39 protein-coding genes and 1 riboswitch (1 of these 40 running past the window's edge) are annotated in these 55,195 nt (G+C 54.4%); of the genes, 6 read left to right on the top strand and 33 right to left on the bottom strand.

Translation table 11 applies throughout. The features are described from left to right. The 13 genes from E0E37_RS09770 to E0E37_RS09715 form a co-directional block, all read right to left on the bottom strand. A partial coding sequence (locus tag E0E37_RS09770) for a 4-hydroxyphenylacetate 3-hydroxylase N-terminal domain-containing protein (RefSeq protein WP_281275523.1) occupies window positions 1-844 on the bottom strand: 844 nt, incomplete at its 3' end. 22 nt (window positions 845-866) lie between these two features. Next, window positions 867-2,102: a phosphoglycerate kinase gene (locus E0E37_RS09765; RefSeq protein WP_130862841.1), complete on the bottom strand. Its 1,236-nt coding sequence runs from the start codon at window positions 2,100-2,102 to the stop codon at window positions 867-869. A 41-nt stretch (window positions 2,103-2,143) separates the two neighbouring features. Further along, window positions 2,144-3,418, bottom strand: a complete 1,275-nt coding sequence (locus tag E0E37_RS09760) for a nickel-dependent lactate racemase family protein (RefSeq protein ID WP_130862840.1) — start codon at window positions 3,416-3,418, stop codon at window positions 2,144-2,146. 32 nt (window positions 3,419-3,450) lie between these two features. After that, window positions 3,451-4,623: an NAD(P)-dependent malic enzyme gene (locus tag E0E37_RS09755; protein ID WP_130862839.1), complete on the bottom strand. Its 1,173-nt coding sequence runs from the start codon at window positions 4,621-4,623 to the stop codon at window positions 3,451-3,453. 78 nt (window positions 4,624-4,701) lie between these two features. Then, window positions 4,702-5,724: a type II glyceraldehyde-3-phosphate dehydrogenase gene (locus E0E37_RS09750; protein ID WP_130862838.1), complete on the bottom strand. Its 1,023-nt coding sequence runs from the start codon at window positions 5,722-5,724 to the stop codon at window positions 4,702-4,704. Beyond that, on the bottom strand, window positions 5,676-5,990 hold the full coding sequence (locus tag E0E37_RS09745; protein ID WP_130862837.1) for a hypothetical protein: 315 nt from the start codon (window positions 5,988-5,990) through the stop codon (window positions 5,676-5,678). Before E0E37_RS09745 ends, E0E37_RS09750 begins: the two co-directional genes overlap by 49 nt. A 114-nt stretch (window positions 5,991-6,104) precedes the next feature. Then, the gene (locus tag E0E37_RS09740; protein ID WP_130862836.1) at window positions 6,105-7,703 is read right to left on the bottom strand and encodes a sodium:solute symporter family protein; all 1,599 of its coding nucleotides are present in this window, start codon (window positions 7,701-7,703) and stop codon (window positions 6,105-6,107) included. Next, entirely contained in the window at window positions 7,704-7,826 is a 123-nt protein-coding gene (locus E0E37_RS19005) for a hypothetical protein (protein ID WP_281275522.1), read from the bottom strand. A 126-nt stretch (window positions 7,827-7,952) separates the two neighbouring features. Then, window positions 7,953-9,707, bottom strand: coding sequence for a cobalamin B12-binding domain-containing protein (locus E0E37_RS09735; protein ID WP_130862835.1), 1,755 nt, complete (start codon window positions 9,705-9,707; stop codon window positions 7,953-7,955). A 48-nt stretch (window positions 9,708-9,755) separates the two neighbouring features. Further along, entirely contained in the window at window positions 9,756-11,066 is a 1,311-nt protein-coding gene (locus E0E37_RS09730) for an aspartate aminotransferase family protein (protein WP_130862834.1), read from the bottom strand. Between the two features lie 53 nt (window positions 11,067-11,119). After that, entirely contained in the window at window positions 11,120-13,099 is a 1,980-nt protein-coding gene (locus tag E0E37_RS09725) for a hydantoinase/oxoprolinase family protein (RefSeq protein ID WP_130862833.1), read from the bottom strand. A 52-nt stretch (window positions 13,100-13,151) separates the two neighbouring features. Continuing rightward, entirely contained in the window at window positions 13,152-14,549 is a 1,398-nt protein-coding gene (locus tag E0E37_RS09720) for an aldehyde dehydrogenase family protein (RefSeq protein WP_154939889.1), read from the bottom strand. A 98-nt stretch (window positions 14,550-14,647) separates the two neighbouring features. Beyond that, window positions 14,648-16,363: an acetolactate synthase catalytic subunit gene (locus tag E0E37_RS09715; protein WP_207302940.1), complete on the bottom strand. Its 1,716-nt coding sequence runs from the start codon at window positions 16,361-16,363 to the stop codon at window positions 14,648-14,650. An 836-nt stretch (window positions 16,364-17,199) separates the two neighbouring features. On the opposite strand from E0E37_RS09715, the gene E0E37_RS09710 reads away from it, so the two are divergent. Next, a complete protein-coding gene (locus E0E37_RS09710) occupies window positions 17,200-19,719 on the top strand; it encodes a sigma-54 interaction domain-containing protein (RefSeq protein ID WP_165445307.1) in 2,520 nt (839 codons plus the stop codon). Window positions 19,720-20,395: 676 nt separating this feature from the next. Here E0E37_RS09710 and E0E37_RS09705 read toward each other — a convergent pair. Next, entirely contained in the window at window positions 20,396-20,947 is a 552-nt protein-coding gene (locus E0E37_RS09705) for a flavodoxin family protein (RefSeq protein ID WP_130862829.1), read from the bottom strand. Window positions 20,948-21,032: 85 nt separating this feature from the next. Next, complete coding sequence (locus tag E0E37_RS09700) at window positions 21,033-22,391, bottom strand: MATE family efflux transporter (RefSeq protein ID WP_246019679.1); 1,359 nt, start codon at window positions 22,389-22,391, stop codon at window positions 21,033-21,035. Window positions 22,392-22,701: 310 nt separating this feature from the next. Between E0E37_RS09700 and E0E37_RS09695 the strand changes: the two genes are divergently transcribed. Both E0E37_RS09695 and E0E37_RS09690 read left to right on the top strand, forming a co-directional pair. After that, window positions 22,702-23,049: a PadR family transcriptional regulator gene (locus tag E0E37_RS09695; protein ID WP_130862827.1), complete on the top strand. Its 348-nt coding sequence runs from the start codon at window positions 22,702-22,704 to the stop codon at window positions 23,047-23,049. After that, the gene (locus E0E37_RS09690; protein WP_130862826.1) at window positions 23,046-23,849 is read left to right on the top strand and encodes a hypothetical protein; all 804 of its coding nucleotides are present in this window, start codon (window positions 23,046-23,048) and stop codon (window positions 23,847-23,849) included. The genes E0E37_RS09695 and E0E37_RS09690 overlap by 4 nt, the downstream gene beginning before the upstream one ends. Before the next feature lie 53 nt (window positions 23,850-23,902). Here E0E37_RS09690 and E0E37_RS09685 read toward each other — a convergent pair whose 3' ends face one another. The 12 genes from E0E37_RS09685 to deoC form a co-directional block, all read right to left on the bottom strand. Further along, window positions 23,903-25,300 (bottom strand): alanine/glycine:cation symporter family protein, encoded by a 1,398-nt coding sequence (locus E0E37_RS09685; RefSeq protein ID WP_130862825.1) that lies wholly within the window; start codon window positions 25,298-25,300, stop codon window positions 23,903-23,905. Between the two features lie 268 nt (window positions 25,301-25,568). Then, window positions 25,569-27,245 carry a hypothetical protein gene (locus tag E0E37_RS09680; RefSeq protein ID WP_130862824.1) on the bottom strand — a complete coding sequence of 559 codons (1,677 nt, stop codon included), beginning with the start codon at window positions 27,243-27,245 and terminating at the stop codon, window positions 25,569-25,571. Further along, window positions 27,242-28,828 carry an ATP-binding protein gene (locus E0E37_RS09675; RefSeq protein WP_130862823.1) on the bottom strand — a complete coding sequence of 529 codons (1,587 nt, stop codon included), beginning with the start codon at window positions 28,826-28,828 and terminating at the stop codon, window positions 27,242-27,244. The genes E0E37_RS09680 and E0E37_RS09675 overlap by 4 nt, the downstream gene beginning before the upstream one ends. Then, window positions 28,828-30,501 (bottom strand): ATP-binding protein, encoded by a 1,674-nt coding sequence (locus E0E37_RS09670; RefSeq protein ID WP_130862822.1) that lies wholly within the window; start codon window positions 30,499-30,501, stop codon window positions 28,828-28,830. The genes E0E37_RS09675 and E0E37_RS09670 overlap by 1 nt, the downstream gene beginning before the upstream one ends. 15 nt (window positions 30,502-30,516) lie before the next feature. Then, window positions 30,517-31,638 (bottom strand): hypothetical protein, encoded by a 1,122-nt coding sequence (locus E0E37_RS09665; RefSeq protein ID WP_130862821.1) that lies wholly within the window; start codon window positions 31,636-31,638, stop codon window positions 30,517-30,519. Between the two features lie 72 nt (window positions 31,639-31,710). Next, complete coding sequence (locus E0E37_RS09660) at window positions 31,711-33,045, bottom strand: RNA-binding domain-containing protein (protein ID WP_130862820.1); 1,335 nt, start codon at window positions 33,043-33,045, stop codon at window positions 31,711-31,713. 386 nt (window positions 33,046-33,431) lie between these two features. Further along, on the bottom strand, window positions 33,432-33,644 hold the full coding sequence (locus tag E0E37_RS09655; protein WP_130862819.1) for a cold-shock protein: 213 nt from the start codon (window positions 33,642-33,644) through the stop codon (window positions 33,432-33,434). A gap of 841 nt (window positions 33,645-34,485) precedes the next feature. Next, the gene (locus E0E37_RS09650; protein ID WP_130862818.1) at window positions 34,486-35,247 is read right to left on the bottom strand and encodes an SDR family NAD(P)-dependent oxidoreductase; all 762 of its coding nucleotides are present in this window, start codon (window positions 35,245-35,247) and stop codon (window positions 34,486-34,488) included. Between the two features lie 18 nt (window positions 35,248-35,265). Further along, the gene (locus E0E37_RS09645) at window positions 35,266-36,159 is read right to left on the bottom strand and encodes a 3-hydroxyacyl-CoA dehydrogenase NAD-binding domain-containing protein (protein WP_130862817.1); all 894 of its coding nucleotides are present in this window, start codon (window positions 36,157-36,159) and stop codon (window positions 35,266-35,268) included. Window positions 36,160-36,180: 21 nt separating this feature from the next. Beyond that, on the bottom strand, window positions 36,181-37,590 hold the full coding sequence (locus E0E37_RS09640; protein ID WP_130862816.1) for a TIGR00366 family protein: 1,410 nt from the start codon (window positions 37,588-37,590) through the stop codon (window positions 36,181-36,183). Window positions 37,591-37,683: 93 nt separating this feature from the next. Continuing rightward, entirely contained in the window at window positions 37,684-38,475 is a 792-nt protein-coding gene (locus E0E37_RS09635) for an SDR family NAD(P)-dependent oxidoreductase (RefSeq protein ID WP_130862815.1), read from the bottom strand. Between the two features lie 54 nt (window positions 38,476-38,529). Further along, entirely contained in the window at window positions 38,530-39,219 is a 690-nt protein-coding gene (deoC, locus tag E0E37_RS09630) for a deoxyribose-phosphate aldolase (RefSeq protein ID WP_165445306.1), read from the bottom strand. Between the two features lie 270 nt (window positions 39,220-39,489). Here deoC and E0E37_RS09625 point away from each other — a divergent pair, with 270 nt between their 5' ends. Together E0E37_RS09625 and E0E37_RS09620 are read left to right on the top strand one after the other, a co-directional pair. After that, entirely contained in the window at window positions 39,490-41,646 is a 2,157-nt protein-coding gene (locus E0E37_RS09625; protein WP_130862813.1) for a sigma-54-dependent Fis family transcriptional regulator, read from the top strand. Window positions 41,647-41,834: 188 nt separating this feature from the next. Next, a complete protein-coding gene (locus E0E37_RS09620; RefSeq protein WP_130862812.1) occupies window positions 41,835-42,779 on the top strand; it encodes an AEC family transporter in 945 nt (314 codons plus the stop codon). Between the two features lie 28 nt (window positions 42,780-42,807). On the opposite strand, the gene E0E37_RS09615 is transcribed toward E0E37_RS09620, so the two are convergent. From E0E37_RS09615 to E0E37_RS09600, 4 genes are all read right to left on the bottom strand, one after another. Next, on the bottom strand, window positions 42,808-44,607 hold the full coding sequence (locus tag E0E37_RS09615; protein WP_246019678.1) for an AMP-dependent synthetase/ligase: 1,800 nt from the start codon (window positions 44,605-44,607) through the stop codon (window positions 42,808-42,810). A 203-nt stretch (window positions 44,608-44,810) separates the two neighbouring features. After that, window positions 44,811-46,526: an AMP-dependent synthetase/ligase gene (locus E0E37_RS09610; RefSeq protein WP_130862811.1), complete on the bottom strand. Its 1,716-nt coding sequence runs from the start codon at window positions 46,524-46,526 to the stop codon at window positions 44,811-44,813. A gap of 365 nt (window positions 46,527-46,891) precedes the next feature. Further along, window positions 46,892-47,830, bottom strand: coding sequence for a uroporphyrinogen decarboxylase family protein (locus E0E37_RS09605; RefSeq protein ID WP_165445305.1), 939 nt, complete (start codon window positions 47,828-47,830; stop codon window positions 46,892-46,894). A gap of 211 nt (window positions 47,831-48,041) precedes the next feature. Further along, entirely contained in the window at window positions 48,042-51,227 is a 3,186-nt protein-coding gene (locus E0E37_RS09600) for an S-layer homology domain-containing protein (protein WP_165445304.1), read from the bottom strand. 257 nt (window positions 51,228-51,484) lie between these two features. Next, window positions 51,485-51,583, bottom strand: a riboswitch (cyclic di-GMP riboswitch). Window positions 51,584-51,865: 282 nt separating this feature from the next. Between E0E37_RS09600 and nhaC the strand changes: the two genes are divergently transcribed. Next, window positions 51,866-53,350 (top strand): Na+/H+ antiporter NhaC, encoded by a 1,485-nt coding sequence (gene nhaC / locus E0E37_RS09595; protein ID WP_130862808.1) that lies wholly within the window; start codon window positions 51,866-51,868, stop codon window positions 53,348-53,350. Window positions 53,351-53,441: 91 nt separating this feature from the next. Here the strand turns inward: nhaC and E0E37_RS09590 are convergent, their stop codons facing one another. Together E0E37_RS09590 and E0E37_RS09585 are read right to left on the bottom strand one after the other, a co-directional pair. Further along, complete coding sequence (locus E0E37_RS09590; protein WP_130862807.1) at window positions 53,442-54,749, bottom strand: sodium-dependent transporter; 1,308 nt, start codon at window positions 54,747-54,749, stop codon at window positions 53,442-53,444. Between the two features lie 159 nt (window positions 54,750-54,908). Next, window positions 54,909-55,195, bottom strand: the 3' end of a protein-coding gene (locus E0E37_RS09585) for a corrinoid protein (RefSeq protein WP_130862806.1). Its footprint extends 355 nt past the window's final position; only the last 287 of its 642 coding nucleotides appear in the window; its start codon lies beyond the right edge, outside the window; it ends in the stop codon at window positions 54,909-54,911.

Genomic DNA, 55,195 nt, shown 5'->3' with positions numbered 1-55,195 from the left:
CAAACTCATACTCGCCCGCCAGGAACACGTACTCGTTGGGGATGAACACGTTGTCCAGCACCACCAGCGCTTCCTGGCCTCCGAACTGTTTGTTGCCCAGGTCCACGTCCGCTCCCTCTTCCAGCTTTCTGGTGTCGCAGGACTGACGGCCGTAGATCATGTAGATCCCGTCCGCATCCGACGGACAGGCGAAAGATACCGCATAGTCTTTGTCCGCCTCTCCCATGGCGATGGTGGGCATGAACAGATGCCAGTGGGAGTTGATGGAGCCTGTCTGATGGCACTTGGCCCCGCTGACCACGATGCCGTCCTCCCGTCTCTCCACGATGTGCACGAACAGATCCGCGTCCGCCTGCTGGCTGGGGGACTTGCTCCGGTCTCCCTTGGGGTCGGTCATGGCTCCGTCTACCGTCAGATCCTCATCCTGGACCATGGTGAGGAATTTCTTGAAGTTCTCATGGTAGTTAGTGCCGCATTTCTCATCGGTCTCAAAGGTGGTGGAGAAGACGGCGTTGAAGGCGTCCATGCCCACGCATCTCTGGAAGCAGGAAGCGGTCTTCTGTCCCAGCAGTCTCTGCATCTTGACTTTATTCTTCAGGTCTTCGGTGCTCTGATGGAGATGGCCGAAGCGGTTGATCTTCTTTCCCGTCAGGTTGGAGGTGACGGTCATCAGGTCCTCGTAGCGGGGATCGTGAGCCAGCTCGTAGGTCATGGCAATACAGTTGATGGAAGGACGGATCATGGGATGATCCACCCAGTCGTCCACCTTCTCACCGAACATGTACACTCTCGTATTCAGCTTTCTCAAACTTTCGATGTACTCTGCGCCTGTCATCAATGTCATTTTTTCATACCTCCCGTGTTTCTCATTTCATCGCCGTTTTCATGGCCTTTATCAGCGGCAGTTCTTTTCCCGACAGATAGCGCACCATGGCGCCCCCTGCGGTACACACATAGCTGATATCTGCAGTATCGATAAAGCGCTGAGCCGCGCTTACCGTGTCTCCCCCTCCTACCAGTGAATAGGCGGAGGAAGAGGCGATGGCTTCCCAGATCTGCTTTGTGCCGTTCTCAAAAAGATCGTTCTCATATACCCCCATTGGTCCGTTTACGAAAATGGTCTTTGCTCTGCTCAACTCTTTGGTGTAATATCCGATGGTCCGCTCCCCGATATCCATAAACATCTCTTCGGCAGGAAGATCCGCCACGTCCATCTCACAGCGTCTGCCTCCAGATTCAAAAGCCAGATCAAGCGGACACAGGATCTTTTCCGGCCATTTTTTCAGATACCGTTGTGCCTCTCCGATGAAAACGTTCAGCCCGCGATCGGAGATAAAGCGCTCCGTTTTGTCTCCCAAACGGAGTCCCCGGGCAAGCAGCATGATCTCTCCGGTGATGCCCCCGGTCAGGATACGGTCTGCCCGGCCGGAATCCAGCACCTGTTCCATCATACCGAAGGCGTCGGAGATCTTCGCACCACCTAACACAAAGACGCACGGCGGCTCCGGATGCTCCATGACCCGGTCCAGCGCTTCCAGTTCAGCCTTCATCAGATCTCCGGCCGCCGTGGGCAGCAGCTGCTGAAAAGCCACCATGGAGGGCGCGTTTCTGTGTGCCGCGGCAAACGCGTCGTTCACATAATAATCGCAGAGGGGCGCTAAAGACCGGACCAGATAGGTGGATCCCATTTCCTCCGGTTCCAGCTTCACCGCATTTTCAAATGTAGAGACTTCCTCTGACAGATACCGCAGATTCCCCAGCAGCACAGCTTCGCCCTCCCCCAGCCTGCGCACGGCTTCACGGGCCGCAGGGCCGCAGGGATCGTCCACGTACGTCACCGGATCTCCCAGGAGGTTGGAAAGCTTTTCCGCGTGCTCCGCCAGAGGGATCAGATTTTCATAGTCAAGCGTATCGCCCTGATGGGCGATGATGACCAGCTTCGCCTTTTTCTCCAAAATTTTTCGTATTGTAGGAATGCTTTTTCTGATACGGTTTTCATTCACGATCTTTTTCGTCTGCCTGTCTATGGGAGAATTGATGTCTACCCGCAGCAGTACGGTCTTCCCTGCATAGTCAAAATCGTCGATCCCTTTAAAATTCAACTCTTTGCTCCTTTCCGCCCTTTCGGCTCACCGCCGGCGGCTTATTCCCTCCCGTCGCCGCGGCCGCATTCAGGCACCGGCAGGGTAGACCCGGCTGCGGGCATCAGAAGCACCCTGGCCTCCGGCCCTTTTTCCGCCAGGGCCGCGTCCACCGCTTCCTGCAGACTGCCGAAAGGTCTCATGTGGATGCTCTCCACCACTTCGTCCGGAAGGTCCGTCACCATATAGATCCGGACCCGCGTCAGCACCATGGCGATGGCGGCGGCCTTGTGGCCTCCCAGCCGAAAATCTCTTTGAATCTGCCTGATCATTTCCTGAGGCTCCATGGTCGTCATCCATTCCTGAAAACGATCCTCACCGAAGCCTTCGGAAGCGGACGCGCACCAGACGATGATGCCGCCGTCCTTTACCGCATGTTTCGCATTGTCCAGTCCTTTCTGCGACTGATAAAGGTTCAGGTCCTTGGGAAAACCTCCCGGACTGACCACAACGATATCCGCGGGTCCGCCGATGGGGATCTTATACATGGCGTCCAGCGCGCGGCAGCCTTCCCGGTGCGCCTGTACATGATGGCCGGCCACCGCACGCACAATGGTCTTATCGCTGGAAAGCACCACGTTTACGATGAAATCAAGGGGCAGAAATTCTGTGATCTGTTCGATATCCTGCCTGACGGGATTGCTTTCCAGATTACCGGCGCAGGCTCCGTCTTTCACCATGTTGGAATGATTGGCCTGGATCGCCTCTCTGCTGGACACTCCGGGCATCAGCGCTTTGTTCCCCCCGGAATAGCCTGCAAAATAATGAAACTCAATATTGCCCAGAGCCACCCGCCGGTCCGCCCTGACTACCGGTTCGAAAATATCCGCCGGCGTTCCGTTTCTGCAGACGCCCAGGCGGAGACAGCGGTCCGCATCGCTGTCGATCACCTGGACCGGAGAATCGTAGACCTCCCCGCCCACGATCTTTCTCTTTTCTTCCTCCGTATGGCCCCGATGGCTCCCAAGAGCCAGAACTACCGTGATATCCTCCTGCCGCACGCCGCCGGCGGCCAGTTCGCGGATCACGGCGGGCAGCACGCGGAAACTGGGCATGGGCCGGGAAATATCGCTGGTAATGATGGCAACGGTCTCGCCCTTTTTCACCAGCTCCCGCAGCCGCGGGCTGCCGATCGGATTCTCCAGAGCCCGCACGACTTCCGCCTCATTTACCAGCTCCGTCTCTATGTTATTGGGCAGCACGGTCCCGCCGTAGTTTTTTTCCGGCAAAGACAGTCTCTGTATGCCGCCGCGGCCGTATTTCAATTCAAAATCCATATTTCGTCCTCTTCCGCCCTGTTGTTTCGTCCCTATACTCTGGCAACCCCTGAAGCCTTCGCCGCGGCGAACACCGCCTCCGCTACCGCCTTCCCCACTCTGGGATCGAAGGCCGGAACGATGATGTAATCCTCACAGCGCTCTTCATCGGAGACCAGTCCGGCGATGGCCGCCGCGGCCGCCATCTTCATTTCTTCATTGATATCCGACGCCCGGGCGTCCAGCGCTCCGCGGAATATCCCCGGAAAAGCCAGCACATTGTTGATCTGATTGGGGAAATCGGAGCGTCCCGTCCCCACGATCCTGGCCCCGGCCTTTTTCGCCAGCTCCGGCAGGATCTCCGGATCCGGGTTGGCCATAGGCAGCACGATGGCGTCCTCCGCCATGGACCGCACCATATCCTCCGACACGATGTTCTTGACCGACACGCCGATGAAAACGTCTGCGCCCTTCATGGCGTCAGCCAGCGTTCCCTTTCTGCGCTCTTTGTTGGTCATCTCGGCGATCTCCTGATGCACCCAGTTATCATAGGTCTCCTCTCTGCTGAGGATCCCCCTGCTTCCGCACACGATCACATCCCCCGCTCCCGCTGAGAGCAGCATTCTGGCGATAGCCGAACCGGCAGCCCCCGCTCCGGAGATCGCCACTGTGATGTCCTCCCACTTTTTCTGCGCCACCTTCAGCGCGTTCATGAGCGCCGCCACGACTACCACCGCCGTTCCGTGCTGATCATCGTGAAACACCGGAATGTCCAGACACGCCTTCAGTTTCCGTTCGATCTCCGCACAGCGGGGAGACGAGATATCCTCCAGGTTGATCCCGCCGAAGACCGGCTCGATGAGACGCACCGCCTGAACGATCTCGTCTGCTTCTTTGCTGCTCACGCAGATGGGAACGGCGTTCACTCCGGCAAATTCTTTAAAAAGAACTGCTTTTCCCTCCATAACGGGAAGTCCGGCTTCCGGTCCGATATCCCCCAGGCCAAGCACGGCGCTGCCGTCTGTGACGATGGCCACCATATTGCCCTTCCCTGTATACCGGTAGACGTCGTCTCTGTTTTTGGCGATCTCCCTGCAGGGTTCCGCCACTCCCGGTGTGTAGGCCGTGGAGAGATCGTAGGCGGTCTTCACCGGGACCTTGCTGACGACATCCAGCTTGCCCCGCCACTTTTCATGAAGGGCAAGCGCCTCTTTCTGTATTTCCATCTCTGTCTGTTCCTTTCTCTGCAATTCCTTTTCGTTTTCTATCCCGCGCTTTCACTGTGAAGGCGTTTATTCCCGCCGTTACTTCCAGGTTCCCAGTCCCAGATATTCATTGGTCTTTTTCACTGCCTCTCCGCCGTCTGTATCCATGGAAAGCGCTGCGCGGATGCCGTCGATGGTCTCAGGGATGGTGACGGATTCCTGTGGTATATGAATTCCGAACATGATATCCTTTCCCGACTTCACCACGGTGTTCTCCCAGACAGCGATCTCATACATATCGCCTCTGGGGCGGCCCAGATCCCGCGCGTATTTGAACAGCGAGGCGTTGCCCAGGAAGCCGTCCTCCAGCCGTACCACACGGATGCGGTCATGCTCTTTGAAGGCCGCGATAACGTCTTCTGCAGAAATGTCCGTTTTCGGCGTGGCCACTACGGTGATAAAATGTCCGTGAGTTACCGGCGTGTGCACCAGTATGCCGGTGGCGTCGATATGGGGCATGATAGTCATCAGATCCACCGCCTGATGCGTAGGCGCCTGATCGACCTGCAGCGCGTTGACCAGACCTCTGTGGTAATCCCCCGGGTCGGCCACCCGTCTCACGATGGTGATCGCAACCTTCTCCACGCCTGCCTTTTTGTCCAGACAGTCCACGGCCCGGATCAGTCCCGTGGTGTTGCAGGAGGTAAGTTTGAGATAGTCCGCCCCCACGCCCTTTTCATAGTTGGCGTAACCGTGGAAAAACACATCCGCCACGTCGTTCTTCTCGCCGCCCTGGAAGATCGCCTTGACGCCGTACTTCTCATACAATTTCTTATTCTGCGCGCCGACTCCCGCCGAGGTGGCGTCCAGAACGATATCCACCGTGGGCAGGACCTCTTCCAGCAGGCCGGAGACCTCCATACCGCCCGCACGAAGCGACTCCGCCGCCTGCCCGTTTGCCGCGTACAGTCTGTACGGCATTCCCTTTTCACGCAGCGCGCGAAGTCCCAGACTCACGGCGGCGTCCGCCACGCCCACCAGTTCCATATCCTTCTGCAGCGCCACTCCGTCGGCTAAACGCTGACCGATCGTTCCATAACCCACCACAAGTACCTTGACCATTTTCTGTCCTCCTTGTTCCTGTCCGCCCCATGCTCTCCGCTTCCGCTTATATAAAAGCAAGCATCGTGCCAAGCTGCGGAAATCCACTTTTTCTCCTCTTTACACGCGTATATCCTGATTTTTCCCGGTTTTTCACGGGGCCAGGTGATCTGCAGCCCTCCATTTCCCCTTCGCTTCCCACATATCGTCTTTATTTGGACGAAATAAATCGAATATGACCCGACCAGATCACCCCTATTTACGGCAAATGCCTCCTTCGTCTTCACTCCGGAGGCATCTGCTGTTAAGAAATATTTTGCATTCTCATATGTTTTGTTTTACAATGTTTTCAGATCGGGTCATCTGTACAGCGTTCCTGAGATCAATGACAGAATGCCGTACTAGCCCTGTACTGCCTGAGTATAAGGGTAAGCGTAGAAGATAACCATGAACAGGAACAGGCCGATACCTGTTGCAACCATTGCATAACCTGTGTTTCTTGTCTTCTTCATTTCGACCCGATCTTTTTCTTCTTCCGGAACCACAAACAGCTTATCGCGCTGCAGCTTTTCTTCCGGCGTTACCTGAGAGCGGAGAGAACCCACCACCACGCCGATCACAGAGAGATAGATCCCCACCCAGAAAGGATCCAGGGCTACGGGCAGCGTGGTCCCAGTGGACAACGTGTAGGTGCGCACACAGAACGCGCCGAGAAATCCCAGCAGCATTCCCCAGAACGCTCCCTGCTTTGTAATGCGCTTCCACCACACGCTTCCGAAGGCCACGGCGCCCCAGGATGCAGCCACGATGGAGGAGCTGATCTGCGTCATCCACCACACCATAGGCGGCTTCACCAGCGATACCAGCAGGATCAGAAAACTGACAGTCAGCATGGCGATCCTGGAGATCTTCAGGGACCGCTTCGCGTCCTTTACTTCCATAATGTCGTTGACCACAGAGAAACCTACCAGAGACAGGAAGGTGGATGCGGAGGAAATACCCGCCGCCACAATGCCGGTCAGAAGCAGAATTCCCGCGGCGATGGGCATCAGATTCATAGCAGCCCACACCATGACAGCGGAGTAGGGCTCCACGCCGGGGTTGGCAACGCGGACCATGGCCGCAGCGAACAGCACCAGCGTGTTGACCACCAGCACGCCCACGCAGGCGAACATGCCGGAACGAATGACCACGTGCTCGTTTTTCGCCATCAGGTAGCGGCTGGACTGCCAGGGACTGATGGATACCACCAGCATCCACACGATGCCGTAGGTGACGGACCAGGCAAAATTCTTCATGGGAGTGTCGTACATCCAATCCAGATTTCCGCCGAAGGTCAGCATATTCGATACGCCCACGTCGCCCACCGCCAGCGCGTTGATCCCGTTGAACCAGCCGCCCGCAGCCTGGGAGATGCATGGCACGCAGACGATGATAGCCGCGGTGAATACTCCAAACATGATGGTGTCGGTGAGCAGTACGCCGCCGGAGCCTGCCAGTACAGTAAAGAATGTGAAGGACGCCCAGGCGATGACCAGACAGACCTTTCTGTCAAAGGGAATGATCTGCGCCATCAGCGTGGACAGACCGTCCATGACGGACAGCATATAGATAAAGCAGATGACCACCACGATGACGCCGGCCAGCTTCTGTATCTTTTTGTCGCAGAAACGTTTACTGAAATATTCCGGAATGGTAAGGGCTTCGCTTCTTCTTACGAAGCGTCCAAACAGCGCGGATCCCAGCGGATACCCGGCCGTGGCCATGATGGACACCGTGAGCAGCGGGATCACAAATCCCATGTAGGACTCGCCGCAGTCTCCCAGGAACATGCCCGTTCCCAGAAAGGACGCCACCAGCGAGCCGGTGATCAGGATCGTGGGCGCGTTCCGCCCGGCGACATAGTAATCGTTGGCGTCTTTGACTTTCCGGCCCACGACATTTCCGATCACGAAGTACAGGATCAACGAGATGATAATACAGGTTGCATAGATATTCATTTACTTCTTCCCCTCCTCTCTGTCGTCAAAATAATGCGAGTACTCTCTGTTCATCGCAAACATGAAAATAACGCCGAAGATCAACATCCATCCTCCTAGAAACGCCGATAAAAAGTATTCCATACCGTTCTCCTTTCCGCCGCGACGGCCGCGGCTGTTTGATTTATCAGTCAGGCGCCGGAGAGCGCCAGCCCGTGGGCCGTCCGCTTCCGGCGCCCGGCGACCGGTGACCGGGGCTGGGGCAGTCTGTCACTGTTCCCGCAGCATTGCGATGGTCTTGAGAAGATCGTTCTCCGCGAACAATCCCCTTTCATTGATCAGATTTTTCACATCGGATGGTTCCGAATGTCCCGGAAGGATGGTATTGAGCACGCCGCCCATGAACACGGTGCAGTTTCTGTCCCGCCTGGCGATCTCCTCAAGCAGCTGCTCCGCGATGCCCAGCGCCTGGCCGTTGTGGGTACTGACGCCGATGAGACTGACGCCCTCTTCGTCCGCCATGTCCAGTATGTAAGGGATCGAGGCGTCAACACCGGCGTCGACCACCTCCGCCCCTGCGCACTGCAGCATGTTCTTGACGTACCGCAGTCCGTATACGTGAGCGTCGGCTGATGCCACAAGCACTTTTTTGCCTTTCAGCACGCCTTCCAGCCCTGCGTTTCTAACGCGGTCCATGCCTTTGTCGATCATATTTTTTGTCAGACTGCCCATATCCGTGGGGAAATAAGTGTGCAGTTTTCCCGTCTCTCTGACAGAGGGATGGAAGGTCTCCTCAAAGAGGCCCGGATTGAAATTCTTGATAAACATCAGCATCTGCATGGGATCTTCGATGTCCAGCCCCGCTGCGGAAAGCACCTCAAGCATATTATTGAAAAACTTGGCGCCCTCCCGCTTCATGACCTCGGCCATCTCGTCGATCTTCGAGAAATCGATCACATCCTCCCACTGCTCAATGTTTTCCTCCAGTCTGGCACAGGCGCCCAGCATGCCCTTGATGGCCTCGATGGTGGGTACGTGTACCTTCTCCGTGATGGGCACCGGCAGAATGACCGCGCCTGTTTTATACCTGCGCTCCGCCAGTACCGCCATGAGCATTTCCTGGGCCGCCATGCCGTAATTGGCTTCCAGATCGTGATCCCAGTAGCGCGTGGTAGACGCCTGCACAAAGAGCACAGGCGGCTGTTCCTCCGTCCACAGAAGATCGTGGAAGGCTTTCAGCAGAGCCGAACGAATGCGCACGTCGCTGACCAGCCCGCCGTATGCGATGGTGTAGCGGGCGCCGCACAGCGTAGTGGTGACATAGTGTTCAAACAGCGCGTATCCCACGTAAGCGATGGCATCCGCGCAGTAGCTGGGATAGGTGTCGTCGGAATACCCGCTGACGCCAAACCCCTCGTCCCACTTGCTTGCGATGACTCCCATGACTTTCAGCATGTCTGTCACATAGGAGACGTGATCGTCGCAGCCCGGCTGATTCCACATGAGCTGGGAAATGCAGCCGGCCTGAAAGGACCCGGCGACGATGTCGCTGATCCCGGTAAACCACGCGTTGGGGACGCCCAGAGCCTGGTCGTTCTGCATGACCTCCATCCCCTCGATATCTTCCAGCGCGATATAGTCCTCCACCGTTTCCGGCACATAGCTGGTATTCTTGGAATCGTAATTTCTCAGTTCCTTCGGAATAGCGGTCAGGGTGCTGGGGATGGCCAGAGTGGAATGGTATTTGATGCCCAGCTTCTGCGCCCATCTCCAGATCTCCGCGATGCCGCAGGCCTCCTCCTCCACAGTGGCCAGGCCTACGTTGGTGGCCCAGTAAAGCTCTCCCTTTTCAATGCAGTCCTTCCACAGTTCCACGTAATTGTCGAAGGGGCTTTCCCTCACCAGCCGGCTGCGCCCTCCCTTGATGGACGGGCCTGCCTTTTTTCCTTCCTCCAGTATTTTCCTGCCGTCGGGCAGATCATCGGGAATCAGGCTTCTGATGTACTCTTTGCTTGCTCCTGCCATAATTCTCTCCTCTTTGCGTCTCCGCTGACGGATCCTTTCCGCAGCGGCCTACAGATCTCCCGCGGTGATCTCTCCCAACAGCCGATCGAACAGATCCAGTGTATATTTGATGTCCTCCTGAGTGGTCTGAGCGCAGACGTAATTTCTCCCTCTCCATGGATTCAGGCGGATGCCGTTTTCCATGCAGCCCTGTACCAGCTTGCGGTACATGACTTTATCCACCTTGTCGAAGTGATCCCGGTACTCTTCAAGGGGCTGGTCGGTGCCGAAGATCACGGTCCAAAGACCGCCAACAGCTCCTGTCAGGACCTTGATCCCATATTTTTGACAGATCCCCTCCACGCCGGTGGTGAGCTGCTTCGACATGCTCTCCAGATTCTCGTAAAATCCCGGCTTTTCCAGCTCGGCGATCGTTCCCAGCGCAGCCGCAACGCACAGAGCGTTGGCCGCGAAGGTGCCGGAGGCCGTGGTCGCCGCGGATACGATCTCCTCTTTTCCCACCACGCAGGAAATGGGATAACCGCCGCCGATGGCCTTTCCGAATACGGCCAGATCCGGCTTTACGCCGAAGTACTCCTGCGCGCCTCCCAGCCTCAGACGGAATCCTGTGATGACTTCGTCGAAAATGAGGACCACGTGATATTTTGTGGCCAGCTCACGCAGCCCCTCCAGGAATCCCGGCTTGGGGTACACCGGTTCAGCGTTGGCCATGATCGTCTCCAGCATAATACAGGCGATCTCATTTCCCTTCTCCCTGAGGATCCGTTCGATCCCATCCAGATCGTTGAAGTGCGCGATGATCAGATCCGTGGGATCTTTCTGTCCCTTGATGTGCTTGATCTTATTGGGATTGTCCCAGGGGCCCAGGGCCTGAACGCTGGGGCCTTCTACGCTGACCTTTTCTTCGTCCAGCTGCCCGTGATAACATCCCTCTATCTTTACTACCTTCACCTTGCCCGTGTAAGCTCTCGATACCCGGATGGCGTGCATATTGGCCTCGGAACCGGAGCACAGGAAGGCGCTGACCTTTTCCGCGCAGGGTACGATGTCGATGAGCTTATCGCACAGCTTTACCAGATCCTCCGACGGCGCCGCCAGCAGAGTTCCTTTCCAGAGCTGCTCCTGTACGGCCTTTGTCAGACCTTCGTGAGCAAATCCCAGTATGTTTGGACCGAAAGCGCCGAGATAATCAATATAAGAATTGCCGTCCACGTCGTACAGCTTCGATCCCTTTCCATATGCCATATAGATCGGATAATCCATCCAGGGAGCCTTGTGAAACGAACTGGACAGACCGCCCACCAGGCCGCGCTGCGCCCGTTCAAACAGCGCCTTCGATTTCTCCGTTGAATAAGCCATGATCCTTTTTCCTCCTTCATTGTCCGGCCGGGGCTCCGCCCCTTCGCCGGATCTTACCGAACCGCTCTCCGGGGCGCTCCTGTCAATACCGCCGTCAGACGCGATTCCACAAAACCGCCGGTCCTGTTCTCTTTGTTTCTGGAATGGCAGTCGTTTTCTGTAATAGAAATTCTTTCGTCCTCGATCTCCAGTTCACGCGCCAGCGTTCTGGCGCAGACGGTCATCTCTTTCCGGCAGTAGCCTTTTGCTTCTTCCAGCGTTTTGAAAAGCATCCGGCTCCTGGGGGTGTGCGCGGCGAACCGGTCGCTCTGCGGGTCGAAGCGGATCAGAGCCGTAAATACCTCCCGCACCTGACCCATCGCCGCTCCCGCAGCGCCTCCCACGGCGTTGTGCTCCGGAATAATGAGCTGGGCTCCCAGCAGCCTGGCCGCTTTGGAAAACCAGGCCGCAGCCGGCGCTCCGATGCCCACGATGGGAATCCGAAGCTTCAGGTCCAGCTCAAGACGGCTTTTTTTCGACCTGCCCAAAACATTGTCGATGAGAGCCATCGCTCCCGGATCCTTTTCCAGATCCGCTTTGACGCCGTCCGCCCTGCACACGCTCTGGATCAGCGCCGTGCAGAGCTTATACACAAACTGTTCTGTGGCCGCGGCGAGAAACGCTTCCACGCTCATGTTCAGCCTGCCTGACAGCAGCCGCGCGCCCAGACGCGACGCCTCCGCGTTCCAGCGGTCATACTCTCCCTTCGCATGAAGCAGATCGGTGGGCGTCATGGAAATGCAGGAGACGATCTCCAGATCCATAAGTCTCTGCATTCCCATCGAATCCAGATCCCGCCCCAGTTCTCTGCTCATCCACAGCAGCGAGCGGGGACCCCCGTCGAGCAGATCGATGATCCGCCGATCCAGGTCGGACAGTTCAAATTTATCTAAATTTTCAGTCTTAAGAAGGCGAAAACAATCCGTTTCCTGCCGTTTGACCACCCGGTACGGCCCGTCGTTTCTGCATTCTGCGATCTCATCGCAGAGCCTGGGATTTTCCGCGGCGGCCGCGCACAGCGGTTCCACCCGGTCCGGTCCAAAGGACAGCGTACCGAACGGACTGATTCTGATATAGCTGTCGCCTCCCAGTCCGAACGTGTTTACCTGGACAGCGCTGACTCTGGTCAGCCAGCCGCCCACGACGGCGCCTTCCTTCTCCAGCGCCGCTTTTCCGCCGGCCACCGCCACCACGTCCGTGGTAGTACCTCCCATATCGGCGATCAAAGCGTCGGTGCAGCCCGACAAAAACCGTCCTCCTACCATGCTGGCCGCCGGTCCGGAGAGGATCGTCTCCACCGGCCTGCTTTCCGCGAAGGAGTCTACCATCACGTGACCGTTTCCCTTGACCACCAGAAGCCGCGCGTCGATCCCCCTTCCGGCCAGCGCCGTTCTCGTGGCGGTCAGCAGCTCACGGATCACCGGGATCAGCCTGGCGTTCAGCACCGCCGTGACCGTCCGTTCATAGTATCCCAGCGTGCTGGTCAGCTCGTGGCCGCACACTACGGGCACGCCCAGGAGGTTCTCCGCCAGCGCCTTTACCTCAAGCTCGTGGATAGGATTTCTCACGCTGGCGTAACCGGACACAGCCAGCGCTTCCACCCTGCCCCGCATCTGTCTCAAAGCTGTTTCCGCAGCGGCCCTGTCCAGCAGTTCCACCTCGCAGCCCGCCACGCTGATTTTCCCTCTGATCCCGGCGCAGCATACCGCCGGATAGTCCCGGCGCCCCGCCGGCGCTCCAATGGTGATCAGCCCCACCGCGGAGCTCTTTCCCTCCACCACGGCGTTGGTGGCCAGCGTCGTGGAGAGACAGACCAGCGTCACGTGCTCCGTCCCGCTGATGTGCAGCGCGTCGATGGCCTTTTCGACGCCCACGGCCAGATTCTGTCTGGTGGTGGGCGTCTTGGCCTCCCTGATGATCTTCTGCGTATCGCAGGAGATCATCACAGCGTCTGTGTAGGATCCTCCGGTGTCGATCCCCAGTTTGATATCCATATCCTGCCTCGCTTTCCGTTCTCACGATGATGGCAGGCACGCCGTCTCCGTTCTATTTTACAAACGCGCCCTTCAGGATATAGGTCTTGATCCTGCTGTATTCCTCCAGAGAGGACGCCACTCCCTCATAGCCGATGCCGCTGGCCTTGCAGCCGCCGAAGGGCTGCTCGTTGGAGCGGTAGGTGCTCTGTCCGTTCACCACCACCGCGGAAGCCTGCAGCTGATCAGCGATATTGAAGGCTTTGATGGTATCGGAGGACAATACGCCGGAGCTCAGCCCATACTTGGTCTGGTTGGCAATGGCGATGGCTTCCTCTTCCGTCTCAAAGGGAATGATAGGATAGACCGGTCCGAATATCTCCATGTCCTTCGCCACGTCCGCATCCGCCGGCACATCGTCGATGATGGTGGGGCAGATATACGCTCCCTCTCTCGTTCCGCCGTAGACGATCTTTCCGCCCTGCTCCACGGTCTTTTTGATCTGCGCTTCCACCTTGACGGCCGCTTCCTCCGTCACCAGACAGGTGATCTGCGACTGAGGATCCAGCGCGCTGCCGTGACGCAGCGCCGCCAGCTTTTTCTTCAGCCCGTCCACTACCGCGTCCTTAATGTTCTTGTGGACCAGGAAACGCTTGGTGGCGCAGCAGACCTGTCCGTTGTTGTAAAGTCTGCCTTCCAGCGCGCTCTGTACGGCGGTCTCGATATCCGCATCTTCGCAGATAATGAAAGGATCGTTTCCGCCCAGCTCCAGAAATACGCGCTTTACGGTGTCCGCTCCGTTCTTTATCATGTCGATCCCCGCCTCCGTGCTGCCGGTGAGACCGATGGCCGCCACCTTGGGATTCTTCAGCAGATGTTCAGTGCACAGGGTCCGCTCGCAGGCGGTGAACTGCATTACCCCTTCCGGCACGCCTGATTCGTGAGCCAGTTCTACCAGCCTTCTCACGGTCAGCGGGTTTGAGGAGGGCGCCTTTACAATGATGGTATTGCCCATGATCATGGCCGGGATCGACTTCTGAATGGTCATCTCCACGGGATAGTTAAAGGGAATGATCCCCACCACTACGCCCAGGGCTTCTCTTCTTGTGAATACCAGATCCAGCTCTCTGTCCGCCGTGGTTCCCGTCAGCACTTCCCCGTAAAGGTGTTTGGCCCTCTCCACGTAACCTCTTCCGATCTCCGGTGCATCCACGCACTCGCCCGTCCCGGAATTGACGGGCTTCGCCATCTCCTTCGCCAGCAGCTCGCCGATCTCGTGTTTATGTGCCTCGATATTGTTGAGGAAATCAAACAGGATACCTGCTCTCTCGTTGATATGCTTCTTTTCCCACTCAGGCTGCGCAGCCCAGGCAGTCTCCACCTTCTGCTCCAGTTCCTCTGCCGTATCCAGGGCGATGGACTCGATCACTTCTCCGGTAGCCGGATTTTTCACGTCTAACATTTTTTTCATGTTTGTTCCTCCTGTTTCTCTCCATTTTTTCAAGTTATGTACCTTCAGCTGACGCGGAAGGTATTCTGTCTTCATCCGAAGATGAAGGCTTTGACTTTTTATATCATCTCCGCCAGTTTGAGGGCGTCGATGAAGGGCAGCGGCGGCGTGCAGCACCGTTCCGTCTTCACATCGATGATCACCGTTCCTTTTGCGGCCAGCGCCTGAGCCAGTACCGGCTCGATATCCTCCGGTCTTTCGATGGTCAGTCCCACCAGATCGCAGGCCTGCGCCACTTTGGCGTAATCCACATCCTCGATATCGCAGGCGTTTGTGTAAGCTCCAAATTTGGAGAGCTCGGCGTAATACTGATAACCCAGCCGCGTGTTGTTGATGACGGCGCACACCACGTCGATCCCTTCGCGCTTACAGGTCTCCAGCTCGCTCCACACGTGAGCGAAGCCGCCGTCTCCGGTCAGACAGAAAACCTTTTTCCCCGGTTTCGCCAATTTGCAGCCCATAGCCATGGGCAGTCCCCAGCCCAGTCCCGCCAGTCCTCTGGGGAAGTAAAACTCGCGTTCCCCTTTCGCCGTTATGTAATTGGCGTTCCAGATGGAGGCGAAGCTGGCGTCGGACACTACCATATCGTCGTCTCCCAGCTGTTTCTCCACCGCGGCCATGAAACGTTCGATGCGGATAGGAGCCAGCTCGGAACTGATCACGTCCTGGATCTCTTCCTGATGCTTTTTCCTGGCCTCCCTGATCTCCGCGATCACCGCGTCCTTTCCGGCGCTTCTCCTGGAAAGGTCTCCCTCCGCCATGGCCTCGATCAGCGCGGCGATGGTCAGCTTCGCGTCTCCCGGAAGGCGGAGCGCCTCATAATTTCTGCCGATCTCCAGCGGATCGATGTCTATGTGAATATAGGTCGCATCTTCCGGCAGCAGAGTCCAGCTGTCCGTTCCGTTCTGATTCGTGCGGTTTCCGATGAGCAGTATGACGTCGGACCGCTGCACCAGCGGCTTTAGATACCTGGTGGAACTTCTGTGTCCCATATAGTAGCCGATAACGCCCACAGTCAGAGGATCCGTTTCGTCCACGCTTCCCTTCCCCATGGTCGTGGTGGCTACCGGAAGGAAGAATTGTTTCTGCAGCTGTCTCAGTTCTTCCGTGGCCTGGGAAGAGAACACGCCGCCCCCCGCGTACACCAGCGGATTCTCCGCCTTCAGCAGCAGTTCCGCCGCCTGCTTGACCACTGACGGGTCCGGAAGCTGGCGGTCAAGGGGATAATGCCCCAGAGACATCTTTCTTGCCGACGTCACTTCGCTGACAGATTTATCGTTGAAAATATCCTGGGGGCACAAAAGCACCGCCGGTCCCGGCTTTCCGGAGGCCGCCACCGTGAACGCCATGTCCACATAATCCTCGATGCGCTCCGCGGAATAGATTTTCTTCACCCACTTAGAACAGCCCAGAAACAGCTTTTCGTGGTCGATCTCCTGAAAGGCGTTTTTCTCCGCCTGATTCAGCGCCACCTCCTGAACCACCGCCACCACGGGATGGCCGGCCTTCAGATCTTCTGCCAGCCCCGGTACCAGAAGGGTGGCCGCCGGTCCGTTCTGCGCCGCTACCACAGGGATCTTCCCGGACGCCATGGCGTAAGCCTGCGCCATATAGGTCCCCGAATTTTCCTGGCGGAAAGCGATCTGGCGGATCCCAAGCTCCATGGAGGCCAGCATTATTTTAGTCGGATTGCTCTGTCCGAAGATATACTCCACGCCGTTGCGCTTCAGCGCCAGAGCGAACTTCTCTGCATTGGTCAATTTCTTACTACTCATCGTACTCACTCCTATCTTTTTTAAAGTAACGAGGAACCACATTCCTGACCGTATTAAGAGCAAGGACCGTGCCATCCATATATTCCTTTCCTGTTTTTTTATCTTTTCAGAGATCCCCGGCGCTGCGGCGCCCCGGTTTTCCGGTGATCTCAATGAATGTTTCCCGTTCTGTTCCCTCCAAAAATATTTTTGCAGTCTCCGTATCTCTTCCCGTTTTTCTCTTTTTTCCGCTCCGCCGCTTTCTCACCAAGTCTTTATCGGGGTGTTTTAGGCTATTTTAGTGCGTTCAATTTGTCCAAATCTACTTGACAATCAGATAGACCCATCTATACTAAAAATAGAGTACCACGTTTTTATGCATTTTTTATTCGCCGCCCCGCATTCGCTCCCCGTATCTGTTTTCCCTTCCGCCCCGTCGCCCCTGTTCCTCCGGCCGAGGACGGTCCCACCGGCGGCGGTACACAGCGAGAGGTGTATAAGGGCGCCGGGCCGGGGGCGGGCTGACTGACGACAGGCCGCCCGGGAACGGAACCGAAAGCGGGTGGGTCAGGGTCGGATGGACTGGAGACAGGGCGGCTGGCGACGGTCTGCTGGGAAATGAACGGCCGAAGATGACGTTTTGTCGAAAGATGAATCGACCGGAGATGACGGTCGGTCGGGAGACGGCCGCCGTCCGGGCGCAGTCTGACCGGAGGTCCTCCGGCCGAGAACGGTCCAACCGGCGGCGGTCCGCCGGGAGATGGATTGCCCGGCCGCGGTCCGTCCAGATGCAATGATTCCAGCCTCTCCCGGGCCGCGGCCGGCGGGAGACTCTCTGTGAAAGAATGAGGTCACATATGCGTTCAACGATCCAACCGGTCAAATCGCCTGCCGCTTCTCCGAGCCGGTCCGGCAGCCAGACCGAAAACCACAACAATATTCTGGCGATCTGCGTGCTTAATCCTTTTGATCTGCGTTTTATGGAAAATTCCTTCCGTCTCTATTTCGGCAATTCCCTGGATATCCGTCCCGTGTCCCCCGATGAACTGGACACTCTGGATGTGACGCCCCGGGCGGTCATCACCACCCATCTCACCACAGAACTGGCCAGGAAGAAGTTTCCTCACGCCAGCATCGTCCTTTCAAAACGGGGTCTTACCGGAGAAGCCCTTGAGGAAGTAGTTCAGCTCCCCCGGGGCACCAAAGCGCTGGTGGTCAATTCCCCCAGGCAGGTGGCCATAGAGACAAAGGACGCCCTGACAGAGCTCGGCATCGACCATATCGACACCAGAGCCTACTGGCCCGGGGCTCCCATTGATATCGAGGGCTATAATGTGGTGATCTACGCCGGCATCATGAGCTATTGCCCCCAGGGGAAAAATTATCAGTATATCAATATAGGCCATCGATGCATCGCCCTGTCCACCATCATCGACATCATCCGGATCTTCGGGCTGTCCTCCGGCGACGCCACCAAATATTACAACGACAATATCCAGCGGATCACCGAATCCTGCTACAAGCTGTCGGAGGCTTTGAACCAGACGAAGATGATCAAGGAAAGTTTTGAGAAGATCTGCGATATCAATAAATCCATCATTTTCGCCATCGACAGCGCCGGACGCATCGTCGTGTTCAACGACGCCGCAGTCTCCTTTTTCGGACTGCGGCGCAGACAGGCTCTGGGTCGGGATTACAGGGATGCTCTGCGAAACTATCCGGCCCTGACGGAGGCCATCTCCGCCAACAGGGAGCTGAACGAGACGCTGATCACCGCCAAAGGGCAGAAGCTGCTGGTCACCGCGGAAAACTATTACATCGACAACTACGACAACCGGCTCATCAGCATCGTTCCATTTGCCGCTCTGCAGCAGTCTGAATCAAAAGCCAGAATGAAGCTGCACGAGACAGGTTTTCTTGCCCGGCACACTTTCGCGGACATTCTGGGGAGCAGCGACAGCGTGGAGCGGTGCAAACGCACCGCCCGCATTTATGCAAACACCAATACTACGATCCTGATAACCGGCGAGAGCGGTACGGGAAAGGAAGTTTTCGCCCAGGCCATCCACAACGCCTCCGCCCGATCCCAGTACCCCTTTGTGGGCATCAACTTTGCGGCGCTCCCGGAGACTCTGGCGGAGAGCGAGCTGTTCGGTTATGCAGAGGGATCTTTTACCGGCGCCATGAAGGGCGGAAAAGAAGGGCTTTTTGAGATCGCCCACAACGGCACGATCTTTCTGGACGAGATCGGGGACGCTTCTCTGGCCGTACAGGCCAAGCTTCTGCGGGTCCTGGAAGAAAAAGAGATCGTGCGGGTGGGCGGCACCCGCGTGATCCCCATCGACGTGCGCATTATCTGCGCCACCAACCGCGATCTGCCCCAGATGATGCGGGAGGGCACCTTCCGCGCCGATCTCTATTACAGGATCAAAGTCCTGAGCCTGCATCTGGCCCCCCTGCGCGAGCGCAGATGCGACGTCCTCAGCATATTGACCGGCATGCTGAAGGAAAACGCCGTCAGACGGATCATGAACGATCAGGTGCGGCGCTATCTTATGGCGTACGATTGGCCTGGAAATATCCGCGAGCTGCGGACCATCGCTGAGTACATCAATATGCTTGCTGATATGAGCGAGATGGACGAGCACGACGAGTCGGAGATCCGCAGTATGCTGCAGTACTTTCTGGAAAACAATCTGGTCGCCGCCCCCTCCCTGCCCGGCGGAACTGCCGGGGACGCGGATTTTGCCAGACCTGCCGACGGCGGACCGGTCGCCTACGGAACTGCCGGCCGGTCTGTGGACGGCGGAACTGCCGGCCGGTCTGCGGACGGCGGCCGGACGTCCTGCGAAGGCCCCTCCGCATTCGACGGCACCTTCGGCCAGGGAGATACATCAGCCGGCGCAGCCGGACCGGCCCCGCTGACTGATCCTGGCGTACCGAGTGACATACACTTCGGCGGGCCCTCTGCATTCAGCCATGCAAACTCAGGCGCAGCGGCTGTGCACAGCGGTGCTGACTTCAGCAAAGCGGCTGTGTTCGGCGGCTCAAACTTCTTCGGCGCAGCGGCTATGGCCGGCGGTATGGCAAGCGGTATAGCCAACGGTATGGCCCCACAGGAACTCTGGCTCCCTGCCGACCTGCTGTGCATTCTCCGCGCGGTGGACAAGCTTCAGAAGCAATCTGTCATTGCCGGCCGCGGTTCTCTCTCTCGCCTGCCTGAGCTGCAGGCCGTCGGCATGACGGAGACAAAAATCAAGACCCGGCTGAAAAAACTGGATCACTTAGGCTGTATCGTCACCGGTTCCACCAAGCAGGGAGTCTCCCTGACGCCCCTGGGCGCCCGGACACTGCTGCTTCAGCGGGAGGAAAAATAGAACCGGACAGCGGCGGAAGCTCACGAGAAGGGCAGGCGATATTCAGCTGCGCCCCCAGTTTTAATAAAAAGGGCATACTAGTCCTTTATCCTCCCTGCCGTTCTCTCGCCCGCAGGCGAAATCTTGATTTTTTTCGATCGTTCGCTTAAATGACGCAAAAAAATAGGTGAAAAACCATTAAAAAATGATTTAGCACCTATTTTACAGCGAAACCAACGGGATATCAGCAGATTTCAAGGCAAATATAGGCGAAAGACAGATTTTTTTCTTGTTTTCACCTATGAGACGGCGCCGGCAGCTGCACAAAACAATCGCGCTCCCGCACCTGCAGCCGTATCATCCAACGGGCGATCAGCCGGCGCCGGCGTGGAAGGATCATCAGCGGCCCGCCGCCGGCGATGCGTATCGAACCATTGGCTGAACTCTGCCGCCGGTAGCTGCACAAAACAATCGCGCCCCCGCACCTGCAGCTGTATCCCCCAACGGGCGATCAGCCGGCGCCGGCGTGGAAGGATCATCAGCGGCCCGCCGCCGGCGATGCGTATCGAACCATTGGCCGAACTCTGCCGCCGGCAGCTGCCGTACCGACCCGGGGAAGCTCCTACAACAAAAGCTGTCTGCGGATCTCACATCCGCATCGATCAGCACCACCGCAGTGATACCTGACTCAGCCGCTTCATATCCTTCTTCCAAGCTCCTCTATTTTTTCCAGATGTTCTGTCTCTTTTACCGCCGCGTAGTCGTTGACTCCCTTCACAATATAGTGACCCAGGTCTTTCCATTTTCTATCGCGGGCTGTCAGCTCGTAGGATTTGATCAGGCCCTCGTACTTAAAATCTTCCTTGCCTGCGCCCACGGCGATGAGCATGCTCTCCTTGATCCCAAACGGCCGTTTCCCTACCATCAGCGCGTACATCTTGTCCATGGCCGCTTTGAGCTGCGCAGGGAACGTGAACCAGAACACAGAGGTGACGTATACGATGGTGTCGCAGGACTCATACAGAGGAGCCAGCTCGTTGAACTCCTGGTCGTGCGTACACGCCCTGTCGCCGCCCAGGCTGTAGCAGGTATCGCAGTAAAGACATCCCTTTATGGGGTGGGCTGCCGCCTCATATTTGATCACTTCATGTCCCGCTTCCTCCGCTCCCCGGATAAAGGCGTCCGCCATCAGGTCGCTGTTTCCTCCTCTGCGGGCGCTGCCCGTCATAACCAAAATTTTTCTGCTCATACTCTGTCCTTCCTTTCTCTTGTTATCTATCTATTTTATTTATCTCCGGCGGCGTCCCACTTCGGGCTGCCGCGTTGGAACCCTCTCAATCGCCCCGCTCTTTCACAGGCAGGCAAAACCGCCGTTCAACGTTCCCCGTTCTTCGGCGGATCGCCTGAAAGCACAGGAAGTGCGCCGCAAACGTCATCACCCACGAGACAGGGTAGGAAACATAGAGACTTTCCAGCGAACCCAGCCAGCGGAACACTGTGGCGATCCACAGAATACGGAAGACACAGGCGCCCAGAGTGGACACCACCAGCGGCGCGGCGGAATGCCCCATGCCCCTCATGCTGCCCGCCATGACGTCGTTCATTCCGCAGAGTGCGTAGAGGGGAAATACGATCCACATCCGCGTCACTGCCACGGCGGTCGCCGATGGATCGGAACAGTACATCCCTGCCAGCAGCTCATCGAAACCCAGGCACAGTATCGCCGCCAATGTTCCCGCGGCGAAGGCGCAGCCCAGGCAGACATAAAGCACCCGGTCCACCCTGTCGAAACGGCCGGCCCCTGCGTTCTGAGCGGTAAAAGTACTGCAGCTCTGGTAAAACCCGTACATGGCCGTGTAAAGAAATCCTTCGATGCTGATCGTCGCTGTATTCCCCGCCACGGCGGCCGCGCCAAAGGAGTTGACCGCCGCCTGTATGATGACGCTGGAAATGGAAAATCCCACGCCCTGAAGACCTGCAGGCACGCCCACTCTCAGGATCTCTCCCACCTTGTCGCCATACAGGCGGAGTTCCCGCAGTTTTAGGCCCACAGCCTCGCCGCCCGTACAGAGACAGCGCAGTATCATTCCTGCAGATATGCCGTTTGAAAGCACCGTAGCCGCGGCCACACCGGCTACGCCCCAGCCCATCCCTGCCACAAAGAACACATTCAGCGCCACATTGGCCGCCCCGGCCGTCATCAGACAGTAAAGGGGCCGCTTCGTATCCCCTGCCGCCGTCACCGCGGCGCTTCCGAAATTGTAGAGCATGACCAGCGGCATCCCGACGGAATAGATGCGAAGATAACACACCGCAGATCCCAGTATGTCCCCCGGCGTTCCCAGCCCGCGAAGCAGGACAGGGGCGGCGGCCGCGCCAAATACGCCCAGTCCCCCGCCGCAGATCAGACTCATGGCTACCGCCGTGCGGACTGTCTCCCGCACGTCCCGGACGCTTTCCGCCCCGTAAAATCTGGCGGTCACGATATTGGTTCCCAGGGACAGCCCGATAAACAAATTGACGATCAGATTGATCAGCGACGTGTTGGCGCCAACGGCGGCCAGCGCTCCGCTCCCGGCAAAGCGTCCCGCCACGATCATATCCGCAGCCCCAAACATCAGCTGCAGCACATTCCCGGCCATGATCGGCAGCGAAAACCGGATGACAGCAGGAAGCACGGCGCCATTTCGCATATCTATACTTCTATCAGAATTAATATTCATTTCGTTCTCTCACGATCTCACAGCGCAATTTCTCGATTCTCAGCCGTTTCTTAGATTATATTGCAAGACACATGCCATTCACTTCAGGAAGGGCGGCGCCTCTCCCCGAAGTCACGGTCTGCATTTCACAGGATCGGTTCTGCCCATCCGCTGTCACGCGCCGTCCTGCGTCAGGCGGACGCAGTGCAGTTTCAATATTGACACGGGGCCCCCGCACATATATACTGTAGGCAAACGAATACCTAGATCACATAGGTATTCTGGGTGAAAGGAGGCCCCTATGAAAGTCGACAAAAGTCTGATGGCGGGGAGCACCGCCATGCTGGTCATGAATCTTTTAAGCGAAGGCGAGATGTACGGTTATCAAATGATAAAGGAATTGGCTGGACGTTCCGACGACACCTTTGTTCTGAAGGAAGGCACGCTTTATCCCATCCTTCACGATCTGGAGCGCCGCCGTCTTCTGGCGTCCTCCGTAAAAGAAGCCCCCGGCGGGCGAACACGTAAGTATTATCGGCTCACAGAGGCGGGCCGGGAGAGTCTGACCGAGAAAAAAGCGGAATGGCGTTTCTTTTCAGAGAAGGTAAATCAGGTAGTTTTTCCCGTGACAGAATGGAGGCTGCTATGAGACAGATCAATTCCCCTCATTGGGACGCGTTTATCAAGGCCGCCTGCGATCCTGTGCTGCTGCCCTGGTATCGAAAAAAAGCCGCCGCGGAGCTGCGGCAGCATCTGGAGGATCACTATCTGGATCTGTTGGAACAGCGGGACGATAACTTGTCCGGCGCCGCCGGTGCACAGAACGTACAAGGCAAAGCCAGTGCATGCGATGAGCCCGATACCTCAGGCGCACAGGACGGACCCGGCGCCGCCATTCCCAACGCCGAACCGGACGAAGACCTTCTGCGCCAGACAGCGGAGGCCATGGGCGACCCTGCAGCCATAGGCCGCCGGCTCAACGCAGTTTCTCTGCAAAAGAAACAGCTGCCCCTGCTGCTGCTGTGGGACTTATTGATTCTGGGGGGCATTCTTCTCACCAGCAGCGTTCAGGAACATATGCAGGAGACCATGCGGCGCACCTTGGAGATCTCGTACGGACTCTATTTGAGCGTGGGGATATTGTTTTATCTCTTTGTCGGCGTCATGCTGGTATTCCGCCTGCGTTTGCTCCTGTCCTGCGAGACCAGAAAGGAAGCGGTGCTTCAGGGCGCGCTGATCCTGATCCCCAGCCTTTTGGTCCTGTTCAGTCTGTCTTTCGGATTCAGTGAGATCGGCATGGATATCCTCTACTGGCTGCAGCGGCGCCGCCCCGTGGGATTTCAGTATTTCTTTTTAACTAACGCCCCGTTCCTGCCCGCCGCATCTGTCATAGCCGGCGTGGAGCTGGCCGCTCAGCACTGCCTGCGCAGACGTCTTCCCAGAGAGTAGATCCGGAGGGCTGTGCATTCGCCCGCCCTCGTCCGTTTAAATAAGTCCTGCCATCATTTCCGTTTCCGTCTTCCGCCCTTCTCCGCCCGCCTGTTCTTATCTACCCCGCCAAAATATTCCCGCGTCAGCCTTATGACGACAGGCGACAGTAAGATCAGCGCGATCAGGTTGGGCACCGCCATGACGCCGTTGGCTGTGTCGGCCAGGGACCAGATGAAGTCCAGCCCGCTGCCCGCGCCGGCCACGATGAACAGCAGCCAGAGAATCCTTACCGGGATCACAGACTTCGCCCCGAACAGATAATCCGCCGCGCGCTCACAGTAGCAGTGGGAGGTCACCAGGCAGGAATACCCGAACAGGAAGGCCGAAAACATGACGATGGTACTGCCGATATTTCCCGGAAGCGTCAAGTCAAAAGCGCGCATGGTCAGCTCCGCTCCGGTAATACCGCTGGTCCACAGCCCGGAGATGACGATAGCCAGCCCCGTGATCGTGGCCACCACAATGGTATCGAGAAACACTTCCACCGCTCCCCACATGCCCTGCTGCACCGGATGTGTCACCTGCGCGCTGCTGTGGATCATAGGCGAGCTTCCCATGCCCGCTTCATTGGTAAAAAGGCCCCGCGACATACCGATAGATACGATCTTCATGACGCCTGCTCCCGCAAAACCTCCGGCAGCGCTGACAGGCGTGAAGGCGCAGCGTACCATCTCCGCAAAGGCTCCAGGCACCTCTTTTACATTGAACAATACGATGGCGATGCCGGCCGCAATGTAGATGTCTGCCATGATCGGCGTCAAATATTCGCACACTTCTCCGATCCGCTTCAGGCCGCCAAGGATCACGATCCCCGTCAGCACGGCCATGAGCGCTCCTGTGACCACCGGCCGAACGCCCAGGTTGGTCTCCACCGCCAGACAGATGGTGTTCGTGTTTACCACCGCTCCCATGATAAAATACGCGGCGATGACCATGATGCTGAACAGTACCGCCAGCCATTTCTGATGGAGCCCCTTTTCGATGTAATACATGGCGCCCCCTGCATAGGTCCCGTCAGGGCGCTTTTCTCTGAAATACACGCCCAGGGTGATCTCCGCGAACTTCGTGGCCATGCCGAAAAATGCGGCCACCCACATCCAGAACATGGCCCCCGGGCCGCCGATAGCGATGGCCGTCGCCACACCCGCGATATTTCCATTTCCCAGCACCGCGCAGATCGAAGCCATTCCCGCCTGTGAGGACGTGATATTTCCCGCCCCGGCGGATTTGGCAAATGACTTGCCGATGGTGTTCTTAAAAATATACCGAAAGCGAAAAACCTGCAGAAATCCCAGCCTTACCGTTAAATATATGCCGACTCCCGTCAGCAGGCATATCATGAACGGTCCCCACACAAACCCGTTGACCGCGTCGTTGACCCCGTGAGCCCATTGTATGATCTGATCCAAATCCTTTCCCCCAATCCCATCCCTGAATCTGCGGCGTCGGATCTCCCGATTTGTCCGCATATTTCATCCTATGGTTTGAGAGTTTGTACTATTCCAGCGTAATTGTCCGCCCCGGCAGTCGTCCGCTCCGTCTCATGCGCATCCACCGCGTCCGTCTCTGCCGGTCCCGCCCGCCATTTCTTACGCTGATTGAAATAAAAAAGCACTTTACCTCCTGTTGAGATAAAATGCTTTTCATAGTTTTTAAGGTCTTTTTGACGGCACGGTTTTAGCCTTCTACAGCAATATCATTGTCATCCAGCAATGACATTTGGACATATTTCACGTCAGTATTTTCAGTTCTTCCAGAATACTTTATCAAATAGAATTTCAGAATATCTTTAAGGTCATCTGGCCACGGCGTATTTCTCAACTCAGACAAATTAAGGGATACCAATACCATCAGGCGCTCTTTCTGTTCGGCATTTAACTTACGATAAAGAGTATACCATTTTTCCGTTGTCCCATTTTTTTCAAAATAAGAGCGAAACATTATTAATTCTCTTGGCATGGCCAAGAGTTCAAGGTACTCATCCAAATTGTTACCAAATGCCTTATAAAAGAAACTGGATCCAGCCGCTACGACACCTTTTGTTACCTGTAGAATCGCAGAAATTGCACGGACATATTTTTTGCACCAATTCGTGCCGATGTAAGAACGATCCGTTTGGCTAATCGGAGAATACTTCATGGGGAAAGAGAAAATCTGAATGCCCAGTTCCTTATTTAGTTCAATATTCACTCGCAGACGTTCATACAAATCTTCCGGCTTATCTTTGTAATTAAACAGAATATAGTTAGAAATCTCTTTGATGCCATGATGATGCGCAGTACGTACCGCATGACAATATACATCTTTTAAACGAATATCATCGAATGCAATACGCAAGGGGCGAATAGCAAGTCGAGCAAGTTGCTCCATATTCTCATCATTGATCTTTCGTCCATCGACGCCTTGGTTAAAATCTAAGTAACGTGCTTTCTTTGCTTTGTTGCGATACTTCTCGATGATTGGGGTCAGTTTATCATCGTGATCCAGCATATATTGTGCATAGTCCTCTGCATCTTCTGCCTCAATTACAATTTGAAGGAAAATTTCTAACATTTCTGCAGACTTAATACGTTTTTTGAATCCATCCAGATACGTAGCCATTTTCTTGTTGAGGAAATCTGCACGGTCTCCATTTCGATAACGCATCATAACAATATTGTAATCGCCAGGATCGACATACTTTGCCCCCCGACCAAATCCCGCTGCGCACAGATCGTCAACAAGAGACTTCAAATCCGCAGCATTGAGAACATTATTGTCAAGTAATAGAAGGTGCTGCTTAAGTCCGTATTTCTCATCGATAATCCTAATCTGGTCAATAATGTTATTCGTCACACGAAACTGTGGCTCCAAAATAGGAACCGCACAGAAAGAACAATGGTTCGGGCATCCTCTGGTCGTATAAGCAAAATAATTATCACCAGCAGGGTACCTATAATCAGTCTGCTCCAAAATATCATAATCCAGCGGCAGTTCGTCAACATTGATGTCATTGTTATCGCCAACCACCGAAGTATCAGTGAACAGACCAGTCAGAATGTGGGAACGATCAATACCTGTTTCTTCTACAATCCTCTCTGGCATAAGCGATGCCATGATGCCACCAACGTACAGATCGTCAATGTTGTTCACCAACAGCTTATAATGATTGATGGTTTCCACATCAACATCAAAGTCAAAAGTAAACAAAGTGGTAATATAGACTCTATCCCAAACTTCTTTATCTACACTGCGGTCAAAACCTTTGACAAACCTCACCTCGTCTTTCAGCATCTTATGATATGTGCTTATTTTCATCAATCCCATTGGAGGATATTTGTTTTTATAATTTGGTTCTACTAATAAAACTCTCATTTCTTTTTCACGCTCAGTTCAGATTTTATAGCCTCACGCAGTTTTTCTGCTGTCTTATGATCTTCGGTAAAGAATGTATCAATTACGGTAATAATACGTTGGTATAACTTCCGCTCGTCTCGACTATATGATGTAGGCAAATCATGCTTTGTTGCATAATCAACATTAACGATTTTTTTATTTAACGAAGTAATCTTTTTCGCTGCTCTTTCTGTCTGCGACAACACTTTCTCAACCGTTTCTTTACGATCGTCATCAAACGTGCCACTCTCTTGCGCTTTTTTAACGATTTTTTCTTCCGCTTCCCGCTTCTTTGAAATTTGCTTGAGCTTATCAGCAATCTGTTCTCGTTTTTCATCAGAAGTGATTGCACCTGAATCAATCTTTTCTTCCAATTCCTTCTGCTCTGCATTCAATTGATTTAGACGTCTAAGTGCAGAAGTCGCCTCAGACATACCGCGGCGGTATTTTCTGTTAATTTCTCCAGCCCACTTTCTCAGAGCCTGCGTCATTTCACTATATATTGCATTAGGCTCAAAATCGTCTCTCTGGGAGTTCGGAACTAATTCATTATGTAAAACGTGAATTTCTCCGGCAAACATACGATTTGCATTATGACCCTCAGAGGGAAAATACTTCACGAATGTAGTATTATCACCAACTAGGATATTTCCCTTGCGGAAACGGATACCCTGTATCGTCTCATCAGAAATAATTCCAGAAAAATCTGTAAGTGCAAGCCATCCAATATATAGAGGTTGTCCATCAGACGATTCAGCATACACAAATTCTACATCCCGGATATAATCTTTATTCTTTGTTTTCGTTTGCTTTCCCGTAGACAAAGTGCGGGAATAAGCCTTATAGATAGGGAGTTTTCTCGATCCTCGAAGGATTTTATAGCAGGATATAGGGCAACCATGATCGATAAAATGATCCCGAATTTTTTGTGCCTGAGAAAACTGCTGGCTATTGAAGTCAACAGGGGCTGTTTCTGAAAGATAACTCCACACAGCGTTTTCTTCAAGCAAGCCAGAATCCGAAGGAACACCCATTAACTGCACTTCAAAAAAATGTGTATCTTTATCCTCTGGCAGAGGATCAGCGAAACTGCTGATTGCCATAAAAGTTTCCATGACATCCGTAGTTTCCGTGTTAGACTTTTGAAGAAGTCTTTGCATTTTAATGCAATCACAGGTCAGAACTGTCTTTACTTTTTCGCCATATGCAGAAGTAATAAACCTAACTTCCTCTGCATAGGCTAGTCCTGCAAGCCGTCCAATTCCTCGAAACCCTCTCTCGTCTATACCATTTTTTTCAGAATCGCCAATGCTTAACAGTACCTCTCTAGCTTTTTCGGCAGGGATTCCACAACCATTATCATGAATAATTATCTTTTGCTTAGCACTATCAATCTGAATATGAATCGCAGCTTCAGATGTAGATATTACTCTACTCGCAACAGCCTTGTCAATAGAATCTGTACTATTTTGAATATATTCCCTATAGACGTGCATCGGGTTGGAATACATGCCTTTGGTAAGTATTTCAAGCAAAAACTTTCCAGCCATTGGTTCGCCCATTATTTACTACCTCCCTGATTATAAGATGGAAACGGGAACTGGATCTTTAACAATGTCTTGAAGACGGGATGGTGAAGAATCAAATCCCCCTTCTTCAGTCGAGTCATCATGTTTGCATATACCGTAGGAACAAATTTATAGTCCGGTCGAGATACTTCAATCGCATTCGTGCGGCCATACACATTCGTACCGCAGTTGCCTTTAATGCGTTCATGAATTGCACTTCTGAACTGTTCAGCAGAAAATAGTACAACACCTTCAGAGCGACCACGTTCCGTAATATCCAGCAAATTAGCCAGCAACGGCGAATTTTTGCTAGATGTGGAAGGGGCATATTTATTTAACTCGTCAACAAAAATAACAACCCGTTTGGGAACCGGTTTCTTACTGTAACGGTCCTCCTGATCAAAATCACCGTGCTTTAAGGAATATACGGAACGGATAATATCACCGAAAACCAAGCATTGCAACTGTTCAGTTAAACCAGCAATATCGACAACCATCATTTCGCCGCCATTGATATTCAATACCTCATTGGACAGATATACTTGATGCTGTTCCTTCGCGCTTGAAATGGCATTCACAAAGATGTCATCATTGATAGAGTTATTGATCAGACGTCTGAAGCGCTGCCAGGACTGAATCAGAATACTGGAATTATTATTCTTACTGCTGCCTTTGCTGCAAAAATCTTTCAATTTGTCCTTGAAATCTGTCCAGCTCAAATCGCCTCTAAACTCCTGGCCATAGTCAATATAGTTCAGAATTGACTCAATTGTGTAGTTTGGATCATCGACATTAGAAAACAACATATCCACTTTATCAATGTCATGTTCAAAAGTGTACACAAAATTTGCAGCCTGCTTTGCTACAAACTGCTCGGCCAAATCTTCCGTGGGAAGTGCAGTATTCGCATACAACTTGTCCTTCTGATTTCGATATGGGTACAAGTATTTCACATTTTCAAATGGTTTGCAGGGAACACCCAAAGTATCCCATTCTTCACGCTGTGTTGGGGTCATTTTCTCATTCGGCTGGTGAACATGGAGCAGGTCGTCGCCCTTTACATTCATGACAATAATTGCAACATCATCCTTGTATTTATGCTGGATTGCTTTCAACAAGAACATAACATAGCTCGTCTTGGTAGCCAGACCCGAAATACCAGAGATATTCATGTGTGCACCTTCAGGACCGATTAAAAAATCTCCATTATACTTGATTGGCACGGAAATATTATTGCTAGCCTTCATTAAACCTGCAGGAATAGCTGTTTTCTCATCAATATTGTCCAGGCCGAGTGCGATTTCAATATCATCGTTATCTGCTGTATATACAGGAGAACTTTCAAATACAGGCATAAAATTTTCTTTCGTGTTGTGGATGACTGACACCTTCGCATAAGACAGGGAAAGCCTTCTTGTCAAGGGTGTTGTATCCACATTGCCGAAATCAGAGGACACATAATTGCTGAGATGACCTGTACCATCTGTGATATGCAGAATGTCCTGCACCACACCATAGGTTACAGAATCGTCAGCCTTATTTTCAACTCGAACAATATCAAAAGGGCTCAAAACAGCGTCATCCGAAAGCCAAAACTGAAAATCGTCACAAGATGATGGATATTTTTCTGTGGCAGAGACTCTGCCAATTAACTTCCTGTTACTCATACCTTGATCTCCTTATTAGCGAAAATTTCTTTTGAAATTGTTGATAAACACCAAATCGCTCTCAAAAGATACTTTTATTACTCTTTCCGTTAAATATATGGGATATAGGTGGCTTGCCCATCGTTCATCCCGACCATAGCAAGTAGGAGAACCCTCATTCAACGCCCAGAGAGAAATATTGTCCACCACAGAAGAATCCAGACCTTCCTCCTCCTCCAGCACCGCCATCTTTTCAATTTTAATAATGCCTTCAAGCGGACCGGCCACCCTGTTTTTAGGACGAATCCGTAAATACCAGCAACCAAATTTACGATGTTTGCTGTTCTCCTTCAAAAACACCGGAGTTCTTTGGCCATATTCCAGTTTTAGAAGTTCTGTACCAATCTGGATTCCGCCACGTTTATTTTTGCTGGAAGTGGGCAGCATTGGATCAAAACTCTTAGAAACGCCGACGACATTATAAAACATATCTGCAAACTCTGGCTTTCCAGTATCCTGACGAATGAACTGCAACGGACCATCCACAACCAGCATATGATCGGGCTCAAGCGTATCCGAATTAACCATTTGCCCCAAAATATCAATTTCCATATCGTGCATCGTAGAATTGGCTTTGGCAATAGCTGCATTGACGGGAACATTATCTTTTGCGGGATCAAAGTGATATTTGACTATATCTAAGTGAATATCCTTTGCCATCTGTGTTTTGAGGATGCGCTGACGAATTTCTTGAAAATCCACTTCATTCATCTTATCGCTTAGAAGCAGAAGGTTTTTTCTCTGAATGGTATTATGTATATGTAGCTTTTTTTGTCGATCTCGCTCAGTACTTCCTGCCCGAACTTGAGCCACAACAACAGGGTATATCTTCTTGCCCTCCAATACCATATCGCCAATTTTATATGTACGGCGAGAACCGTCCATAAAATAGCTAAATCCAGAATATGTTCGGTCTTCGTTTATCAAGTCAATGGTACGAATTTTTTTTGACTCATCTGTTTCAAAAGGCTTACCCATTTCTTTTATTTCATCATTTTCATCTTGGTATGGCTCGTGGTAGTAGTGGTCCAGATCAAGGCTTTCGTTCTGATAAAGGAAAATTCTCCGCTTATCAAATATCTCGCTTAAAGTCGGCATATCTTTGCCTCCATCTTCATCTAAGTATGCTTGGGTTTGAATTATTCAATTCTTTTAAATGTATAAACTCATTCATTTCTTCTCGTAGTAACGTAAATTCTTTGCTTTTCCTTTTTTAAACAGAACCCCCTCATCATTCAACTCGCGCAGCAGGAGGATTGCCGTAGATTGTGATACGCCAAGTGCCATTTCCACATCGCTGCGAACGATAGAACCCTTGCTGCGGCACAGTTCTAAGATAGTGTTGACTCGTTCTTGTTTTTTTGACCAACTGGTAGTTTCATTTACTTTGTGCAAATTCTTAGATTTTTGTTCTTCAGCATGGAAGTTCGTATTGGGAAGCGTAATCTTAAATGCATTATCTGTTGTTTCGATCACAGGTTTCACAGCATAATCATCGTAACACTCATTGATTTTAAGAATACCGGTGCCGTATGCTTCGATCAGTCGAAGACGATAGAAAATATTGGCTAAATACTGATTACGCAATACCGACACCCCAAGCTTTACATCATCCAATGTAATACCTTTCACTAAACCACCGATCGTTACAAATTCAATTCGATCTTCAAAAATACTAATAAGGGCAGCGCCACTGAAAGAATAGTCCCGATGTACGATCGCGTTCAGCAGTGCCTCACGAATGGCCTCTGGTGGATAGTCCCGCATATCTAACCGATCCAATCCGGAGAATTCTGCACGGGTACGATTGAAACGATCAATATAATCAAAAGCTTCCTCCAGCTGTTCCAGAAGGGAACCTGACAATTCTCTGCGGTCTTTAAATACGGATTTCTTGCTACCTTCAAAAACAGCCAGTTTAATCATATGCGTACATTGCTCAGACAACAGAAATGCCAGGTTAGTGTACATTTCATCCTCACCGATCAAGTGAAGTGTCCGCATTTGGGCCTTTCCAAACCCCACCTTCCGTTTTCTGAAAAAATCGGCAGCTTTATCAAAAGTAAGATTCTGGTCAAGAGAACGGGCAGCTTCATAGCTGTCGCCACTGGTTTCCTTAATCATATTTAAAATAGCAGCATCTGTTGCCGGAACTGTAGATGCCCCCTGACGAACATAAACGCCTTCCGGGCGAATTCCTTTTCCATGCAGATAATACGGCCTTGCCGTACCACGCTGGACGGTTACACACACGATCTGCTTCTCGTCCATAATATCATTGCGGCACTCTACAAACATAGTGACGTCTGGACGTACGGCATCCCTGATCACATTGGTTACACGCAGCATAGTACTATCAACATTTTCAACACCGCAAACGGTTCCATCATCATCCACTCCGATATAGAGTGTACCGCCGTCACAGTTTGCAAAAGCAACAATCGTATTTTTAATATCGTCAACATATTTTCTCTTGAACTCTGTCGTCTTGCTTTCTGTGAACATAACGTGCCCTCCAACCAATTCAAATCATATTCTAATCTAATAATTATTATAATCATTTTTTTGTTATTTACAAGCAGATTTTGAATCTTTATTACGAGAAATAGAACCGCTTCCTTTATTTCTCTCCCTTCTGTTATAGGATCAGTCTCTATCAAATAAACGTTATCCCTTTTCAAAAATTTGAGTCAGGGAAGTCAGGTGCCAGGAATAAGGTGTTCCTCACGCGCGGCGCGATATTACGATGTTATAAAAAAGACCTCCGGCCGCAGTATAAACTGCATCGGAGGTCTTTTCTTTCGTTGCAATGCTCTTCCCGTTCAGGTGTCCTCAGGTATGCGTTCCTCGCGGATTGCATCCGGACCGCCGGGAGATCGGCTTCTGTGCTTTTATGCGGCGCAGACGTTGATCGCTCTGATCTTTCCATTGCTTCTGGAATCAGTCTCAGTGTCGAACGTCACTTTCTGTCCCTCGGACAGGGATTTGTATCCGTCGCCTACGATAGCGGAGAAATGTACGAAAACATCCTCGCCGCCATTATCATTCGAAATAAAACCATAACCTTTGTCTGCATTAAACCATTTTACTGTGCCGTTATTCATTTACGGTACTCCTTTCAATCTGTACACCCGCCGCAAAATGACGCGCGAGCCGGCGGAATCAATTTCTCCGCCTATACCCTGACTGATAAAACAAAAAAAATCACATATTTTGCAAACCATCCGAAAACAAATGACTTACAAAATATGTGAGTTCAAATGACCATCATCGAGAATACTTTTTTATAATACAACACTATCTTCTGTTTGTCAAGAAATATTTTTCCTGATTTTTTATTTCATAGCGCGGCTGAGTAGTCGATCGAAAACCTGAACGGATCCATTTTTTCTTTTTGACCCCTATCAACACCCGAAAAAGAAAAAAGCAGAGACCGTAACGGGTATTTTTATTGTTTGCTTTGTCGACCTATGTCGTTTTTTTCTTTTTGGAAGCAGTTTTGTGTTTACAACGAAAAATATTTTACATATTTTGCTTGATCAGTATATCATGTCCACATATTTTTCGTTTTCAGATCAATTTTACAGGCAAAAAGAAAAAATCCGTGAAAGGACCTACGCTTCTTTCCTTTTTCGGCCTGCCCCGGTCACTTTCTCATCCATTTATCAGCTTTCAAGCGTTGCGCTGTCACATATCTGCGATGTTTCTGGCATTGAGCTCCATGGTTTTCTGCGTTTTTAGGCTACAGCCGTCATGAAACTCCGCGGCCCGGGTTTTCTGCTGCTGATTTCCTTCAAATATAGATCGGGAGAACGGCGCGGAAGGAGCGGGCCGCGTAGATTCACGCGGGACCCGCCCGCCACTCCGCCCGCAGGGCGTCTCTTCCCCGACGCGCCGGCATCCATCCCCCGGCCGCCTCCGGCGGCCGGCGCGCCGCCTGTGCCGCTAAAGGCACAGATACCCTCCGTCCACGCAGAGCACATGGCCTGTGACGAAATTCGACGCATCGGAGGACAGATAGATCGCCGCCCCCACCAGTTCGTCCCCCTCGCCCCAGCGCCCCATGGGCACCTTGGAAAGCAGCGCGGCGGCTTTCTCCGGATCGTTCAGGTATTTGTCATTCATCTCCGTGGCAAAGTAGCCCGGCGCGATGGCGTTTACCTGAATATTGTCCGCCGCCAGTTCCAGGGCCGCCGCTCTGGTCAACTGCTGCACGCCGCCCTTGGATGCACAGTAGGGACCTGCCATGGCGGCGGCAGCTACAGACATGATGGAAGCGATGTTGACGATCTTCCCCCGCTTCCGGCTCTTCATCAAGGGCGCGAAATGTTTGATGCAAAGGAAGCTGCCGGTCAGATTGACCCCGATGGTGTCGTCCCAGTCCGCCTTGCTCATCTCCGTCAGCAAGCCTCTGCGGTTGATACCGGCGCAGTTGATCAGCACGTCCACCTGCCCCAGCTTCCGCGCCGCAAAGGCCGCCAGAGCTTCGACTTCCTCCTCCGAGGAAACGTCCGCGGCAAAGGCGCCGCAGCTTTGACCTTTCCCTTCGATCTCCCGCTCCAGTTCAGCCAGAAGCGCGCCGTTAGTAGCCGCCGCGACGATATGCGCCCCGGCCTCCGCCAGCCCCAGAGCCATGCTCCGCCCCAATCCTCGGCTGGCTCCGGTGATCACGATCCCCTTTCCTGCAATATCAAAATAATTTTTCATCCCCGCGCCTCCTCAATATCACCGGAGCGTCCCCGGTCTGATCACGAAATCCTCCGCCTGATAGATGGGATCCGGGTAGGAATAAAATCCGCTTCCCGTCTTCACGCCGCCTTTTCCCTCCTCTATCATCGTCCTCAGAAGCCTGAGCTTTTCCTCTTTGTTCGGCGAATCCGGAAGCAGTTCCGCCGTCACGTCCAGACCGATCTTATCAATGATGCCGAAGGGGCCGGAGTTCTCCAGCCGCACGGTCATCCACGCCTTGTCGATGTCCGCGATATCCGCGGCTCCCGCCAGATACAGATCCAGCGCCTTGTCCAGGACCACGAACAGCATGCTGTTGGCCAGGTAACCCGGATACTCCTTCTTCAATACGCAGCAGTTCTGCCCGATGGATTCCGTATACCGCTTCAACTCCTCCACACAGCGCGGATCCGTCCCGGGATGGGGCATGATATCCGCCAGATTCTGCCGGTAGACCGTCAGGTGAAAATGCCAGGCCAGAAACCGTTCCGGCGCTCCCGAGGCCTCCGCGAACAGGGACGGTCTCAGCGAGGAGGTGTTGGTGGTCAGGATGGCGTTTCCGGGGAGCCAGGGCGCGAACTTTTTCCACGTCTCACGCTTGATCTCCACGTTCTCCGCCACCGACTCACTCACCAGATCGGCTCCCGCGCAGGCGTCTTCCACATCGTTGCTCACGCAGATCCGTTTCATCGCGCCTTCCAGACGTTCCCGGGAGATGCGGCCTTCCTCCAGCAGCGACAGCGCTGCTTTTTCCGCCCCGGAAACTGTTCCGGCGTTTTTCCCGGGGTTTCTCACGTACATCGTCACATCGGTGCCGAACAGAGCGCACTGCAGTCCGATATGCTGGGACATAGCGCCGTTTCCGATGATCAAAACCTTCCTGATTGCCATAAGTCTCCTCCAATCTCTTCTCTACCAGAAAAACATCGCGATGAAATAGTACGCCGTTACCACCAGACAGCCCACCACCGCGTAGGGCAGCACTTTGTGATAGTCGATCTTGAACAGCCCGCAGGGCAGTACCCACCAGAACGGCGTCAGCATATTCGTGGCGCAGTCGCCGTAGCCGTAAGACATGAGTATGGTCTCCACCTTGCAGTTCAGCTGGAAGGTGACGGGAATGATATAAGGCGCCTCGATGATGAACTTTGAGCCTGCCGACGGCACGAAGATATTGAGAAACGCCGAATACAGCATGGCTATGCTGGGCCAGGTCCCCGTGGTGGCAAAGGACAGGAAGAATCCGGCGATGACCTTGTCGAAACCCGTTCCCACAATGATGCCGAAAATGCCTGCGTAAAAGGGATACTGGATAACGAAGGCCCAGGCGGACTGAATGGTGTCCACAAAGAGCTCCACGAAAATGCGGGGACGCATACAGCATGCCAGAGTAGCTGTGAGCACCAGATAGTTATAGCTGTTGATGGAGATCCCCATGAAGCCTCCGTTCATGAGCATATTAATACACCAGTAGCCCATGAGCGCCACGATGATATACTGCAGAACGATGCTGTTGGCCAGCCTTTTGGCCGGCGTGCTTTTATCGATGTGGAGCGTGTCCACGTCGATGGAATAAAAGGCTTCCTGCTCCGGCGTGATCTCCTCAATAGGCGAGCCTTTTTTTGGCCGCATGAACATGACCACCGCCAGGACCAGTACGCAGCTCACAGCTACGGTGATCAGCGGCTGCGCGTAGATGGCCGTGTCCATGACCGTGTAGGATTCGGGCATCAGCGCCGCGGTCTGCTCATCCACCAGGGATTTCAGATAGCCTGGGGTCGAGGCGTAGAGGATCTGGGACGCGGAGATCCCGGAACCTCCTACCAGCGCTGTGCAGAAGATCGCCGCCACAAAGCTGGGAGTGTGAATTCGGATCCCGCGCTGCTTTGCCTGAAGCAGCATCTCTTTGCCTATGACGATGCAGCCCATCCAGCCGATAGCCCAGTGAAACCAGGACAGTACCGCCCCCAGCATGGCGCACATGATGTAAGCGGAAACAGTGCTTTTCGGCAGCGAACAGAATTTTCGGAGCAGCTTTTTCATGGGCGGCGAGCTGGCGAACACGTTTCCCAGCACGGTGATCAGCACCATCTGCATGGAAAATGCCAGCAGGTTCCAGAAGTTTTCCGCCATGGAATCTGCGATGCTTTTCTGACTCTCTGTGGATTGAAAGATGGGCGCGCCGGTGAACACGATAGCGAGGACCGCGGCGACGATCACCAGAATAAATGCGATGGTCATGGAGTCAGGCATCCAGCGTTCAAAAGCAGATGAAAATTTGTCTACCAAGCTCTTCTTGTTGTTTTGATCTTCCTGTGTCATATGTAGTCCTTCCCTTCCCTCTGCGTTATGGATCTTTATGCTGTGCCGGCCGGACGGAGCCGTGGTGCTGCGCCGGCCGGAAACGATCTTCGTCTAGAGTTCTCCCTCGTAGGTCCAGCTCCACTGCGGATTCTGCGCGCCGAACTTGGCGCCGTCCACCCGTATATCCACGCCGTTGATGTAGTTGGAAGCGTCGGAAGCCAGAAACAGATAAGCCGCCACCATGTCGTCTGTGGTGGCGAAACGCCGCACCGGGATCGCCGCCACCAGGCGGTCGAAGTCCGTGCCGATCTCCTTTTCATTGATGGGCGTCAGCGTATAGCCCGGCGAGACGGAGACGACCCGGATATTGAATTTTCCAAGCTCCACGGCGAACACCCGGGTAATGCTGCCGATGGCCGCCTTGGTGGCGCAGTATATGGCCTTCTCTGCAGAGGGCATGTGTTCGTTAAAGGATGAGGTATTGATGATCACGCCTCCCTTTTTCTGACTTTTCATAATGTCGGAAGCCACGGCCGCGCCGTACCAGTAGGACTTGAAATTGATATCCACCACTTTCTGAAAATCCTCTTCTGAAAGCTTGTTGAACGGCGACATCACATTGATCCCGGCATTGTTGACCCACACGTCCACTGTGCCGTAGGCTTTCACCGCGGCCTCTGCGAATTTTCGGATCTCCGGCACCATGGCGATATCAGCGCGGACAGCCGTCAGCGGCAGCCCCTGTTCCCGCGCCCACTTGTTGATCTCGTCGATCTTGACCTGGTTCCGGCCGCACACGGCCACCTTCGCGCCCTGCTCCACGAACGCATGGGCCAGCGCTTCGCCGATCCCCGAAGTTCCCCCGGTGATCGCCACAACTTTGTCTTTCAAATCATAATTCATTTTTCAGGCTCCTTTCCAAAACGCCGGCACTCGAAACTCGAACCGCCGTCAGGCTTATCCGCAGTACTTCTGGATATATTCTTCCATGATCCGCGACGCGGTGATCGTTCCGATCCTCTCCGCTCCCGCCGCCACCATCTTTTCCACGATCTCAAGATTGTGAACGCCGCCGGACGCCTTTACTTTGATCTGCGGCAGCGCCTCTCTCCGCATGGTCTCCACCGCCTCCACCGTGGCCGGTCCATGGGTGCCCGTGTTTGTCTTGATAAAATCCGGGCCGCATGTGTTGGCGATCTTGCAGAGCGTAGTGATCTCATCCGCATTGAGATAGCAGGTCTCAAAGATGAGCTTGACGATCTTCTTTTCCTGCCGGCAGAGATCCACGATGGCCCTGCTCTCTTTTTCGATATAATCAAATTCGTGATCCAGTATCTTCGAGATATTCAGCACGAAGTCGATATCTGTCGCTCCATCCTTAAATGCGTTGTACGCCTCCGCCAGTTTGGTGTCCAGGGAGCAGATCCCCAGAGGAAACGAGGTAGCGCAGGTCAGATTGATGTCATGGCCGGAAAGCAGCTGCGCGCATTCCCGGATGGCAAAGCCGTTTACAGCCACACAGGCGAAGCCGTATTTGATAGATTCCTCGCAGAGCGTGAGATATTCCTGATGACGGCTGGTGTCCAGAAGCAGCGACTGATCGAACAATTTGGCGAAAGCCTTGGGGTCATTTGTGATCTGAAACATAGCATTCTCTCCTTTTTTCATCCCTTTGCCGCGCGCGCCGGCTTCGGGTATACACAGGTGATTTATCGTACTGCCCTCTATATAGAGCAATAACCATGCCAACGGCACAAAGGGAGATCTCAGGCAGTTTTCCGTCCGGCTGAGATGGTTTTTGACAAATTGACAGAAAACACATATAATTAGGGCTGACAAAAATGACGCCGCTGTCATTTTTGTCACGGTCCGCCCATTGGGTTCGATCCAATTCACACAAAACCGGGAGGTGAATGCATGCTATTCGATACTACAGAAGAATATCAGGAGCGTCTGAAGCTGGCATGGCTGAAATTTGTCCGCGACGAGCCCTTTGACTATTCCTTCATCCGCCCGGAGATCCTGGAATCCTGGCGCGTATCACGCTACTACCGCGTGGCCCCCTACGATCTGACCAACGAGCGCCTGACTGCCGCAGAGATGGAACCGATCCTGAAACGGCACAGGGATCTCATCCAGATCGCCCGGCCGGAAATGGAACGGCTCTACTCCATCATCCGGGGCTCCAACGCATACATCCTGCTCACCGATAACCAGGGCATCATGCTGGATTCTGTGGGTGACAAAAAAAACCTTGTGCTCAGCGGACCTTATACCCGTCTGATCCGGGGCTCCAGCTGGAATGTAGAGGACGCGGGGACCAATTCCATCTCCCTGTGCCTGGCCACGAAGAAGCCCTGTCAGGTCTACGGCAACGAACATTACAAATATCATTATAAATCTCACACCTGCTCCGGCGCCCCCATATTCAGCATCGAAGGCGGCCTCGTGGGCACCATCAACATCAGCGCCCTGAAAGATGAGGTAAACATTCACACCCTGGGCGCCATGGTCACTTCCGCTCAGACCATCGAGCACGCTCTGAAACTGCGCTCAGCCGTCCGCGAACTGACCAGAATACAGAACGCCTCCGCTCCGTCCTTTTCCTTTCTCGGTCCCACCGGTCTGATCCTGCTGAACCATGAAAACCGGATCATGTACATCAACCCCGGCGCGCTGAAAATGCTTGATCTGAAGGAGCAGGAGGCCGTGGGCCAGCCTCTTTTCCAGTTCATGCGCATCGAAAGCAATGCCAATTCAAATACAAAGGCCTTCCTCCACTTCAGCAACAACCTGTACGACCTGCCCGCCAATATTATGCTGACGAAATCTCCGGAGCGTCCTCTCCAGCGAAATGTGTCCATCCACCGGATCGACAATCTGGACGGGAGGAACTACGTCACGGTACTGACTCTTTCGCCTCCCTCCGCCGGCGGCGGGAACAGCCCGGCGGTGTCAGCCGTCTCTTCCGCCCCGAAGGAGGCTCCAACAGAATTTCGCACCACGTACAAATTTTCCTCCATCGTGGGCTCCTCGCCCGCCATGCTGCAGACCGTATCGGAAGCCCGCCAGCTGGCGCAGAATTATTCCAACGTACTGATCACCGGGGAAAGCGGCACGGGAAAGGAGCTCTTCGCTCAGGCCATCCACAGCGCCGGAGGCCGAAAGGATCGGCCCTTCGTGGCGATCAACTGCGGAGCCATCCCCCGCTCTCTGGTGGAGAGCGAGCTGTTCGGCTACGAGCAGGGCGCCTTCACCGGCGGAAAAAAAGGCGGCGCTCCCGGAAAATTTGAACTGGCCAACGGCGGCACTCTCTTTCTTGACGAGATCGGCGAAATGCCGCCGGACACGCAGGTCACTCTGCTGCGGATCCTGGAGGATCGCCGGGTGATGCGCCTGGGCGGGACGAAGTACATCCCCCTGGATGTGCGCATCATCGCCGCCACCAACCGCAATCTGGCCCAGGCTATCCGCGAGAAGACATTCCGCGAGGACCTGTATTACCGTCTGAATGTGCTCACCATCCGCATTCCCCCTCTCCGGGAGCGCAGAACGGATATTATCGATCTGGTGCACTTCTACGTAAACCAGTTCAGTCCCGGTGAAGATCCCGTCATCGGCGACAAAGTGTACGAAGCTCTCATGAGCTATTCCTGGCCGGGCAATGTGCGGGAGCTGGGAAACGTCATTCAGCGGGCCCTGTTGATCCGGGAAGGAAGCGCCATCGAGATGGAACATCTGCCGGCAGACATCCGTGCCGCACTGCGGGGAAACGGGCCCGCCGCGGTCTCCTCCTTCCGGCGGGAGTCCGTTCCCGGGGACTGCACGGCCGGAACCATCACCCTGGACGATGCCGGTCTGGAAGGAGATCGGGCGCCGGCCGCCCATGAAAGCCTGCGGACAGCGGGCTCAGACGCGGACACAGAAATATCGCTCCGGTCCCTGTACATCTCCGCTCTCAAGGCGACCCGCGGCAACGTCCAGGCCGCCGCGGCAGACCTGAAAATGAACCCGCGCACATTTTACAGACGGCTGAGCAAATACGATATCAATCCCAAAGCCTTTAAGAAATAACGGCGGCAAGGCCGGCAGCAGCCGGGGCGGCAGGCAGGACCAGTTTCGGACGTGATCCTCTGCGGCAGACAAGGCCGGCCGAAACAAGTCCGAAGCACACAAAAAGGGAGCGCCGCAGCTTTCTATTCCGCAGTGCTCCCTTTCATTTTCCCTTTGTAATACTTCCCTGTAACCGGAGGATTTTTTATATGAACAACTTGATTTTCTGTCTGAACGCCACGATTCCCATCTTCCTCACAATGCTTCTGGGCGTGTTCTTTCGGTACGCGGGGCTTTTTGACCAGTCCTTTGTCAACAAGATGAATCGCTTCGTCTTTACGGCGGCGATCCCCGCTCTTCTGTTTCACGATCTGTCCGGAGTCCCTTTCCGTCAGGTGTGGGACAGCCGTTTCGTGCTGTTCTGCTTTCTCACCACCGCCGTGTGCATCGCCATATGCTGCGGTCTGTCCTTCTTCGTGGCCGATCGGTCCATCCGCGGAGAGTTTGCCCAGGCCGGCTATCGCAGCAGCGCCACCATACTGGGTATCTCCCTGATCCAGAATCTCTACGGCAACGCGGGGATGGCCCCCCTGATGATCGTCAGTTCCGTGCCGCTGTACAATGCGGCCGCCGTGCTCATTCTGGAGCTGATGGGCCCCGATCGCAAAAGACCGGATCGGGAAACTTTGAACAAGACGCTGAAAAATCTGATGACGAACCCCATCATACTGGGCATTGGGGCGGGCATCCTCTGGTCCCTTTCGGGGCTCTCCCAGCCCAGGATCATGGAACTGACTGTGCAAAATCTGGCCGCCACGGCCACGCCTCTTGGGCTTATGGTCATGGGCGCCTCTTTTGACGCCGGAAAAACGCTGAAAAAATGGAGACCGGTCCTGGCCGCCAGCGCCCTGAAGCTGGCGGGCTTCACCGCAGTCTTTCTGCCTCTGGCCGTCCGCATGGGCTTTCACGACGACAAGCTGGTGGCGATCCTGGTCATGTTGGGCTCCTCCACCACCGTCAGCTGTTTTGTCATGGCCCGCGGCATGGGGCACGATGGAACGGTGACCGCCGGTGCCATCATGCTCACCACCTTCTTCAGCGCCTTCACGCTGACTGTCTGGCTCTTTATTCTGCGCAGCATGGGGTTGATCTGACCGGTCAGTTTTCTCCTCTGGTCTCCGATCACTGATCACTCATGGTCCTGTTTTCCTCTGCAAACCGCTTGATCTTTTTGGCGGTGTTTTTTTCGAATTCTTTTTCCCGGATGTCGAGCTTCTTGACGCGCTTGAAATAAGGCAGCCCCTGGTTCATGCGGTCGATCTCTTTCCAGAGCAGTTCCAGCGCCTGCTCCTTCGTGTACCCGGCGCCCAGCGCCTCCTCCACCGCCTCCCCATCGCATTTGACCGCGGCGAAGATCAGAATATCGTCCGATTCGCTGCCTTCCGCTCCCCATACCATGGATTCTTCCACATAGGGGATCTGCCCCAGGTAGTATTCGATCTCCTCCGGAAATACATTCTTTCCGTTTTTCGTGATGATCACGTTCTTTTTCCGACCCGTGATGTGGATAAAACCATCGCCGTCTACATAGCCCAGATCTCCGGTAAAGAACCAGCCGTCCTCGCTCATCACCTCTGCGGTGGCCTCAGGATTCCCGTAGTAGCCCAGCATCACGTTGGGACCCTTGATACAGATCTCCCCGATCCCATCCTCGCCCGGCTGCGCAATGCGGCACTCCATGTAGGGCGGCATTGCTCCCGCGGCGTCCTGCTTGGGATCCACGTCAGGATTCAGCGCCGCGATGGGTCCGCATTCCGTCAGTCCGTAGCCCTGCAGACAGATGATGCCGAAGGAAGCGATGCTGTCCAGCACCGCAGGATCGATGGCCGCCCCGCCGCAGATCATCAGGCGCATGCGTCCGCCAAACACGTTCGTCACCTGAGACAGCAGCTTCGGCACCAGATCGAGACCGATCTTTTTCGTATATTTATTGACCGCCAGCACTCTCCGCAGCAGCTTTTCCTTCCCGCTCTTCTTCGCCTGGGACCAGATCTTCCGGTGCATGCTCTCCATGATCAGCGGCACGCACAGAAATACCGTGGGCTTGGCCTCGCCGAGATTTTTTACGATGTAGCGCAGCCCCTCGCAGTACGCCACCGCCGCGCCCCGAAACAGCGGGCACAGAAAACCGCAGGTACATTCGTACGTGTGATGGATGGGCAGAACGGAAAAGAAAATGTCTTCCTTTTTGATATGGATCATCGTCACCATGGACATAAGGTCTGCGGCAATGTTTTTGTGCGAAAGCATGACTCCCTTGGATATGCCTGTAGTCCCGGAAGTAAACAGCAGGATCCCCATGCCTTCCCGCTCGATCTGCGCGTCCAGAAATTCCCTGTTTCCTCCGTCGATGAGCCGGTTTCCGATCTCGATCAGATTCTGCAGAGAGAGAACGCCGCCCTCCGCCAGATCACCGTCCATATTGACCAGCGCAAAGAGCCGGGTATCCCCGCTGTCCTTCATGCGCCGAAACATGTCCTGATATTTCTTCGAGAAGATCACGCACTCCACCCCGGCCGCGATCACCAGCTGTTTCAGCTCGTTCTCCGGCAGTTCCTTGTCAAGGGGCACCGCGATCCCGACGCCGCATACCACCGCCAGATAGGAGACCGCCCACTCGTAGCGGTTGTCCCCGATCACCGCCACCCGTTTTCCCGAAAGTCCCAGAGACACCAGCGCCGTCCCCAGCGCGTCCGTATCCTCATGAGCCTTCCCGTATGTGACGTCCCGGTAAGGTCCGCCGGGCTTGTCCTTCTTCATAAACGCCGTTCGGCCGGCGTAGAGAGCGGCGCTGGAATCCCACATGTCCTTGATATCTGTGATCGGTCTCACATCTTTGTACCGCACCAGCGGGTCCGTGCTCTCTTCGATCCCCGACACATATTCCACCGCCCAGCGGCGGGCTTCTTCAATTCCCATCATAATCCATTCCCCTTCGTCTCGCTCCGGCCGCGGCGCAGCGCGTCCGTCAGGTCTATCGACGCAAAATTTCAGGGCCGCCTTGGCTGTTCCCTGAAATTCCGCACGCTTTCCCTCTCAAATTACATGTTAAATCTTTACCTTTCCGGCAGCTTTGCCGGACCGCGGAACTTTGCCGGGCCGCGGAGCTTTGCCGGACCGCGTGGCTATTTCGCCGTGTAGCGCTTGATCTTCTGCGTGGTCGTCTTCTCGAACTCCGTGTCGCGGGTGCGGAACCGCTTTACCCGCTTATAGAGCGGCATTTTGTCGTTGGCGGCGTCGATCTCTTCTTTCAGAAGTCTGCGGAGCTCCGCCTCCGGCAGGTTTCCGTGCCGTTCCTCGATGAGTGCGAAATTGGGAAGGATATCCGCCCACACGATCATTTCGCCGGTGTCGGCGTCCTCCTCCCCGCTCACGATCACCTCTTTGATGTAATCGCTCTTCCCCAGATAGAATTCCACTTCCTCCGGAAAAACATTCTTCCCGTTCTTTGTAACGATGACATTTTTCTTTCTTCCCGTAATGTACAGGAAGCCGTCCCGGTCAAAATACCCGTAATCTCCCGTATGCAGCCAGCCGTCGATGAGGACCTTGGCCGTCTCTTCCGGATCGTCATAATAGCCGAGCATGACAGAATCGCCTTTGCAGATGATCTCTCCCACGCCGTTTTCGTCCTTGTCGATGATCCTGACCTGAGTGCCGGGCATGGGCAGCCCCGCCGAGGCCGCCTTGTGGTACCGGTCCATATTCACGGCGATGATGGGCGAGTTTTCCGTCATCCCGTATCCCTGGATCATGGTGATCCCCATGGCGTTGAAGTCTTCCACCACGTTGGGGTCGATGGCCGCCGCTCCGGCGATCATCAGTCTCATATGGCCGCCCAGCGCCTGGTGCACTTCCTTGAACAGCTTTTTCGTAGCCTTGATATTCAGTTTATTCAGCTGTTTGGACACAGCCACCGCAGCGCGCATCTTGTCCGCTTTGCCGCTGGCTTCCGCTTTTTTCCACACTTTCTTGTGCATGGATTCAAAGATCAGCGGCACCCCCAGCATGACGGTAGCCTGCGCTTCCGCCATATTTTTCACGATGTATTTGAGCCCCTCGCAGATCGCCACGGCACACCCCTGGTACATGGCGGTCATAATGTGGCAGGTAAACTCGTAGGTATGGTGCATGGGCAGGACGGACAGGCCCACGCAGTCGTCGCGCACATTCACATATTTGGACATGTTGTAGACGTTGGCGCAGATATTGCGGTGGCAGAGCATGACGCCCTTTGCCAGCCCCGTGGTACCGGAGGTGAAAAGCAGGATCCGCATCTCGTCGGCGTCGATCACCGCGTCCACGAAACCTCTGCGGCCTTCCGCCAGCAGCCGCTTTCCCCTCTCGATCAGCCTGTGCAGGGAAAGGCTGGCCTCCGTGTGCTCCGGAGCGTCCATGCTGATGACGAACTCCACCCCGGACACCTGGCTGAGCGCTTCCTTCACCTTGCGCTCCACCTTGCTGGAAAATACCAGAGCGTCCACCTTTGCCCGTTCCATCAGATTGGCGATCTCCCCGGCGGGAAGTTCCCGGTCCAGCGGTACGATGACCCCGGTTCCGTTGACCGTGGCCAGGTAGGTGATCACCCACTCATAACGGTTTTCACCGATCACCGCCACCCGTTTTCCCGAAAGTCCCAGATCCATCAGCGCCGTCCCCAGTCCGTCCACGTCCGCCTTCGTCTGCCGGTAAGTGATGGCGCGGTATGGGCCGCCCGGCTTATCTTTTACCAGATACGCCCGCTTGTCCGCGTACAGCTCCGCGCAGCTGTCCAGCATATCTTTCAGATCGCGTATCTCCCTGTTTACATATAAATCATTTTTGAACCTGCTGCTGTTCATATTGTCTTCTCTCCGTTCCAGCCGCCCATTCTCCTGTCCGGCGTTTTATCTATTTCAGCTTCTTCAAAGCCCGCAAGCCCGCAGCCCTCCTGCTCCAGAAGGCATGAGCTGCACGTCTGAGCGGAGCGCCCCCCCTGCCGCGCAGCTGCTGCACCACAGAGCAAAGGCAACAGAGCTTCGGGAAAAATTTTCCTTTCAAAAATATGCGCACACCTGCCGACTGACGGTATTTCGCATGTCCTATTTTATCACCGAACCCGGGGAAAGGCAATGATTTTAAGGCGCGCCGCTCCGTTCCGCCCCCGGCGCGAAATGAGTCTCCGCCGCGTCCCGCCCGGAACAGCGCCCGGCCCGGTCCCGGAGCTTTATTCCAAAAACTGCAGATGATACAGCTGCTTCAGCCTGCCTGTTTTTAAAAGCTGCGTGAAGCAGGCGCCGCCCAGGATCCGGCGCTGTCCGTGGGCCGCTCTCCGAAAGCTCTCCGCCGCCGACGCATCTTCGGATACATCGAATTCTTCCCAGAGGGCCCGCTGTCCGCCGCAAGTCCCTTCACCCTGCTCAACCTCCAGCCCGTGGGCCGTCTTTGGGCAGAGGAACAATACGGTCTCCGTCTGCCGGACCGCCGGCCGGGGTCCGCTGAGAAGAACGCCGGCGTCGCGCAGGAAGGGCAGCGTAAACTGGCCGGCCAGTTTTGCCGCCATCTTTGGACCTACGATGTCCGCGGCCCCCATGGCGTCCGCGTAGCTCACCACGGCAAACCCGGCCTCCGCCGCCTCCGCCAGATACCGCAGCAGATTACCTCTTATCTTGGCGAACACCTGCTCCTGTTCTTCGGGCCTGCCCGTCATGAGGAAACCGAAAACGTCCGACGTCTCCATCAACACGTTAAGTATGGTCAGCGGTCCGTTCATATTCAGCACCGCTTTCTCCCCCTGCTCCCTCAGGATCCGGCCGGCTTCCAGCACTTCCCGGACCCGCCCCGCGGAAAAATCCATATCGGGCAGCCCCAGCACATCCTCAGCGGTCTTGCAGATCCGCCGGTTCGCAGGCCGGGGAAAACTTCCGGCATCCCCGTAGTTCACCTGACCTCCGAAAGCTTCTCCCTCAACGGTATGGCAGAATGGCAGCACGCAGAAGCTCTCGTGCTCCCATTCCTTTATGGCCGCCGACAGCCGGGCCATGGCTCTCCCGTCCCGATATGCCTGCGGAAACTCCATACGAGCCCCCGCCCGCAGCTGTTCCGCCAGTTCTCCGTTCACACCGGACCTGTCGTTGTGCGAACACTGATATGACTTGAATTTCAATTTACGCTCCTTTCCTGGCGGCCGGACCGACGCCCTTCCGCCCGGCCCCATTCTCATTTTATTATTCTACCATCGTCCGGACTGCGGCGCCACAGTAAAACAACAGAACCAGAGGCCCCCCTCCCTTTTTCAGAGATTTTTCACAAAAAAAGCGGAGCGCACACTGCAACATGGGCGCTCCGCCGTCGATCACGTCAATTGATCAACGCTGTTATCTCGTCAGTCTCGTCAGATCATTTTTCAGAATGGCCGCTGTTTCCGCTCTCGTAGCAGGGCCCTTCGGGTCCAGGATCTTCCCTCCCTTACCGGACAGGATCCCCTGATCCACGGCCCAGCTCAGCGCTTTTCGCGCCCATTCCGACGAATCGGACCAGTCGCTGAATTCCCCCTCGGCAGATTTTACCATCGCCTCCCCGGAACTTTTGATCTGGTCCGCGGCGCAAAGCATGACCGCCAGTTCTTCTCTGGTCACGGGCTGATCAGGCTTAAACGCCCGCGTCTCAGACTGCTGCCCGTCGGGATAGCCCTGCGCGATCCCTGCCTGAGCCGCCCAGTTTACCGCCGTCCGGTACCATGCATCCTCTGCCACGTCTGTGAACTTCACTTCTCCAGCGGCGCCGGGATCACCTGCCGCATGGCAGAGCACGGTGACCAGCATGGCCCGCGTCATTACAGTCTCAGGGCTGAATGTATCGCGGGACGTTCCTTCAAATAATCCGTGCTCCACAGCGAAGCTCACCGCTTCCTCAGCCCAGTGACCCTTCACATCCCCGAATGGAACGGGGGCGATGTCCCTGATCTCGTATACAGAAAAGTGCGTGGTATGAAAGACCGCTTTCTTTTCCGCGGCGTCGTATGTCACTTCCGTCACCCTGGTCCGGCTCCCATCCTCCGCCACGTAATAGACGATGACCTCCCGGTGGGGCGCCGACTTTTCGTAGGGGACCTCCACTGTAACATCTCCATTCAGATCGGAGACTGTTCCCCGTTCCGTGTGAAGATCCAGCGTACAGACCGCGGCGCCGTCTGCCTGCTCCCCGGTCCGCGGCAGCAGCCGGGCGCTGAACAGCAGCTTCTCGTCTCCGGCCTGGGCCAGCACCGCCAACGCTTCGCTTCCAAACGTCACTTTCACCTGTTCTGCCTGCAGCGCCAGTAAAGCGCCGGCGTCTTTTACGGCGTGCAGCGCCTGAGCGGGCACTTCAGCCGGCCCAGTCTCCGAAATGATCTCAACTTTCGTCTGCGCCTGCGTCCCCGTCTCTTTCGCCAGCGCCTCCGCCTCCTGTGAGACGGCCTTCAGCGCGTCTTCTATTCTTTGCGCCGTCACTTCCGCGGCGCCGGCTTTGATCTGGCCCGTCACCTGACTTTCGGCTGCCTGGCCGTCCGTCTGCGTCACGGTTTTCCTGATGTCGTATCCGTTTCCCCCGGAGCCGCCCGTTCCGCTGCCTGCGTGGGATCCTCCGGAGTGGCCCGAGCCGCTCCCCGTGCCGGGATCCGGCAGGGACGCCGCCGCTTTCAGAACGATACTTCCGCTGGCGGTGTTGTAATTCTTGGAATCCTCCGGCAAAAACGTCCAGGAATAAGCGTGTTCCCCTTCCGCCAGCGACTGTCCCTCATCCCAGCTGATCTTCCCCGGCGTATCGCCCTCTTTGATGCTGAGATCGGGAAGACCCGCCGACAGCAGCAGCGTACCGGCAGGATATACGGGGTTCACCACCGGTTCTCCCTTTCGCATATCCACCACAAAAGAGTGGGACGGCGCAGTATAGAAAAGTTGCGTCTCGCGTTCCGGCGTGACGATATATGCCTGCACGATCACGCTGCAGCTGATGGCGAAGGGAGCTCTCACCCCTCCCACGTCGTAGGCATCCTGATCAAATCCTTTGAGCACATACTCCGTGGGCGTGATCGTATCCCAATACCACCAATAGTAAAACAGCACATTGCCGACGTCCGCCTCGCTGAACAGGGAAGCCAGCGGATGGGACGCCGTGACGTGCAGCAGGCTGGGCGTTCCGTCGTAAGCCTTGTCGATCCCCTCACCGAACGTGATCACCGGGTCTTCCAGGGACAGCACCGGGAACAGGGTATCCCACCGCACCGCGGCGGAGACTGCGACGCCCGTCAGCTCCGACCGGTCCGCAGTCCATTTGAGCTGGTAGCCCTTCGCCGCCCCTGGAAGGGCGGGCAGAGTGAAATCCGGGTCCTCCTGCCATACCAGACCGGCATCCGCCGCAAAATTCAGCGGCCGGTTATACAGCACGTCTCTGGTCTCCAGAACACCGCCTTCCTGATCCTGAAAAACGACCTTCGCAGGATAGGCGCAGAATTTCTGCTGCGAACTGCCGATGGCGCTCCTGTATTTGTCATATCCTTCTTTATCCTGAAAAACAAAGGCGGTGAGCTTTCCCATGTTCTTTATAAAATCAGCGTGATAGACCGTTGTCATGCTGTGGGATGCGTAGATAGTCTGTATCCCCGTCCCTCCAAAAACTGAAATGCCCGCTGAAACCAGTCCCTCCGGCAGCACCACGCTTCCCTCAAGCCCCGCGCAGCCGTTGAAGGCGTTGTCTCCCAGCACTTTCAGCCCTGAGGGAAGCGCCACGGCCGCCGCGGCGTTTTCAGATCCGGCATTGCCTCCCGCGGTCTGGATCTCCGTCAACGCGGCACAGTCCCGAAAGGACGACTTTCCGATCTCCTCAATGCCGTCGTGAAGGATCAGCCCGCTGAAACGCGCTCCTGTGAAAACACTGCCGCCGGCAATGGCGGTCACGTTGTCCGGGATCGTCAGCACGCCGCTGAACCTGCAGTCTTTGAAGGTCTGGGATTCCAGCCGTACAAACGCCGGGTTTTCCGGCAGGCGAAGGGTCCCGTCAAATCCGGCGCCCATAAAGGCAGAGGCCTCGATGCTCTCCACGCTGTCCGGGATGAACAGATCTCCCCCGATCCCCCGCTGATAACAGAACGCGTTTCCTCCAATGGATCGAAGCCCCTCCGGCAGCTTCAGCAGACTGGGCTCCATGGCCCCGTAAAGGCTTCCCCCCATGTTGTAAAACGCATACTTCCCTATGGTCTGCAGCGAGGACGCCCTGGCCAGAGAGATGCTGCGCACCCGCAGCTCCGGATAAGCAGAGTAGGACGCCGGATAAAAAGCGCTGTCCCCGATGGCGGTCACCGGCCGCCCATCGATCTCCGCCGGAATATCCAGATCCATATATCTGTATCCGTCATCCTCCGGCTCGATCCCTTCTATAAACGTCTTCTGAATACCTTCGATCGTTCCGCCTGAAAAAATATATTTTCCGCTTTCCCCATCCCCCGGCTGAGCGCCCCAGGCCGCGCCGGTGCAGAACAGGATGACGGCAAGGCCGCACAGCGCGGCCAATCCATGTCTTTTCATTCTCTTTTCCCCCACACGTAAAAATAAGACTTTTATATTCATGATCTACAATACTGCGGTTTAGAAGCTGCACTCTCCGCCCCCCGCTTGCCGCAGAAAATTTTTCTATCCTCCGGCCAAAATGGCCGAAAAACCCACTTTTATAAATTGCTGTTTCCGGACAATAAAAAAGGTAAAGCAAACAAAACCGCAGAATACCTGCGGAGTGTTCCCTTTACCTATTATATGCTTATCAAAAAAAACGGACGCGAAACTGTCGTTGCAACTGGCTGCCATCATCACGCCCCCCAATCTGCGCTCTCTAAGGCCCTATAGCTTTGCGCCGCCGGGTTTCCCCGGTTTTGCCGGATCGGCGCGTACCGCCGACAGTTTAATTATATTCTGATCTTTTCAATATGCAACAGGTAATTAATTGAAACTCATCCATCCTGTACTTTCAGAATTTCAGCCGCGAATTTTTACAAAAAAGTGGTTTATAATGCCAAAGTCCTCTACATGCGATAAAAAATGAATATTTTCAGATATGTGGTAAATCCGCAAGATAAATTCGGAATATTTGAAAAAAGCTTGAAAGGACAAATCGAACTCGGTATGATAGGAGTGTAGTTATTTTTTTCTATTTTATAGGAGGAGAATCAATGGGAAAAGATTCAACAAGTGCGAAGACTCCACGGCAGCCATATGTTTGGGAAGCCATCGTGTCGTTCGCGGGACTCATCATCATCATGTCCATCGGCATCATTAAATTTCAGGTAGATCCGCACATTCCGATGTTCATCGGAGTTATCATCGCGGCTCTCATGTCTCTGCGTCTGGGTTATAAGTGGTCGGCCATCGAGGAAATGATGATCACCGGTATCTCCAGAGCAATGCAGGCGATCCTCATTCTGAGCATCGTAGGTATGATGGTAGGCGTCTGGCTGCTGTCAGGCACCATCCCCACCATGATCTACTTCGGACTGAAACTGTTATCGCCGTCCATCTTCCTGATCGCATCCGTGCTCATCTGCTCCATTACGTCTCTGGCCACCGGTACTTCCTGGGGCACCATGGGGACCATGGGACTGGCGCTCATGGGTATCGCTCAGGGACTGGGAATGCCCGTCGGCCCCACCGCTGGTGCGATCCTGGCCGGCGCCTACTTCGGCGACAAGCTGTCGCCGCTGTCCGACACCACCAACCTGGCCCCTGCCATGGCTGGTACGGACGTATTCACCCACGTAAAGTACATGATCAAAGCTACGGCTATCGCCTACGCCATCGCGCTGATCTTCTTCGGCATTTACGGCTTCCAGCACGCGTCCAGCAATGATGTGGACACCTCTCAGGTGACCATCCTCATGGACGGACTGAAGAGCACCTTCAACATCAGCCCGATCCTGCTGCTTCCGCCGCTGGTAGTTATCCTGGCCATCGCGCTGAAGATCCCCGCGATCCCCGGAATCACGCTGGGCGTTATCGTGGGAGCGATCCTTGTGCTCTTCCAGGGCAACCTGGCGATCTACGATCCGGACACTCTGGAAGTCTCTCACGTGGGAGCTACCCTGGGAGATATTCTGGTAGTGGCGAGAAACGGCTTTGTGTGCAACACTGAGATCGACGCGCTGAACGATCTGCTTTCCACAGGCGGACTCATGAACATGGCTTCTTCGATCCTGATGACAGTCATCGCCATGATGTTCGGCGGCATCATGGAAGGGACCAAACAGCTGGAAGTTCTCATCGAGCAGATCACCAAGGTTGTAAAGAGCGGCCCGGCGCTGATCGGAGCTACGGAGGTCACTTGTCTCCTCTCCAATATCACCATGCCGGAGCAGTACATCTCCATCCTGGTGCCTGGAAGAATGTATGCTTCCGCTTACAGAAAAGCCGGTATCCATCCCAAGAGCTTATCCAACGCTCTGGAATCCGCCGGTACGGTAACGTCGCCGCTGGTTCCCTGGAACACCTGCGGAATGTACATCGCGGCTACGTTGGGCGTAACTGCCAGCACCTATGCTCCCTGGGCTGTGTTCAACTATGCAATGCCCATCGTGACCTTCCTGCTGGCGTTCGTCGGAGTGACCGTCACAAAGATGACTCCGGAAGAGCAGGCCAAGGCCGACGCTGGAGAACTGGTATAGAATCGTTCGTCTCAGGCTGATCTGAACGAATACGAAACAAATACATAGAAAAGCAGGATATCAATGATATCCTGCTTTTTTTACGGGCGTTTTACAGGAAGTTCCCTGTAAATATAACGATGATCGCAACGGGACAGATATACTTCACTGAATATCCCACCCACATCCGCAGCACTCTGTTTTTCACATTGATCGCATCCAGGAAGCTCTCCACTCCCCATATCCACCCGACGAAGATGTCAATGACGAATCCGCTGATAACCAACAGATAATTGCCTGTTATGATGTCGACTCTATCCAGGAACCCGGGGATCAGTATAGCCAGGCTGCCTATCACCATAGTTGCAAACATTACCACTGTCAGTGCTTTTTTTCTGCTCCAGTCGAGGCGGTTCATGACTTCTGCCACGATGGCCTCCGCGATCCCTATGGCCGTAGACAAAGTGGCGAAGAAAAAGCTGATGTAGAATAACGTGCCGATGACCCGTCCTCCCGCAATATGGTTAAAAACATTGGGCAGCGTGATCATGGACAGGCCGGTTCCCGAATTCGGCTCCAGTCCAAAGGCGAAGACCATGGGGAAGATCATCATTCCCGCCGCCAGCCCTGCGAAAATAATTCCAAAGCAGATGATGGTCGACTGCTTCACAATATTTTCATTCTTATTCTTGATATAACTTCCAAATACCATCGACGCCAGCATGCCGATCCCGATCGCGAAAAATGCCTGACCCACCGCAGAGGTTATGGAGTTGAATGTAAAACCATCGGTATTGGGTCTGAACATAAACTCCACCCCTTTTTCGGCTCCGTCTATGGTCAGCCCCATTACGATGCATATGATCATAATAATTCCTATGGCAGGCAGCATAAATTTGTTTGCTCTCTCAAGGCCCGACTGTACGCCTCTGCTTATGACAGCCACCATACATGCCCAGAAAAAGAGTGCAAAAATGAACATTGTTTTGTAATCGGTATTCAGCGCATGGAAGGACGCTTCTATTTCTGAAGCATCCAGTCCGACAAAGAAACCGGTTGCGGTTCGATAAACATAGGTCAGCACCCATGCATAGACCGGGATAATATAGCTGTTGATCAGGACCGCCACCACCATGTGCAGATAACCGGCGTAATACCACTTCGTGTTGGGCTTCAATGTTTTATAAGCGCCCAGCGCGGTCTTCTGGGTCACGTATCCCATGGATATTTCAGCCGTAAGCAGCGGGATCCCAATGACGACGACCACGATCAAATAAGTGATGATAAACAGCGCGCCTCCGTTTGAGCCGCACATGTATGGAAATCTCCAGAAGCTGCCTTCTCCAATTGCAAATCCGAGGATGGTCAACAAGAATCCCACCATGGATCCAAAGCCTTCTCTCTGTTTGTTATCCGGCATATTTTCTCCCTTCTTCCACTCGAAAGCGGATATCCTTACGTACCTGCATCTTACCCTCTATTCGTCATCTCACTGCATGGAGTCTGTCCGGTTCCGCCTGAACCACTCAGCCGTGGAGCTGCGGAGGACGCCCTCAGGACGTCCTCTCCGGACAGTCTCCTATGCCTTCAATTCTTCCGCCAGCCGCTTTGCCAGCTCCACAGCCGACGAGGCGTCGTAGGAATAGTGGGCGCCGATCTGCTGCGCATATGCGTCTGTGACGGGCGCTCCGCCGATCATGACCTTTACGTGGCCGAACCCTTCTTTTTTCATCCTCTCGATCACCACGGGCATCACCGTCATGGTGGTAGTCAGCATAGCGGACATTCCCAGCATGGTAGCCTCCGTCTCTTTCAGCGCGCCTATGAAGCGATCCGGTTTCACGTCCATACCCAGGTCGATGACTT

Origin of the sequence: Bacilliculturomica massiliensis, from assembly GCF_900605495.1 — a bacterium.
Classification (GTDB): domain Bacteria; phylum Bacillota; class Clostridia; order Peptostreptococcales; family Anaerovoracaceae; genus Bacilliculturomica; species Bacilliculturomica massiliensis.
This window is presented reverse-complemented; position numbering and strand designations above follow the sequence as displayed.

Bases quoted from the DNA above. Each gene is read 5' to 3' on its own strand.
- E0E37_RS09760 (WP_130862840.1), bottom strand. From the start codon at position 3,418: ATGGATTTTGAATTGAAATACGGCCGCGGCGGCATACAGAGACTGTCT.
- E0E37_RS09755 (WP_130862839.1), bottom strand. From the start codon at position 4,623: ATGGAAATACAGAAAGAGGCGCTTGCCCTTCATGAAAAGTGGCGGGGC.
- E0E37_RS09750 (WP_130862838.1), bottom strand. From the start codon at position 5,724: ATGGTCAAGGTACTTGTGGTGGGTTATGGAACGATCGGTCAGCGTTTA.
- E0E37_RS09740 (WP_130862836.1), bottom strand. From the start codon at position 7,703: ATGAATATCTATGCAACCTGTATTATCATCTCGTTGATCCTGTACTTC.
- E0E37_RS19005 (WP_281275522.1), bottom strand. From the start codon at position 7,826: ATGGAATACTTTTTATCGGCGTTTCTAGGAGGATGGATGTTGATCTTC.
- E0E37_RS09735 (WP_130862835.1), bottom strand. From the start codon at position 9,707: ATGGCAGGAGCAAGCAAAGAGTACATCAGAAGCCTGATTCCCGATGAT.
- E0E37_RS09730 (WP_130862834.1), bottom strand. From the start codon at position 11,066: ATGGCTTATTCAACGGAGAAATCGAAGGCGCTGTTTGAACGGGCGCAG.
- E0E37_RS09725 (WP_130862833.1), bottom strand. From the start codon at position 13,099: ATGGATATCAAACTGGGGATCGACACCGGAGGATCCTACACAGACGCT.
- E0E37_RS09720 (WP_154939889.1), bottom strand. From the start codon at position 14,549: ATGAAAAAAATGTTAGACGTGAAAAATCCGGCTACCGGAGAAGTGATC.
- E0E37_RS09715 (WP_207302940.1), bottom strand. From the start codon at position 16,363: ATGAGTAGTAAGAAATTGACCAATGCAGAGAAGTTCGCTCTGGCGCTG.
- E0E37_RS09710 (WP_165445307.1), top strand. From the start codon at position 17,200: ATGCGTTCAACGATCCAACCGGTCAAATCGCCTGCCGCTTCTCCGAGC.
- E0E37_RS09705 (WP_130862829.1), bottom strand. From the start codon at position 20,947: ATGAGCAGAAAAATTTTGGTTATGACGGGCAGCGCCCGCAGAGGAGGA.
- E0E37_RS09700 (WP_246019679.1), bottom strand. From the start codon at position 22,391: ATGCGAAATGGCGCCGTGCTTCCTGCTGTCATCCGGTTTTCGCTGCCG.
- E0E37_RS09695 (WP_130862827.1), top strand. From the start codon at position 22,702: ATGAAAGTCGACAAAAGTCTGATGGCGGGGAGCACCGCCATGCTGGTC.
- E0E37_RS09690 (WP_130862826.1), top strand. From the start codon at position 23,046: ATGAGACAGATCAATTCCCCTCATTGGGACGCGTTTATCAAGGCCGCC.
- E0E37_RS09680 (WP_130862824.1), bottom strand. From the start codon at position 27,245: ATGAGAGTTTTATTAGTAGAACCAAATTATAAAAACAAATATCCTCCA.
- E0E37_RS09675 (WP_130862823.1), bottom strand. From the start codon at position 28,828: ATGGGCGAACCAATGGCTGGAAAGTTTTTGCTTGAAATACTTACCAAA.
- E0E37_RS09670 (WP_130862822.1), bottom strand. From the start codon at position 30,501: ATGAGTAACAGGAAGTTAATTGGCAGAGTCTCTGCCACAGAAAAATAT.
- E0E37_RS09665 (WP_130862821.1), bottom strand. From the start codon at position 31,638: ATGCCGACTTTAAGCGAGATATTTGATAAGCGGAGAATTTTCCTTTAT.
- E0E37_RS09660 (WP_130862820.1), bottom strand. From the start codon at position 33,045: ATGTTCACAGAAAGCAAGACGACAGAGTTCAAGAGAAAATATGTTGAC.
- E0E37_RS09655 (WP_130862819.1), bottom strand. From the start codon at position 33,644: ATGAATAACGGCACAGTAAAATGGTTTAATGCAGACAAAGGTTATGGT.
- E0E37_RS09650 (WP_130862818.1), bottom strand. From the start codon at position 35,247: ATGAAAAATTATTTTGATATTGCAGGAAAGGGGATCGTGATCACCGGA.
- E0E37_RS09645 (WP_130862817.1), bottom strand. From the start codon at position 36,159: ATGGCAATCAGGAAGGTTTTGATCATCGGAAACGGCGCTATGTCCCAG.
- E0E37_RS09640 (WP_130862816.1), bottom strand. From the start codon at position 37,590: ATGACACAGGAAGATCAAAACAACAAGAAGAGCTTGGTAGACAAATTT.
- E0E37_RS09635 (WP_130862815.1), bottom strand. From the start codon at position 38,475: ATGAATTATGATTTGAAAGACAAAGTTGTGGCGATCACCGGGGGAACT.
- deoC (WP_165445306.1), bottom strand. From the start codon at position 39,219: ATGTTTCAGATCACAAATGACCCCAAGGCTTTCGCCAAATTGTTCGAT.
- E0E37_RS09625 (WP_130862813.1), top strand. From the start codon at position 39,490: ATGCTATTCGATACTACAGAAGAATATCAGGAGCGTCTGAAGCTGGCA.
- E0E37_RS09620 (WP_130862812.1), top strand. From the start codon at position 41,835: ATGAACAACTTGATTTTCTGTCTGAACGCCACGATTCCCATCTTCCTC.
- E0E37_RS09615 (WP_246019678.1), bottom strand. From the start codon at position 44,607: ATGATGGGAATTGAAGAAGCCCGCCGCTGGGCGGTGGAATATGTGTCG.
- E0E37_RS09610 (WP_130862811.1), bottom strand. From the start codon at position 46,526: ATGAACAGCAGCAGGTTCAAAAATGATTTATATGTAAACAGGGAGATA.
- E0E37_RS09600 (WP_165445304.1), bottom strand. From the start codon at position 51,227: ATGAAAAGACATGGATTGGCCGCGCTGTGCGGCCTTGCCGTCATCCTG.
- nhaC (WP_130862808.1), top strand. From the start codon at position 51,866: ATGGGAAAAGATTCAACAAGTGCGAAGACTCCACGGCAGCCATATGTT.
- E0E37_RS09590 (WP_130862807.1), bottom strand. From the start codon at position 54,749: ATGCCGGATAACAAACAGAGAGAAGGCTTTGGATCCATGGTGGGATTC.